The 55,811-nt window shown below is 70.0% G+C and carries 53 protein-coding genes and 1 pseudogene (2 of these 54 only partly in view); 27 read left to right on the top strand and 27 right to left on the bottom strand.

Annotated elements, in window-relative coordinates:
* The 6 genes from J5Y10_RS13995 to J5Y10_RS13970 form a co-directional block, all read right to left on the bottom strand.
* Positions 1-1,042, bottom strand: partial view of an ABC transporter substrate-binding protein gene (locus J5Y10_RS13995; protein WP_245214680.1) — the 5' portion only. It extends 317 nt beyond the left edge of the window; the window shows 1,042 of its 1,359 coding nt (coding positions 1-1,042); its start codon is at positions 1,040-1,042; its stop codon lies beyond the left edge, outside the window.
* Between the two features lie 118 nt (positions 1,043-1,160).
* Entirely contained in the window at positions 1,161-2,678 is a 1,518-nt protein-coding gene (locus tag J5Y10_RS13990; RefSeq protein ID WP_209374557.1) for an alkaline phosphatase D family protein, read from the bottom strand.
* A 4-nt stretch (positions 2,679-2,682) separates the two neighbouring features.
* A complete protein-coding gene (locus J5Y10_RS13985) occupies positions 2,683-3,429 on the bottom strand; it encodes a glycerophosphodiester phosphodiesterase family protein (protein ID WP_209374555.1) in 747 nt (248 codons plus the stop codon).
* Positions 3,426-4,346 carry an ABC transporter permease subunit gene (locus J5Y10_RS13980; RefSeq protein WP_209374553.1) on the bottom strand — a complete coding sequence of 307 codons (921 nt, stop codon included), beginning with the start codon at positions 4,344-4,346 and terminating at the stop codon, positions 3,426-3,428. Before J5Y10_RS13980 ends, J5Y10_RS13985 begins: the two co-directional genes overlap by 4 nt.
* Positions 4,343-5,332, bottom strand: coding sequence for an ABC transporter permease subunit (locus J5Y10_RS13975; RefSeq protein ID WP_209374551.1), 990 nt, complete (start codon positions 5,330-5,332; stop codon positions 4,343-4,345). The genes J5Y10_RS13980 and J5Y10_RS13975 overlap by 4 nt, the downstream gene beginning before the upstream one ends.
* 10 nt (positions 5,333-5,342) lie before the next feature.
* Entirely contained in the window at positions 5,343-6,665 is a 1,323-nt protein-coding gene (locus tag J5Y10_RS13970; RefSeq protein WP_209374550.1) for an extracellular solute-binding protein, read from the bottom strand.
* A gap of 172 nt (positions 6,666-6,837) precedes the next feature.
* Between J5Y10_RS13970 and J5Y10_RS13965 the strand changes: the two genes are divergently transcribed.
* The gene (locus tag J5Y10_RS13965) at positions 6,838-7,785 is read left to right on the top strand and encodes a sugar-binding transcriptional regulator (protein ID WP_209374548.1); all 948 of its coding nucleotides are present in this window, start codon (positions 6,838-6,840) and stop codon (positions 7,783-7,785) included.
* On the opposite strand, the gene J5Y10_RS13960 is transcribed toward J5Y10_RS13965, so the two are convergent.
* Complete coding sequence (locus J5Y10_RS13960) at positions 7,771-9,363, bottom strand: FGGY-family carbohydrate kinase (protein WP_209374546.1); 1,593 nt, start codon at positions 9,361-9,363, stop codon at positions 7,771-7,773. The genes J5Y10_RS13965 and J5Y10_RS13960 overlap by 15 nt on opposite strands.
* Before the next feature lie 2 nt (positions 9,364-9,365).
* Positions 9,366-10,406 (bottom strand): zinc-dependent alcohol dehydrogenase, encoded by a 1,041-nt coding sequence (locus tag J5Y10_RS13955; protein WP_209374545.1) that lies wholly within the window; start codon positions 10,404-10,406, stop codon positions 9,366-9,368.
* 523 nt (positions 10,407-10,929) lie between these two features.
* Here J5Y10_RS13955 and J5Y10_RS13950 point away from each other — a divergent pair.
* From J5Y10_RS13950 to J5Y10_RS13940, 3 genes are read left to right on the top strand one after another with little or no spacing between them, the layout of a single operon-like run.
* The gene (locus J5Y10_RS13950) at positions 10,930-12,123 is read left to right on the top strand and encodes a hypothetical protein (RefSeq protein ID WP_209374544.1); all 1,194 of its coding nucleotides are present in this window, start codon (positions 10,930-10,932) and stop codon (positions 12,121-12,123) included.
* A 5-nt stretch (positions 12,124-12,128) separates the two neighbouring features.
* Positions 12,129-12,584, top strand: a complete 456-nt coding sequence (locus J5Y10_RS13945; protein ID WP_209374543.1) for a TadE/TadG family type IV pilus assembly protein — start codon at positions 12,129-12,131, stop codon at positions 12,582-12,584.
* Positions 12,562-13,806, top strand: coding sequence for a glycosyltransferase family 87 protein (locus J5Y10_RS13940; RefSeq protein ID WP_209374542.1), 1,245 nt, complete (start codon positions 12,562-12,564; stop codon positions 13,804-13,806). The genes J5Y10_RS13945 and J5Y10_RS13940 overlap by 23 nt, the downstream gene beginning before the upstream one ends.
* Here the strand turns inward: J5Y10_RS13940 and J5Y10_RS13935 are convergent.
* The gene (locus J5Y10_RS13935) at positions 13,799-14,296 is read right to left on the bottom strand and encodes a TadE/TadG family type IV pilus assembly protein (RefSeq protein WP_209374541.1); all 498 of its coding nucleotides are present in this window, start codon (positions 14,294-14,296) and stop codon (positions 13,799-13,801) included. The genes J5Y10_RS13940 and J5Y10_RS13935 overlap by 8 nt on opposite strands.
* A gap of 189 nt (positions 14,297-14,485) precedes the next feature.
* Here J5Y10_RS13935 and J5Y10_RS13930 point away from each other — a divergent pair, with 189 nt between their 5' ends.
* From J5Y10_RS13930 to J5Y10_RS13885, 10 genes are all read left to right on the top strand, one after another.
* Entirely contained in the window at positions 14,486-14,653 is a 168-nt protein-coding gene (locus J5Y10_RS13930) for a Flp family type IVb pilin (RefSeq protein ID WP_209374540.1), read from the top strand.
* A gap of 88 nt (positions 14,654-14,741) precedes the next feature.
* Positions 14,742-15,239, top strand: coding sequence for a prepilin peptidase (locus J5Y10_RS13925; protein ID WP_209374539.1), 498 nt, complete (start codon positions 14,742-14,744; stop codon positions 15,237-15,239).
* A 3-nt stretch (positions 15,240-15,242) separates the two neighbouring features.
* A complete protein-coding gene (cpaB, locus tag J5Y10_RS13920) occupies positions 15,243-16,082 on the top strand; it encodes a Flp pilus assembly protein CpaB (RefSeq protein WP_209374538.1) in 840 nt (279 codons plus the stop codon).
* The gene (locus tag J5Y10_RS13915; RefSeq protein WP_209374536.1) at positions 16,079-17,635 is read left to right on the top strand and encodes a type II and III secretion system protein family protein; all 1,557 of its coding nucleotides are present in this window, start codon (positions 16,079-16,081) and stop codon (positions 17,633-17,635) included. The genes cpaB and J5Y10_RS13915 overlap by 4 nt, the downstream gene beginning before the upstream one ends.
* Positions 17,636-17,640: 5 nt before the next feature.
* Positions 17,641-17,964 carry a hypothetical protein gene (locus J5Y10_RS13910; RefSeq protein ID WP_209374534.1) on the top strand — a complete coding sequence of 108 codons (324 nt, stop codon included), beginning with the start codon at positions 17,641-17,643 and terminating at the stop codon, positions 17,962-17,964.
* The gene (locus tag J5Y10_RS13905) at positions 17,954-19,216 is read left to right on the top strand and encodes a CpaE/TadZ family protein (protein WP_209374532.1); all 1,263 of its coding nucleotides are present in this window, start codon (positions 17,954-17,956) and stop codon (positions 19,214-19,216) included. Before J5Y10_RS13910 ends, J5Y10_RS13905 begins: the two co-directional genes overlap by 11 nt.
* A 140-nt stretch (positions 19,217-19,356) precedes the next feature.
* Complete coding sequence (locus J5Y10_RS13900; RefSeq protein WP_342452914.1) at positions 19,357-20,592, top strand: TadA family conjugal transfer-associated ATPase; 1,236 nt, start codon at positions 19,357-19,359, stop codon at positions 20,590-20,592.
* Positions 20,593-20,594: 2 nt separating this feature from the next.
* Positions 20,595-21,551, top strand: coding sequence for a type II secretion system F family protein (locus J5Y10_RS28745; RefSeq protein WP_209374528.1), 957 nt, complete (start codon positions 20,595-20,597; stop codon positions 21,549-21,551).
* Positions 21,551-22,504 (top strand): type II secretion system F family protein, encoded by a 954-nt coding sequence (locus tag J5Y10_RS13890; protein WP_209374526.1) that lies wholly within the window; start codon positions 21,551-21,553, stop codon positions 22,502-22,504. The genes J5Y10_RS28745 and J5Y10_RS13890 overlap by 1 nt, the downstream gene beginning before the upstream one ends.
* 32 nt (positions 22,505-22,536) lie before the next feature.
* Entirely contained in the window at positions 22,537-23,265 is a 729-nt protein-coding gene (locus J5Y10_RS13885; protein ID WP_209374524.1) for a tetratricopeptide repeat protein, read from the top strand.
* Positions 23,266-23,285: 20 nt separating this feature from the next.
* On the opposite strand, the pseudogene J5Y10_RS28900 reads toward J5Y10_RS13885, so the two are convergent.
* Both J5Y10_RS28900 and J5Y10_RS13875 read right to left on the bottom strand, forming a co-directional pair.
* Positions 23,286-23,486, bottom strand: a pseudogene (locus J5Y10_RS28900) (transposase); the annotation flags it as partial.
* 576 nt (positions 23,487-24,062) lie between these two features.
* Positions 24,063-24,662, bottom strand: coding sequence for a gamma-glutamylcyclotransferase (locus J5Y10_RS13875; protein WP_245214679.1), 600 nt, complete (start codon positions 24,660-24,662; stop codon positions 24,063-24,065).
* A gap of 113 nt (positions 24,663-24,775) precedes the next feature.
* On the opposite strand from J5Y10_RS13875, the gene J5Y10_RS13870 reads away from it, so the two are divergent.
* Positions 24,776-25,888: a DUF2125 domain-containing protein gene (locus J5Y10_RS13870; RefSeq protein ID WP_209374522.1), complete on the top strand. Its 1,113-nt coding sequence runs from the start codon at positions 24,776-24,778 to the stop codon at positions 25,886-25,888.
* A 105-nt stretch (positions 25,889-25,993) separates the two neighbouring features.
* Here J5Y10_RS13870 and J5Y10_RS13865 read toward each other — a convergent pair whose 3' ends face one another.
* The 6 genes from J5Y10_RS13865 to J5Y10_RS28460 all read right to left on the bottom strand — a co-directional run bounded on the left by J5Y10_RS13865 (position 25,994) and on the right by J5Y10_RS28460 (position 33,013).
* Positions 25,994-26,470 (bottom strand): bleomycin resistance protein, encoded by a 477-nt coding sequence (locus tag J5Y10_RS13865; protein WP_209374520.1) that lies wholly within the window; start codon positions 26,468-26,470, stop codon positions 25,994-25,996.
* Between the two features lie 130 nt (positions 26,471-26,600).
* Complete coding sequence (locus tag J5Y10_RS13860; RefSeq protein WP_209374518.1) at positions 26,601-27,488, bottom strand: MBL fold metallo-hydrolase; 888 nt, start codon at positions 27,486-27,488, stop codon at positions 26,601-26,603.
* A complete protein-coding gene (locus tag J5Y10_RS13855) occupies positions 27,481-28,461 on the bottom strand; it encodes a Bug family tripartite tricarboxylate transporter substrate binding protein (RefSeq protein ID WP_209374516.1) in 981 nt (326 codons plus the stop codon). Before J5Y10_RS13855 ends, J5Y10_RS13860 begins: the two co-directional genes overlap by 8 nt.
* Before the next feature lie 9 nt (positions 28,462-28,470).
* Complete coding sequence (locus tag J5Y10_RS13850; RefSeq protein WP_209374513.1) at positions 28,471-32,112, bottom strand: hydantoinase B/oxoprolinase family protein; 3,642 nt, start codon at positions 32,110-32,112, stop codon at positions 28,471-28,473.
* A gap of 116 nt (positions 32,113-32,228) precedes the next feature.
* A complete protein-coding gene (locus J5Y10_RS13845) occupies positions 32,229-32,708 on the bottom strand; it encodes a CinA family protein (protein WP_209374511.1) in 480 nt (159 codons plus the stop codon).
* The gene (locus J5Y10_RS28460; protein ID WP_209374508.1) at positions 32,705-33,013 is read right to left on the bottom strand and encodes a putative quinol monooxygenase; all 309 of its coding nucleotides are present in this window, start codon (positions 33,011-33,013) and stop codon (positions 32,705-32,707) included. Before J5Y10_RS28460 ends, J5Y10_RS13845 begins: the two co-directional genes overlap by 4 nt.
* A 693-nt stretch (positions 33,014-33,706) precedes the next feature.
* On the opposite strand from J5Y10_RS28460, the gene J5Y10_RS13835 reads away from it, so the two are divergent.
* From J5Y10_RS13835 to J5Y10_RS13825, 3 genes are all read left to right on the top strand, one after another.
* Positions 33,707-34,447, top strand: coding sequence for a Crp/Fnr family transcriptional regulator (locus tag J5Y10_RS13835; protein WP_209374506.1), 741 nt, complete (start codon positions 33,707-33,709; stop codon positions 34,445-34,447).
* Positions 34,448-34,470: 23 nt separating this feature from the next.
* On the top strand, positions 34,471-34,866 hold the full coding sequence (locus tag J5Y10_RS13830) for a cupin domain-containing protein (protein ID WP_209374504.1): 396 nt from the start codon (positions 34,471-34,473) through the stop codon (positions 34,864-34,866).
* A gap of 178 nt (positions 34,867-35,044) precedes the next feature.
* On the top strand, positions 35,045-35,746 hold the full coding sequence (locus J5Y10_RS13825; RefSeq protein WP_342452913.1) for an aspartate/glutamate racemase family protein: 702 nt from the start codon (positions 35,045-35,047) through the stop codon (positions 35,744-35,746).
* Between the two features lie 6 nt (positions 35,747-35,752).
* Here the strand turns inward: J5Y10_RS13825 and J5Y10_RS13820 are convergent, their stop codons facing one another.
* Positions 35,753-36,388, bottom strand: coding sequence for a histidine phosphatase family protein (locus J5Y10_RS13820; RefSeq protein WP_209374500.1), 636 nt, complete (start codon positions 36,386-36,388; stop codon positions 35,753-35,755).
* A 104-nt stretch (positions 36,389-36,492) separates the two neighbouring features.
* On the opposite strand from J5Y10_RS13820, the gene thrC reads away from it, so the two are divergent.
* Both thrC and J5Y10_RS13810 read left to right on the top strand, forming a co-directional pair.
* A complete protein-coding gene (thrC, locus tag J5Y10_RS13815; protein WP_209374603.1) occupies positions 36,493-37,893 on the top strand; it encodes a threonine synthase in 1,401 nt (466 codons plus the stop codon).
* Positions 37,894-37,980: 87 nt separating this feature from the next.
* Positions 37,981-39,258 carry an MFS transporter gene (locus J5Y10_RS13810; protein ID WP_342452912.1) on the top strand — a complete coding sequence of 426 codons (1,278 nt, stop codon included), beginning with the start codon at positions 37,981-37,983 and terminating at the stop codon, positions 39,256-39,258.
* 13 nt (positions 39,259-39,271) lie between these two features.
* On the opposite strand, the gene J5Y10_RS13805 is transcribed toward J5Y10_RS13810, so the two are convergent.
* Genes J5Y10_RS13805 through J5Y10_RS13790 form a run of 4 tightly spaced genes read right to left on the bottom strand, consistent with a single transcriptional unit; the run spans position 39,272 to position 43,392 of the window.
* A complete protein-coding gene (locus J5Y10_RS13805) occupies positions 39,272-40,159 on the bottom strand; it encodes an ABC transporter permease (RefSeq protein ID WP_209374498.1) in 888 nt (295 codons plus the stop codon).
* A gap of 1 nt (position 40,160) precedes the next feature.
* On the bottom strand, positions 40,161-41,081 hold the full coding sequence (locus J5Y10_RS13800) for an ABC transporter permease (protein WP_209374599.1): 921 nt from the start codon (positions 41,079-41,081) through the stop codon (positions 40,161-40,163).
* Complete coding sequence (locus J5Y10_RS13795) at positions 41,081-42,346, bottom strand: ABC transporter substrate-binding protein (RefSeq protein ID WP_209374496.1); 1,266 nt, start codon at positions 42,344-42,346, stop codon at positions 41,081-41,083. Before J5Y10_RS13795 ends, J5Y10_RS13800 begins: the two co-directional genes overlap by 1 nt.
* The gene (locus J5Y10_RS13790; RefSeq protein WP_209374494.1) at positions 42,343-43,392 is read right to left on the bottom strand and encodes an ABC transporter ATP-binding protein; all 1,050 of its coding nucleotides are present in this window, start codon (positions 43,390-43,392) and stop codon (positions 42,343-42,345) included. The genes J5Y10_RS13795 and J5Y10_RS13790 overlap by 4 nt, the downstream gene beginning before the upstream one ends.
* A gap of 153 nt (positions 43,393-43,545) precedes the next feature.
* On the opposite strand from J5Y10_RS13790, the gene J5Y10_RS13785 reads away from it, so the two are divergent.
* Positions 43,546-44,481, top strand: coding sequence for a LysR family transcriptional regulator (locus J5Y10_RS13785; RefSeq protein WP_209374492.1), 936 nt, complete (start codon positions 43,546-43,548; stop codon positions 44,479-44,481).
* Between the two features lie 283 nt (positions 44,482-44,764).
* Here the strand turns inward: J5Y10_RS13785 and J5Y10_RS13780 are convergent, their stop codons facing one another.
* The 4 genes from J5Y10_RS13780 to J5Y10_RS13765 form a co-directional block, all read right to left on the bottom strand.
* Positions 44,765-45,736: a Bug family tripartite tricarboxylate transporter substrate binding protein gene (locus J5Y10_RS13780; protein WP_209374490.1), complete on the bottom strand. Its 972-nt coding sequence runs from the start codon at positions 45,734-45,736 to the stop codon at positions 44,765-44,767.
* Between the two features lie 50 nt (positions 45,737-45,786).
* Complete coding sequence (locus J5Y10_RS13775; protein WP_209374488.1) at positions 45,787-46,806, bottom strand: amidohydrolase family protein; 1,020 nt, start codon at positions 46,804-46,806, stop codon at positions 45,787-45,789.
* A gap of 222 nt (positions 46,807-47,028) precedes the next feature.
* Complete coding sequence (locus tag J5Y10_RS13770) at positions 47,029-47,523, bottom strand: YdcF family protein (RefSeq protein ID WP_209374486.1); 495 nt, start codon at positions 47,521-47,523, stop codon at positions 47,029-47,031.
* Entirely contained in the window at positions 47,520-48,764 is a 1,245-nt protein-coding gene (locus J5Y10_RS13765) for a class I SAM-dependent methyltransferase (protein WP_209374484.1), read from the bottom strand. Before J5Y10_RS13765 ends, J5Y10_RS13770 begins: the two co-directional genes overlap by 4 nt.
* An 89-nt stretch (positions 48,765-48,853) precedes the next feature.
* Between J5Y10_RS13765 and J5Y10_RS13760 the strand changes: the two genes are divergently transcribed.
* Positions 48,854-49,063, top strand: coding sequence for a hypothetical protein (locus J5Y10_RS13760; RefSeq protein WP_209374482.1), 210 nt, complete (start codon positions 48,854-48,856; stop codon positions 49,061-49,063).
* Between the two features lie 117 nt (positions 49,064-49,180).
* Here J5Y10_RS13760 and J5Y10_RS13755 read toward each other — a convergent pair whose 3' ends face one another.
* The gene (locus tag J5Y10_RS13755) at positions 49,181-49,546 is read right to left on the bottom strand and encodes an HPF/RaiA family ribosome-associated protein (RefSeq protein ID WP_209374480.1); all 366 of its coding nucleotides are present in this window, start codon (positions 49,544-49,546) and stop codon (positions 49,181-49,183) included.
* 165 nt (positions 49,547-49,711) lie between these two features.
* On the opposite strand from J5Y10_RS13755, the gene J5Y10_RS13750 reads away from it, so the two are divergent.
* The 5 genes from J5Y10_RS13750 to J5Y10_RS13730 all read left to right on the top strand — a co-directional run.
* Positions 49,712-50,296, top strand: a complete 585-nt coding sequence (locus J5Y10_RS13750) for an invasion associated locus B family protein (RefSeq protein ID WP_209374478.1) — start codon at positions 49,712-49,714, stop codon at positions 50,294-50,296.
* The gene (gene rlmN, locus J5Y10_RS13745; RefSeq protein WP_209374476.1) at positions 50,293-51,507 is read left to right on the top strand and encodes a dual-specificity RNA methyltransferase RlmN; all 1,215 of its coding nucleotides are present in this window, start codon (positions 50,293-50,295) and stop codon (positions 51,505-51,507) included. Before J5Y10_RS13750 ends, rlmN begins: the two co-directional genes overlap by 4 nt.
* 1,266 nt (positions 51,508-52,773) lie before the next feature.
* Positions 52,774-54,009, top strand: a complete 1,236-nt coding sequence (locus J5Y10_RS13740; protein ID WP_209374466.1) for an argininosuccinate synthase — start codon at positions 52,774-52,776, stop codon at positions 54,007-54,009.
* A complete protein-coding gene (locus J5Y10_RS13735; RefSeq protein WP_209374458.1) occupies positions 54,006-55,652 on the top strand; it encodes a hypothetical protein in 1,647 nt (548 codons plus the stop codon). The genes J5Y10_RS13740 and J5Y10_RS13735 overlap by 4 nt, the downstream gene beginning before the upstream one ends.
* Positions 55,649-55,811: the beginning of a hypothetical protein gene (locus tag J5Y10_RS13730; RefSeq protein ID WP_209374456.1), read on the top strand. 1,604 nt of this gene lie beyond the right edge of the window; only the first 163 of its 1,767 coding nucleotides appear in the window; its start codon is at positions 55,649-55,651; its stop codon lies beyond the right edge, outside the window. Before J5Y10_RS13735 ends, J5Y10_RS13730 begins: the two co-directional genes overlap by 4 nt.

Raw genomic sequence — 55,811 nt, 5'->3', positions numbered from 1 at the left:
CATCCACCACGGGATAGCGCTTCTCGGAGACGCCGACATCGAATTGCAGGCTCGGCATGCCGATGGAGCCGGTGAAGGGGTTGGGGTAGCCGGCCGGGGCCTTGGCATAGGTGGCGGGGTTCACCGGCAGGCGCCGTATGGTCGGTTCCAGCAGGATCTCCTGCCCCCGTGGGGAGAGGAGGAAGTCGATGAAGGCCTTCGCGGCCGGCAGGTTCGGCGCGTTCTTCACGATGCCGATGTTGGCCGGCACCACCGTGGTCACGCTGGGATAGACGAACTTCACCGGGAAACCCGCGCCCTGGGCGGAAAAGGCGAAGAAGTCGATGACAATGCCGATCCCGACCTGGCCGGAGTTCACGGCGTCCGGCACGCCGAAGCTGCGCTCTGTGATCTGACGGAGGTTGCCGGAGAAGCCTTTGATGGTGCCCCATCCCTTCTCCCACCCCTCACCCTGCAGGATCGTCTCGATCGTCAGGTGCGTGGTGCCGGAGCGGGACGGCGCGGTGATGATGACGTGGTCGTGGTAGGCGGGCCTGGCCAAGTCCGCCCATTCCTTCGGCTCCGGCAGGCGGTTCGCGCGCATGTAGCGCTCGTTCCACATGATGCCGTAGCCGGAGGCGGCGAAACCCGTAACGTAACCTTCGGGGTCGTTGATGGGATAGGGGCCGATCCTCTCGGGGATGCCCTCCGCCCGGGGCTTGTAGGCCTCCAGCAGCCCCGCGCGCTTCAGCACCTCGAAAGCGTCGGGCGCGGAGGCCCAGAACAGGTCCACCGCGTTGTTGCTCCGCGTCTCCTGCAGGAAGCGCACGCCGGCGGTGGTGTTGCGGTTCTGGACGTCCAGGGTCGTGCCGGGATGAGCTGCCTCGAAGGCGCGCTTGAAGGGGCCGGTCACGTCGTTGGAGAAAGAGGTGACAACCGTCACCTTGCCCGAGACGCCGCCCTGGGCGCGCGCCGGGCGGGTGACGGCCGTGGCAGCGGCCAGCGCCGCGAAGGCACGGCGGCGCAGCATCCCGCCCGTGATGGATCCGCTCTCGGACGCCATCATTCCCTCCATTGCTTTTTTGTGACAGCGATGTTCGGGCAGCGGCCGCGCCTTGACAACCCTTCTACCCCGGCATCAGCGAGCGGGGCGCTTCCTGATCGGAGTGCCGGATGCCTTGCTACCCCGGCAGAAGGGCGGAGCGCCCGGCCTCCACGACGTAGCGGCGCGGCGTCGAAACTGCCGCCCCTGGGTCCCGGGGATCGGAGATGGCGCGCATCTCTGCAGTCGCCGCATGGGGCGTCAGCGTCATCGTGACGTAGCCGCGCGACCGCCCATCGGCATAGGCGATGTGAGGGTCGTCCGGGTAGTGCACGGCGTAGCGGCCGCCCTGGCTGGTGATGGAGGTTCCCGTGAACTCCACCGCGACGGGCGGCGTCTCCGGCCGATCGAAGTCCGGCCGCAGCTCCGAAACGATATGCGCGTGGACGTCGCCACCGATCACCAGCGGATTCGGTGCCCGGGTCGCAGCCACCGTGTCCAGCAGGCGGCGCCGAGCGGCGGGGTAGCCGTCCCAGCCATCAGTCCAGTAGGTGTGCGGCGTCCCGAGGGAGCCGAGGCGGGCCATGCGCGTCTGCTGGGCGAGGATCGTCCAGCGCGCGCGCTCGACGGACAGGCCGTCCCGGAGCCAAGCCTCCTGCGTCGTACCGAGCATGGTCCGGCCAGGGTCGTCCAGCGCAGGGCAGTTCTCCCGCGTCACATGCCCGCCGCCGCCATAGCCCTGCTTCACGCAGGGCTGGTAGCCGCGGTACTGGCGATCATCCAGGATGTGGAAGGAAGCGAGATCACCGAAGGCAGCGCGGCGGTAGATGCGTGCCGACGGCCCGTTCGGCCGGGCCGCTTCCGGCAGCGGCATGTGTTCCCAAAACGCTTTATACGCCGCGGCGCGGCGGGCCAGGAAAGGCTCGCCGCTCTCCCGCTCACCTCTGTCATCGGCATAATCGTTGCTCACCTCGTGGTCGTCCCAGGTGACCAGCCAGGGGCAGGCGCGGTGCATCGCCCGCAGGTCGGGATCCGTCTTGTAGAGGGCGTAGCGGTCCCGGTACCCCGCCAGATCCCGCGCGGCCGGTCCCTCATGGCTGCGGACGAGATTCCGGCCCCAGGAAGCTTCGTAGATGTAGTCGCCGAGGAAAACGACGAGATCCGGGTCCTCCGCCAGCATGTGGCGGTAGGCGCCGAAGTAGCCCTGCTCGAACTGCTGACAGGAGGCAACGGCGAAGCGCAGCCGCGCGGGGGCGGCCCCTGGCGCCGGGGCGGTGCGGGTGCGGCCGGTCTCGCTGGCGGCCCCGAGGGCGGCGAAGCGGTACCAGTACGGCCGGTCCGGCTCCAGGCCGCCGACCTCGACATGAACGGAGTGGGCGTCCTCGGGCATTGCCATCACGCGGCCCCGGCGCACCACGTCGCGCATCGCCTCGTCCCGCGCCAGGATCCAGTCCACCGGCACAGCCTCGGGCGGCATGCCGCCGCCGCGCCATTCCGTGGCCAGCCGCGTCCAGAGAACGACCGACCTGGCGCCTGGCTCGCCGGAGGCGATGCCCAGGAGGAAAGGCTCCGCCTCCCCGGCCCGCACGCGGACATGGCCGAGCAGGGCAAGACCGGGAAGCGCCAGTACGCCGCGGCGCAGGACGTGGAGGGGCACGGGATCAGCCTCGCGCGGCGTGAGCGAAAAGGTCCGGCCTGTCGGTGGTGATGAGGGCGACCGGTGCAGCCAGCCAGTGCGCCACGGCGGCGGGCTCGTTGATGACCCAGGCGCCGAGGCGCGGGGCGCCGACACGACGCTGGAGCCGGTCCATCTCCCGCGTCAGCAGCGCGTGGTGGACGGCAACGTAATCGACGCGCGCGGTGTCGATCTCGTCCAGCACCGCATCCAATCCGCCGAGCCGCTCGGATGAGGAGCCGTTGACCGATGCGAGCAGACGGCCCTCCGGAAAGGCGGCGCGGAGGCGGTGCAGCACCTCCGGCCAAAAGGAGGTGAGGACCGTCCGCTCCGCCAGACCGCGGCGCCGGACATGCTCCGCCACGCGGCTCTCCAGCCCCGGGTAGGGCGCGCCACCCGCATCGACCTTCAGCTCGATGTGGAGTTCCACCCCGGACGGCGCGAGCACGTCCAGGACCTCATCGAGGGAGGGCACGCCTTCCTCTCCACCCTCAAGGCGCCGTGCCCTCAGCTCGGCCATGCTAAGGGCGGCGACCGGGCCGGTGCCGTCCGTCGTGCGGTCCAGGGTGGGGTCGTGGATAACGGCAAGGTCGCCGTCCACAGTGGGGTGAACGTCGAACTCCACCCCGGCAACGCCGAGGCCAAGCACGTTGCGGAAACCGGTGAGGCTGTTCTCGGGCCAGAGGTCGCGGGCACCGCGATGGCCAATGATGCGCTTGGCGGTATCGTTCATTTTCCGGACTCGATCAGGCCTTTTACGAACCAGCGCTGCAGCAGAAGAACCACGGCGATGGGCGGCAGCATTGCCAGCACCGCGGCGTTCATCGTCAGGTTCCAGGCGGGGATGGAGTCCCCGTGCGGGACGAGCTGCTTTATGCCGACCACCACGGTCGTCATGGACGGCTCGGTGGTGAAGAGCAGGGGCCAGAGGTACTGGTTCCAGCCGAAAAGGAAAAAGATGATCCCGAGCGCGGCCAGGTTTGGCCGGGACATGGGCAGGAGGATGGTCCAGAAGAAGCGCATCGGCGAGGCCCCGTCGATCCGCGCCGCGTCGCAGAGCTCGTCCGGGATGGTCAGGAAGAACTGGCGGAAGAGAAAGGTCGCCGTCGCGGAGGCCATGAGGGGAAAGATGAGGCCGGAATAGGAGTTGAGCAGGCTCCACTCCGCCGAGATCTCCACCTTCCATCCCGTCATCGCCTGCGCCAGTGCGTCGATGCCGGTCAGCTGCACCAGCAGGCGCAGCGGCATAAGCACGTCCGTCATCGCCTCGAAGGTCGGGACGATCCGCACCTCTACCGGCAGCATGAGGGAGAGAAAGATGAGCCAGAAGACGGCACGACGGAACCGGAAGCGGAAATAGGTGATGGCGAAGGCGGAGAGAAGCGAGATGGCGAGCTTGCCCACGGCAATACCAATCGCGACGATAGCGGAGTTCAGCAGCAGCCGGCCCATGCCGATCCGCGCCCAGACTGCGCGCGCGTTGTCGGCAAAGGCGTCCCCAGGGATCAAGGGAAGGGGTACGCGCTGCACCGCCTCGGTGGTGAGGGATCCCGCGACGATCGCGTAGTAGAGCGGCAGGCAGGTCAGCAGGGCGGCGAGCACAAGGATCGCGTGGCAGGCCGCGTTCAGGAGAGGCGTACGCTCGATCATTGGGACACGTCGTAGCTGATGCGCCGCTCGATGAGGCGGAACTGGACGACGGTGAGGCTGACGGCGAGGATCATCAGCAGCACGGACTGCGCGGCCGACGAGCCGAGGTCGAGATTGACGAAGCCGTCCACATAGACCTTGTAAACAAGAATGCTGGTTGCCGCCGCCGGGCCGCCCCGGGTGGTGGCATCGATAATCGCGAAGGTCTCAAAGAGGCCGTAGACGGTGTTCATGACCAGCAGGAAGAAGACGGTGGGTGCGATCATCGGGAAGGTGATGTTCGCGAAGCGCCGCAGCGGCCCCGCACCGTCCACCGCCGCCGCCTCGATCACCGAGCGCGGGATGGCCGCCAGCGCTGCGACGAGGAAGATGTAATCATAGCAGAGATGCTTCCAGGAGGCGGTGAGAATTACCAGCAGCATGGCGTCGCCGCTGTCTCGGTTCGGATCCCATGCGATGCCGAGCGCGTGCAGCAGCCCGGCCGCAGGCCCCACGAGCGGGTTGAAGAGAAAGGCCCAGACGAAGCCTGCCACTGCCGGGGCGATGGCATAGGGCAGCAGCAGCACGGCGCGATAGGCGGTGCGCCCGCGCGTCACCCGGTCCGTCGCGAAGGCGAGGACAAGGCCGACCGAGAAGGTCAAGGCCGTCGTCGCGACGGCGAAAACTGCGGAAAGACGCAGCGATTCCCGGTACTCCGCGCTGCGAAGGAGGGCAGTGATGTTCTCCAGCCCGACGAAGTGGACCTCCTGGCCGAAGGGATCCTGCAGCAGGAAGGCCTGGGCCAGGCCGCGAATGGCTGGAATGAAGAAGAACAGCAGCAGGATCAGCAGCTGCGGCGCGAGAAGCAGCAGCGGCAACGCCTGCCCCTTGAAGCCCGAGGCCTTGATACCCTGCGCTTCGCGCGGGCGCGCCCGGCCCCGGCGGAACAGGCCGGGCAGCAGGGCGCGCCGGGTGGCCGGCAGCGATGGAGCGGCGGTCTGGCTCATGCCGCGCCGGTCAGTAACGCCCGGCGTTCAGCCGCTCGAAGCGACGCAGGATCTCGTTGCCGCGCGCCACGGCATCGTCCATCGCCTGCTGGGGCGACTTCTGGCCGGCAAAGGCGCGCTCCGCCTCCTCCCGCTGGGCCAGCATGGTCTGGGTGAAGTTGCCGAAGCGGTAGCCGAGGGAATTTGCCGTAGGCTCCCCGCGGGAGAGCTGCTGCACCGCGATCTCCTGGGTCGGCCGTTCCTTGTACCAGCCCTGGCTCTTGGCAAGCGCGTAGGCGGCGTTAGTCGCAGGCACATAGCCCGTCGCCTTGTGCCACCAGACCTGGGTCTCCGGCTTCGCGACGAAGGCGAGGAAGGCGGCAGTGCCCGCGTTGTCCGGCTCCGGATGGCCGCGCAAGGCCCAGAGCACGGCGCCACCGATCACACTGTTCCGCGCCGCGCGGCCCTCCTCATAGGGAAGAGGCACCGCGTCCCATTCCAGCCCGTTCGCGGCCACCATGGCGGAATGGGCGGCGGTGGAGGCGATGAAGGTGGCGGAGCGGCCGGCGGTGAAGACGGCGGATGCGGCCACGCCCTGGCCGGCTACCTGCAGCAGCCCGTCATCCAGCCAGCGCTTGATCCGCCCGACCTGCTGCACGACGGGCGTGCGGTTATAGGTGAATTCTGTGTCCAGTCCGCCGAAGCCATTGTTCCGCGTGGCGTACTGGTAGTCGTTGATGGCGCTGTAGTTCTCGAACCAGCTCCAGTGATAGTCATCGGCCATGATACTGCCAGGGCCGCCGGAGGCCTTCATCTGGCGCAGCTGCGCTTCCAGCGCCTGCCAGGTCTCTGCCGGCTTCTCCAGCCCTGCCTTGGCGAAATGCGCCTTGTTGAAGAACAAGATGGGGGTGGATGAATTGAAGGGCATGGCCGCCAGCCCGCCCTTGTGGGTGTAGTAGCCGGCGATGGGCTTGATGAAGTCTCCCCAGTCGATCTCGTACTTCTGCGCGGCCATCAGTTCTTGCACTGGCACGACTGCCCCGGAGAGCAGCATCGTCATGAATCCGCGCTCGTAGATCTGCACGAGCTGTGGCTGTGTGCGCGTGCGATAGGCGGCGACGGTAGCGTTGATCAGGTCGTCATAGCTGCCCTTGAAGACCGGCGTGACGGCGAAGTCGGGCTGGGATGCGTTGAACTGCCGCGTCATCTCCTCCAGCCGCTCGCCGTTCACGCCGCTCATGGCGTGCCAGAAGCGGATCTCGCGCGGGGCAGCGCGGGCGCCGCGAGATCGCAGCAGTGGCAGGGCGGCCGCGCCGGCAGCCAGGATCATGCGGCGGGGGAATGTTGCGGACATCCTCGTTTCCTCTCCTCAGATCCTTGGCCTGGTGCTTCGTCCGCCCGGCCTTTCGATGAAGGCTATACGGCGCTAGAGCAGCTGTAGATCGTCACACACAATTGTAATTCCACCTTCCTCGTGACAGGACGGCCCCGATCGCCCAGCCTGGGGCGATCGGGGGGGATCAGGGTTGAGCGGTTCGGACGAGCAGCTGCAGGTGCGCGTTGCCTGGCTCTACCACATGGAGGACCTGACGCAGGGCGAGATCGCGGCGCGGCTGGGCCTGACCCGTCTGCGCGTGAACCGCCTGCTTTCGGAATGCAGGCAGTCCGGGCTGGTGCGCGTCCATATCGCATCCCGGTTGGAAAGCTGCGTCGCGCTGGAGAACCTCCTGGTCCGGGAATTCGGACTTGCGGAGGCGGTGATCGTGCCGACCCCCGCGGATGGGGAGAAGGTTCCCGGCCTGCTCGGCATGGCGGCGGCCGACTACCTCTCGCGCTACCTCGCGCGGACGGAGGTGTCGGTCTTCGGGGTCGGCTGGGGCGCGACGCTGCACGAGACGATCCGCCGCCTGCCCCCGGCGGACCTGCCCACGCTCTGGGTCACCGCCATGATGGGCGGGCTGACCCAGGGGCTGGAGCTGAACACCTTCGAGACGGCGGGCGAGTTGGCACGGCGGTTGAACGCGCAATGTGCCTATCTCGCCGCACCAATCTACGCGGGCAGCCGCGCCTCGCGAGACACCCTCGTCGCGCTGGACGTCTTCGCGGAAGCCTTCGAGCGCATCCGGGCGGTCGACCTGGCCCTGCTCAGCCTCGGCGACCTCAGCCCGCGCTCGCTGCTCGTGCGGCACGGCCTGCCGGGGGATGTGACGGTGAAGCAACTCCGCGCCGCTGGGGCAGTAGGAGATGTGCTCGGCCAGTTCCTCGATGCCTCGGGAAGGCCCATTGACCACCCGATCAACGAGCGCGTCATCGGTCTTCCTTCGGCCGGCTTGGCGGCGGTGCGGAACGTGGTTCTGGCGGCGGGAGGGCGGAACAAGACCGCTGTGATCGCCGCCGCGCTGCGTGGCGGCATCCCGAAAGTGCTGGTGACCGACGAGGACACGGCAAAGGCCGCCCTCTCACTCGCGCGGTAAGGCGGCCAGGGTGTCGGAGTCGCGCTGGGCGGCGTTCCGCGCTTCGAACAGCCGCCCGTAGATGCCGTAGGCCAGCTCATGCGCCCGTCCCCAGGCCGGGTCCGCCGCGAGGACCTCGCCGCCGGTCCCCATGTTGCCAACGGCGGTGAGCAGGTCGGGCTGCCACCCCGCCGCAACCGAGGCCGCCATGGCGGTGCCGAGCAGCACGGGCTCCGGCGTGCGCGGCAGGACGAGGTCCCGCCCGAGTGCATCACGGTAGAGCGCGACGAGGAGCGAGTTGCGCGCGTGGCCGCCCGAGAGGGCGACGCGCCGTATGGCGTAGCCGTGCGCGTCCAGGTGGTCGATGATCTGGCGTGCCTGGAGGACAATGCCGCGAGCCGTGGCGTAGTAGGCCTCGAGGAAGTCGCGCTCGCTGCGCTCCTCGCCAACCCCGGCGACAAGGGCGCGCGCCCGGCCATCCCCCAGCGGCGACCGGTTACCGAGCCAGTCCGGCACGAGATGGCGCCCGGCCGCGAAGGCCGGCCCCTCAGCCGCCAGGCGCGCCGCGATCTGCGCGACGGCGGCCGCGTGTGCCGCCGGGTCCGCGCGGCGGGGACCGGCGGGGTGGGTTTCCAGAACCGCGTCGAGCGCGGCCCCGGTAAGCGACTGGCCGGCCTCATGCAGCCAGAGGCCGGGGAAGACGGCGTCGCGGAAGGGGCCCCAGACACCGGGGATATGGCGACTGTCGGGCGCGAAGGCCATCAGGCAGGTGGACGTGCCGCCGATGAGGACTAGGGTGCCATTCATCGTCGCCGCGAAGTCCGGGCCGAGCGCGCCGAGGGTGCCTGCCTCGGCGTCGATCAGACCCGTGGCAACGGGCAGGCCGGATGGCAGCCCGAGTTCCGTCGCGGCTCCTTTCATCAGCCGGCCATGGACCGCGCCGACGGGCTGCGGTGGCTCGGACAGGGCGCCCCGCGACGGAAGGTCGGCGAGGCCAAGGTCGGCGAGCAGCTCGCGCCGCCAGGCCTCCGGGCCGTCGGCAGGCAGGAAGGGCCACTTGCAGGCAAGACCGCATAGGGAATGGCGGTCGGCCCCCGTTGCGCGCCAGGCCAGGGCATCGCAGAGGTCGCGCGCGCCGGTGACGCGGGCCCAGGCCGCGGGATCGTGGCGTGCGAGCCAGAGCAGCTTCGGCAGGTGCATCTCGGGGGAAAGCGTACCGCCGGTGTGCTCGAGCAGCCGGTCGCCCGTCGCGGTGATGGCCTCGGCCTCCGCCTCACCCCGATGGTCGGCCCAGCAGAACACGTCCGCCTCGCCCGTCAGCGGTGGCGCACCGGTGTGGGAAAGGGCAAGGGACGAGGTGGCGTCGAAGGCGAGGGCGGCCACCCGCGCCGCCGACCCAGGTATCGTGGCCAGCACCCCGCGAACGGCCTCCGCCACCGCTGCCCAGATTGCGTCCATCCGGTATACGGCCTGCCCCGGGGCAGGGCGAAGCAGCGAGAAGCCCGCCGAGGTGGTGCCGAGAAGCACTCCGTGCGCGTCGAAAATCCCGGCGCGCGCCGAGAGCGTACCAACATCGACCGCGAGCAGCAGCCCGTCCATCGTCAGTTGGCGCTGCGGTCCACGCCGTTCGGGTAAATGAGGGTCTTGATGACGCCGGGCCGGTCCTCGGCGTGGCTGCGGAATGCTTCCCCCGCGCCTTCCAGCCCCACGCGGTGGGTGACGAGTGAGGCAACGTCCACCTTGCCCGCAGCGACAAGGGCAATGGCACGCGGATAGACCTCGCCCATTCGCCGGGAGAACTTCACCTTCAGCCCGCGCCGGCGCGCATCCGCCGCCGGCAGGGTGTAGGTATCGCCATCAGGGATGCCCACCAGGACGACACGGCCGCCAATTCGGGCGGAAAGGATGGCGTCCCGGAACCCGACCGGAGAGTTTGTCGCTTCGATCACCAGCGGCGCTCCCTCCCCCTCCGTCCAGGCCTGGATGTCGGCCGCGGAGCTGCCTGTACGCTCGGCGCCGAGGCGCTGCGCCATGGCGCGGCGATGCTCCAGCGGGTCCACCGCCAACACCTCGCCAGCTCCGGCTACCTTCAGGACCTGCAGGATCAGCAGCCCGATCGGGCCGCAGCCGAGGACCGCCACGCGCTCCAGCAGGCGCAGCTTCGCCAGGTCGACCGCGTGAATGGCAACACCGAGCGGCTCCAGCATCACTGCATCCAGCGGGGTGAAGCCTTGGGGCAGCGGCACGATCTGCGTCCGCGGTACCCAGATGCGCGACGTCATCGCGCCGTCAAAGGGTGGGGCTCCAATGAATTCGACATTCGGGCAGAGGTTGGCGTGGCCCTCGTGGCACCAAGCGCAGTGGCCGCAGGCCTTATTTGGGTCCACCGCAACGAGTGAGCCGCGGCCGAGGCTGAGCTCAGCGATATCCTCTGTCAGCCAGCCACCGAACTCATGGCCGGGCACGAAGGGTGCGCGGATCTGAGCGGAGCCGATCCCGCCATCCTTGTAATAGTGAAGGTCGCTGCCGCAGAGACCAACGGCAGCCACGTCCAAGAGCGTCTCTCCGGGCCGTCCCTCACGCAGGTTGAAGGGGGCGACGCGCGCATCGTGGGCGGCATGGATATAGAGGGCCTGGGACATGGTGCCTCACTCCCGTTTGCTCCGAATTACATCTGTATCGCAAGAACGACAAGAGTTCACGATCACTGCAGCCCGAGTTCCGTCACTTCAAGTGATGCCCGGTTGGAGTGTGCCTCAAAGCGGCAGGCCCGGCAGACGTGCCGTCACGGATCGGCCATGTGCAACAAAGAAAGGCCAGCTTCGGACGTGCTCCGCCCCAAGTCAGATTTCCGGCCCGGACTTGCTAACCGCAGGACCATTTGCAACCATAGATTGCACAAAACGATTTTGGCCGTATATGTGCTGGCCCCGTGTTTGAGCCGGGCACAACGGCCCCTTATGAAGCGCTGGGGAGATCAGGCTCGTGCATACTCAGACTTCCCTCGTCTAGACAGCTCCGTCGAGGATGCCTCGCTTCTTCGGCTCCGCGCCGTCTGATGCCGGTCTGTTCCAGCGCCCCCTATCGACTGCACGGGACTTCCTGCGATGCCGTCGCGGCAATGCCGCGGCCATCGTTGCCGTCTGCGGATCCGTTCTCATCGGCATGGCCGGCCTCGCGACCGAGGGGGCGCGCTATTACCTCGCTCTTCAGGATTCGCAGGGTGCCGCGGACGTGTCCGCCATGGCGGCCGCCTCAGCCTATCTGTTCCGTGGGCGGACCGCTGCGCTGGCGGCCGGGGTGGAAGTGGCAGGGCGGAACGGCTTTGCCACAGGCGAAGTGACGGTGAGCAGTCCGCCGCTCTCCGGCTCGATGGCCGGCAACCCCTATGCCTTTGAGGTGAGCGTCCGGAAACAGGTTCCGATCATCCTGAGCCGCGCCTTCATGCGGCGGAACGCGGTGGAGGCCAGGGCGCGCGCGGTCTCCTACCTCCACGGCACCACGCCCGTCTGCATCCTCGCCCTGACGGCAACGCTGACGATCCAGAACTCCAGCGCCTTCCAGGCCTCGGCCTGCGCCATCGGGTCCAATGCACCGGGGGCCTCGGTGGTCATCCCGCAATCGAACAGCTCGGTCGTCGCCCGCGCCGTGGTCAGCTTCGGCACATGCAACGGCTGCAACAACACGCGCTGGCGCTTCAGCGACGGCTACCAGGAGCACGCGCCGCCCGTGGCCAACCCCTATGCCGGGCTGGACAGCAAGGCCTTCCCGACGGTGAGCGGCGCGTCCTGCATGCCGAACCTGCTGGGCGTCGTGGGAACGATCCAGCCGACAGGCCTGACGAGGGCCTATTGCAACGACATCCTCCTCGGCAACGTGTTCGCGGCCAACCTGTCGCCGGGCACCTATGTGTTCCAGAACGCATCCCTCACGGTCGCCAGCCTCTCGAACATCACCTGCAACGGCTGCACCTTCGTGTTCCGGGGCAACAATCCCGGGAATCTGAGCATCGGCAGTGTCTCAAGCGTCACCATGACCGCGCCGGCCACGAACAATGACGACTCGGCTCTCGACGGAATCCTGTTCTATCGCTCGCCCGGCGGCCCCATGGGCAACACGCTCTTCCCGAACCTCAGCCTGCAGAGCGTGTCGTCCTTCAATCTCGCCGGCGGCGTGTACTTCCCGAACTCCTACGTGAAAATCGGGAGCCTCAGTTCCAGCAGCAACGCCAATTGCCTCGCCCTGGTCGGCGGCGCCATCGAGATCGGCAGCCTGTCCAACTTCCGCTTCGACGTTTCCAGCTGCCCCCTTTTCCGCACCGGCGTGCCCGCCACGCGCGTGGTGCGGCTGGTGGAGTAGCGCCGGTGCGCCGCCTGCTCAGCCGCCTGGACCGCCGCGGCATCGGCGCCGTGGAATTCGCCCTTATCGCGCCGGTGCTGCTCCTCCTGCTGTTCAGCATGTACGACGTGGCCAATGCCATGTGGCGCAGCACGCGGCTGGAGATGGCGGCGCGGGCCGGCGCGCAATACGCCTATGCCAAGCCGCAGGACACGGCCGGGATCACGAACACCGTGCTGGGGCAGCTCAGCGGCTGGCAGAACGTCACCGTCTCCTCTCCCCAGATGACCTGCAAGTGTGACAACGGTGCCGCCATCGACTGCACGGCCGGGAGCTGCCTGATGGGTTCCACCCTGCAGGCACCCATCGGCTACATCTCGATTGTCGTCACCCAGCCCTTCCAGTCGATCTCGCCCTTCAGCAGCTATCTTCTCCTCTCGCGCCCAACCCTCAGCGGCCGTGTCGAACTGCGGCTACACTGAGGCCGCGGGCCAGCCCCGTCGGGCCATCCTGGCCCTGCGTGACGCCGCCTGGCTCACGCCTGACCGTGCGCGGGCCTGGTGCCGCGTCCTTCTCGCCGCCTTCCTGCTCTTCCTTGGACTGGCGGTAGGCTGGATCGCGGCGACGGGCAGCATGCTCGACCCCCAGGGAAAGGCGATCGGGACCGACTTCCTGAGCTTCTACGCCGCCTCCGACCTCGCGCTCCATGCCGGACCAGCGGAAGCCTACAGCGTCGCGGCGCATGCGGCGGCGCAGCGCCGCATCGCGGGCGCCGCGGTGGATTATGCCGCCTTCTTCTACCCGCCGGTTTTCCTTCTCCTCGTCCTGCCCCTCGCCACCCTGCCCTACCTTCCTGCCCTGGCTGTCTGGCTCGCGGCAACGGGTACCGGTTACTGGTGCGCGCTGCGCCCGCTCCTCCCGCACGGGTGGGGAAGGCTGGCAAGCCTCGCCTTTCCCGCCGTATTCCTGACCCTTGGCCACGGGCAGAACGCCTTTCTCACCACTGCCCTTTTCGCTGTCGCGGCCTGCATGCTGGACCGGCGGCCAGCGGTGGCGGGGATCTGCATCGGGCTGCTCGGCTTCAAGCCGCACCTAGCCTTGCTGGCGCCCGTCGTCCTCGCCGCCGCGGGGCGCTGGCAGGCCTTCGTCGCCGCGGCCGCCTCGCTGTCCGCCCTGCTCCTGGCCTCCCTCCTCCTGTTCGGGGCGGAGACGTGGCGGGCCTTCTTGGCCGGGGTGCCGCTCGCGCGCGCGGCGTTGGAGATGGACCTGATCGGGCCCGCGAAGATGGTTTCGCCCTTCGCGGCAGCCCGCCTGCTGGGCGCCCCGGTCCCTGGCGCCTACGCGGTGCAGGGAGTCGCGGCAGTCGGCGTGGCGGTGTCGGCCGCGATGCTGGCGCGCCGCCGCGTGGAGGGTACGGCGCTCGTCGCGGCAATCGCCGCCGGCGGGGCGCTCACCAGTCCCTTCCTGCTCGACTACGACCTGCTGATCCTGGCCGTGCCCCTGGCCTATGTTGCCTCGGCGGCCCTGCGGGCAGGGGGATTCCTCCCCTGGGAGAAGACGATCCTCGGCGCCGCTTTCCTCCTGCCCCTCGTCTCGCGCAGCCTGGCCAGCGCCGCCGGGATCCCGGTGGCGCCCCTCGTCACGGTTGCGCTCTTCGTCGTCGTCCTGCGCCGGGCCCTGTCGGAAGACGTCGCCCCTAGGTGATGATGGCCGTCGCCGTCTCACGGAGTTGGAGCGTGCCGCCGGGGACAAGCGGGATGCTGTAGGTGAAGGGATAGGTCACGGTCACGGTCACGGTCGTCACGCCGGAACTGGTGGCGCAGCCGCTGAGCACGACGGAGAGGGCGGAACCCTGCAGCACCGACGCCCTGGCATTCGCGCCGGTGAGGTTGCCAGACAGGTTGCTGCAGGCGGCGGCCCCCGCATTCAGGTTGGCCGATCCCCGGAGAATGGTGAGGCGCACCGCATCGGCCGCCACGGTCCGGACGGCGGCCAGGGTGGTCAGGTAGCGGCCGACCTGCAGGATACCGACGAGCAGGGCCAGGAGCAGGACGCCGGTGAAGGCAAATTCCAGAGCCGTCGCGCCGCGACGGCTGCGCCATGCGGCCCAGGCCTGGCCCGAAAGCGAGGGGCGGCAGGCAGCCCGGCCCGCATCGCCGAGGTGGGAAAGCCGAGCTAACCTACTGCCCAGCATGAGTTTTCGCCGGATTCATGCCGGAAGCTGCCTGAAGCCTGTCTTGGTCACAGTCCCTCCAACCGGCACTCGCTTTACAACAACCTGCAGTTGAGCGAAACTTAATCTGTCCAACTCTTTTTTACATGCGCGGGTGGTCTACAATTTCCCCGCGATATCTAGACGTCGCACTCAATCCAAGGAGGCCCCATGCTGGATCATATCAGGCCGCTCGTTCTGGCCACCCTTCGCAACCGCAAAGGCGTGACGGCAGCCGAGTACGCCGTCCTTGCGGTCGGCATCGTGATTGCGGTCAGCGCCGCAGCAGTGACGCTGGGCACTACGATCTCTTCGAAGTTCGCCAGCATTTTCGGCTAGTGCGGGCTCAAGGACCCGGCGGTACGCCAATCGGCACGCCGCCGGGCCCCAAGGACGCTGCATCGGGAGAGGCTGAACCATTCCGTCCATGACAGCCGTCCTAACTTCCCTCGCGTTGGGCCTCCTCATGGCCGCGGTATGGCGGGACGTTGCCACTCGGCTGATCCCTGACAGCCTCTGCCTGGCGCTACTGCTTGTCGCCCTTGCTCTACGCCTGCCATCCGGCTGGATGGCCACGCTGGGGTCCCTGGGCGCGGCCCTTCTTCTCTTCTGTGCGCTTTTCTGCCTTGCCATGGGCGGTCTCCTCGGCGGCGGTGATGTCAAACTCGCCGGTGCCTTCGCTGCTGCCCTCCCGCCGTCGATGGTTTGGGACTTCCTCGTGTCGACAATCCTTGCTGGCGGCTTACTGGGCATCGGCTACATCGCAGCGGCCAGGGTTGCGCCTCACCCCGAAGCCGGCAGTAGCCTGCTGAGGCGCGTCCTCGCCGTCGAGGCTTGGCGCATCCGGCGCCGCGCCCCACTGCCCTATGCAGTGGCCATCGCGGCGGGCGGCGCGCTCGTGCTGCTCGGACAGCAGGGCATGTAGGCCATGTACCTCCGCCTTCTCGTCATCATCTCCCTTCTGCTCTCCGCGATCGGCCTAGGGGCCCTGGCCCTGCAAATGTTCGCACCTTCGGCGCCACCCCCAGTGGCCGAGGCGCCCGCCCCAGCCCCGCCCGCCCGAATCCGCATTCTCGCCGCCGCCCGCCCTCTGGCTGCCGGCACTCTGATCAAGGATGCGGACCTGACGGTGCGCGAGGTCGCACCCGATGCCACCCCACCCGGCGCTGCCCCCGAGGAAGCCCGGCAGGAGTTGCAGGGCGGCCTGCTGCGCCGCTACCTGGAATCGGGACAGATCATCCCGCGCGACGCCGTGCTGCGCCCGCGTGACCGCGGCTTCCTGGCGGGCGTGCTGCGCCCGGGCTACCGCGCCATCTCGGTCGGCGTGGATGTGGTGACCGGCACGGCGGGCCTGATCTGGCCGGGCGATCAGGTGGACCTGATCCTGACGCAGGAACTAGCGGCCACCGACGCGCCGCTCGGCCGCCGCGTGATCGGCGAGACGGTGCTTTCCGACCTGCGCGTCATCGCGGTGGACCAGCAGTTCACCCAGGGCACGATCGGCGCGGAGCCGGGTGCCGAGCGGGTGGCCCGCACCGTCACCCTGGAAGTGACCGGTGAGCAGGCGGAACGAGTTGCCGTCGCCACCCGACTCGGGCGAATCTCGCTTACCGTGCGGGCCATGGAGGCAATGCAGGAGACGGTCGCAATGGGGGGACCGATCTTCGGGGCCGACGTGTCGCCCGCCCTTGGGGCGGGCGCGGTATCGCAGGGGGCGCGCATGCAGGTGATTCAGGGCGACGAGAAGAGGGAAGTGGTGTTCCGGTGACCCCCGCCTTCGCCAGGGCCTTCGCCGCCTTTCTTCTCCTGCCGGCGCCGCTGCTCGCGCAGGCAACGCTGCCGCGCCCGCCCGCCTCGGCGCCCTCGCCCTTCGCGGACATGGTTCGGCCTGCCCCGGCGACGCCCGCGGTGTCGACCGTGCCACTCGCCATCGCCCTGGAGGCCGGGACAGGTCGCCTGATGACCCTGCCCCGCCCCGCCCTGACTGTGCTTGCCGCCGACCCGCGGGTGGCACGGGTTCAGCCCGCCTCGCCGACCACGCTCTTCCTCATGGCGGTCGCCGCCGGGCGCACGACCGTCATCGCGACCTCGGAGGATGGCACGCCGGTGGCAGAGTACGACGTCACCGTCGCGCCGAGCCGTGCTGCCGCGGCCGGCGCCCCGCCGGCGCCCGTCGCCATGCCTGGCGCGGGAACGCCGCCCGCCGCGCCGCCTCCGCCCTCCGCCAGCGCGGTGGAGAGCATGATCCGCCGGATGGTGCGCGGCGCCGAGCGCGTGCGGGTGGAGGCCGCGGGCCGCAACGGCTTCGTGCTCTCGGGCACGGTGCCGAGCGCGGCGGACGCCCAGCGCGCGGAGGCAATCGCCCGCGCCGCGGTCGGCGACGGCCCGGGGCTGGTGAACCAGCTCTCGCTGCTCTCCTCGCTCCAGGTGAACCTGCGGGTGCGCGTCGCCGAGATCTCGCGCCAGGTCTCGCGCGATCTGGGCTTCAACTGGCAGGCCCTGGCGAATGACGGCAACAACTTCCTGATCGGCCTGCGAACGGGTATCGCCGGCGGCGTGGCGAATGCGATCACCGGAAGCCTCAGCGGGACCAACTCCGTCGCGCGCGTCGGCGCTGGCGTGAGTTCCTCGCGCTTCGACATCAATGCCGTCGTCGACGCGCTGGCGAGCGACCAGCTGATCACCATCCTGGCGGAGCCGAACCTGACGGCCCAGTCCGGCGAGGTGGCGAGCTTCCTGGCCGGTGGCGAGTTCCCGATCCCCGTGGCCGCCAGCAACAACGCCAATGGCAGCACGATCAGCATCGAGTTCAAGCAGTTCGGCGTTTCCCTTGCCTTCGTCCCCACGGTGATGGGCCCGGACCGGCTGAACCTGCGCGTGCGCCCGGAGGTGAGCGAGCTCTCCACCGAGGGCGCGATCAGCCTGCCCCTCTCGAGCGGCGTGGTCACCATCCCCGCGCTCCGCGTGCGCCGGGCCGAGACGAGCGTGGAACTGGGCAGCGGCCAGAGCTTCGCCATCGCGGGCCTGCTCCAGCGCAACAGCAACGCGACCAACAGCGGGCTGAGCGGGTTGGGCGACATACCCGTGCTCGGCACCCTCTTCCGCTCCGATAGGTTCCAGCGGAACGAGTCGGAGCTGGTCATCATCGTCACGCCCTATCTCGTCCGCCCCGTCTCGGATCCGAAGGCGCTGGGCACCCCGACGGAGCGGCTCCGACCTGCCTCCGATCTCGACCGCATCCTGGAGCGGCAACAGGTCCGGCGGGGCGGCCGGCCGGAGCCGATCCGCGCCCGCTTCGACGCCGGCTTCGTGGTGGAATAGCGACGATGCGCGCGCTTCCCCTCGCGGCCCTCCTCCTGCTGGCCGCCCCTCTGCTGGCGGCCTGCGCGCGCGACGACTTCAGCCGCGCCGGCACTTGGCAGCCGACCGGCATGAACGAGCGCAACCTGCAGGCCATGCTGGCCGATCCCGCGGATGCGGCCCGCGGCGTTGCCGCGGCGGAGGAACGCGGCACCGCGGCCACGGCCCCGATCGACCGGTTGATCCGTGACCGCCGCAAGCCGCTGCCCGCCACGATCTCGGGTTTCGGCGCCGGTGCCGGCAGCCCCGCGGGCGCTCCCGCCCCGCAGGAGGGGGCCAATGCTCGTTGAACGGAGCTCCAGGCGAGAAGCCCCGCAGGCGAGCCGCCCGGCGCCGCCCGCAGAGGAAGGCCGCTACGCGGCGCCCACCGGAGACCCGCGCGTTCCTTTCCTTGCCTTTGTCACGGACGAGGACAGCGAGGCGGCGCTGCGCGGTGGGCTGGTGAACCTCGGGACTGGCGTGCAGGTGCGGCGCGGCGACGTGCGGACCGCAACCCGGGTGCTGGAGCATGAGGAAACCCCTCATGTCCTGCTCGTGGACGTCACCGGCATCGAAGACCCCTTCGCCGCGCTGGGCGAACTGGCGGAGGTCTGCACGCCCGACGTACGGGTCCTGGTCATCGGTGAAAGTTCGAACCTTACCCTCTACCGTCGGCTCACGCGCGACCTCGGAATCGCCGAGTACCTCTACAAGCCGTTGACGCGCGAGACGGTCGGCGACTTCTTCGGGCCACACGTTACGGGCGTGGTCGGCCAGGGGGGCGGCGAGCGCGGTGGCTCCGTCGTGACCGTCTCCGGTGCGCGCGGGGGATGCGGCGCGACGACGATCGCCGTGAACCTCGCCCTCCAGCTGGCAGAGGTGAGCCGCGGACACGTCGCCCTGCTCGACCTCCACCTGCGCACCGGCAACACCGGGCTCATGCTCGGCGTGCGCTCCGGCACTGGCCTGCGCGTGGCGCTCGAGGAGCCGGAGCGGGTGGACAGTCTCTTTCTCGACCGTTCCTCCATTCCTGTCGGAGACCGCGTTCGCCTCGTCGCCGCCGAGGAGCCGATGAACTCAGCGCCGCACCCCACGGAGGAGGGCGTCAAGCACCTCCTGGCGATGCTGACCGCCCGGTTCAACATCGTCGTCGTGGACACGCATTCGCCGCCAGGCATCGCCGAGAGCATCGCCCTCGCCATGGCGCAGACCCGGATCGTGGTGACAGCGCCCGACATGAGCGGCATCCGCGACACGCTGATGCTGCGCAAATACGTGGAAGGACTCAGGTCTAGCCCCGTTCTGACCGTGCTGAACCGGGAAGGCCTGCCCGGGGGGCTGCGGACGAAGCTGGTGGAGGAGGGCCTCGGCGCCCCGCCCGACTTCGTCATCCCCGACCTGCCCCGCGAGGTGCCCCGTGCAGCCCATCTCGGCCGTCCTGCCATCGCCGAGAGTGCCGGCTTCCGCCGCGCCCTGCTGCCCGTGACGCGACGGATCGCGGGGGTGAAGACCGAAGCTGGCCCCCCGTCCCTCCTCGCCCGGCTATTCGGCCGCGCGGCCTGACGGGCCGGCTTCCATGAGAGGCGACCATGGGAACTTTCGGACGACGATCTGAGATCCTCCAGCCAGCGACGGCGCCGGCGCCGGCCGGTCCTTCCCCGACGCCGGCCGCCTCCAGGGTCACGGAGGCCGCGCTCAGCCGGTTGCGCGCCCAGGTTATGGAGCAGATCGATCCCGTCGTCGCCGGGCGGCTGGCCGGCCCCGCCTTGCAGGCCCAGCTGCGAGCCCTCGTGCACGACGTCGCGGACCGGGAGCGGGTGGAGATTTCCGGCCGGGACGAGCTGCAGATCGCCGAGGAGCTGACTCACGACATGGTGGGCTACGGCCCGCTGGAGCCGCTGCTGCAGGATGATAGCATCAGCGACATCATGGTGAACGGGCCGAACCGCGTCTTCGTGGAGGTCCGCGGCAAGGTCCACATGACGGACGTGAAGTTTCAGAGCATGGCGCAGCTGAACGCCATCGCTCAGAAAATGGCCGCGACCGTCGGGCGGCGCGTGGACGAGTCCAGCCCGCTGGTCGATTGCCGCTTGACCGATGGCAGCCGCGTCAACGTGGTCTTCCCCCCGCTCGCCATCGACGGCGCCTGCATTTCCATCCGCAAGTTCGCCAAGCGCAAGGCCGACCTGCGGGAACTGGCGGCCGGCGGCTCCATGTCGCCGGGTGTCGCGCTGGTATTGGAGATTGCCGCACGGTCCCGGCTGAACGTGGTGATCTCCGGCGGCACCGGCTCGGGCAAGACCACGATGATGAACGCGATGAGCCGCCTCGTGGACCACGGCGAGCGCATCGTGACGATCGAGGATGCGGCCGAGCTTCAGCTGCAGCAGCCCCATGTCGTGCGGCTGGAGACACGCCCGGCGAACCTGGAGGGCAAAGGCGAAATCAATCAGCGCGACCTGGTCAAGAACGCCCTGCGGATGCGACCGGACCGGATCATCGTGGGCGAGGTGCGCGGCGCCGAGGCCTTCGACATGCTGCAGGCCATGAACACGGGCCATGACGGATCCTACTGCACCGTCCACGCGAACACGACGCGGGACGCGGTAACCCGCATCGAGAACATGGTGCAGATGGGCCAGACGAGCCTGCCCAGCCGCGCGATCCGCACACAGATCGCGAGCGCCGTGGACCTGATCGTGCAGGTGGAGCGCATGCGGGACGGCGGCCGCCGTGTCTCCCAGGTCTCGGAAGTGGCGGGCCTCGAGGGCGACATCATCACGATGAACGAGGTCTTCACCTTCGAGTACGAGGGCGAGGGCACCGACGGCCGCATTCGCGGGCGCTGGACCAGCCCGGGCATGCGGCCGGGATTCTATGATCGCCTGGAGTATTTCGGGCTGGGCGAGGCCTGGATGCGCGCCGTGCGGGAGGGCTGAGGGTGCGCCACGCCCCGCTCCTTCTCGTGACCGGAATTCTCCTGGCCGCCCTTCTGCTTGGCATCCTGGCCCTGGTCGAGGCGCGCCGGGCGCGCCGGCTGCGCGAGCGCGTCCTTGAAGTGGCGGGCGCTGCGCCGGTTGCCCTGGCCGTGCCGGCGCCCAGCATCCGCATGCACGAGACCGAGCGCAGCCCGCTCCAGCTCCGCCTGCTCCGCCTCGTCAGCTTCGATCCCGATCTGACCGAGGCCGAGGTCATCCCCTGGCCGCTGGTCGCAGCCATTTCGGCGACCGGGGGCCTATTTGCAACCTGGCGCCTCTCCGGAATGCTCGGAACGCCGCTGGCCTTCGTCGCCGGCATGCTCTGCACGGTCCTGCTCGCGCGCGCCCTCTTCAAATGGCAGAAGGGCCGGTATCAGGATGCCGTCATCCAGCAGCTACCGGACGCGCTGGGCCTCATGCTGCGCGCCATCCGCGCGGGCCTGCCCCTGGCGGAGGCCATGCGCGGCATTGCCCAGGGGGGCGCCTCTCCCATCCGCGAGGAGTTCACGCGCGTGGTGGGCGAGGTTGCGATCGGTCGCCCCGTCGATGCCGCGCTGATGCGGGTCTATGCACGGACCGGTCTCACCGAGTTTTCCTTCCTGGCCGTCACCCTCGGCCTGCAGGCCCAGACCGGAGGCAGCCTGGCGGAAACGCTGGAGACACTGGCGGACATGGTGCGCAAGCGCGTGGCCATGGCCAAGCGTGCCAAGGCCCTGGCCGCCGAGGGGCGGATGCAGGCGGGGATGCTGTTCGTCCTGCCCTTCCTCGCCGCGGCTGGCATGTCTTTCATCCAACCCTTCTACCTCCGCACCTTCATCGAGAACCCGACGGGCCAGCGTCTCGCGCTGATCGGCTTTGGGCTCATGCTGCTCGGGCTCTTCACCATCCGGCACCTGATCCGGCAGGCCGGGCGGGACTGATGCCGACCGTTCCTCTCGGCTGGCTGATGAGCCTCTTCGCCGTAGCGGGCGCCATGGGACTCGCGCTCACGGCGGCGGTCCTGCTCGCCCGCTCCGCGGAGGAGCGGGACCTTTCCCGGCGGCTCCGGTCCGTGCTGTCGTCGGGCGAGGGACGTGCCCGGCAGGTGCGGACCACGCCGCGCGCCTCGCCCTGGCAGCTTTTCCGTCGCCTCGGGAACCGGATGCACGAGAGCGCGCTCGTCTCGGAAAAGGAGATGAAGGAGTTCCAGCGCGCCGTCGCAGCCGCGGGGCTGGATGCGAACCAGGCCGTGCCGATCTTCCTGGGCATGAAGGCCGTCTTGATCGTCGTGGCCCCCCTTGGCGGCTTGGCCCTGGCTCTCTTCCTCGCGCTCGATGGCATGCGGATCGGCCTCTCGGTCTTCGCAGGAATCGCGGTTGCGATCTACGTGCCCAACATCATCATGTCCCGGCTTCGTAAGCCGTTTCAGGAAAGCCTGCGCCGCGGCCTTCCCGACGCCATGGACCTGATGGTCGTGGCGGCCGAGGCCGGGTTAGGGCTGGAGACGGCAATCGAGCGCGTGGCGCGGGAGATGGCGGGCACGAACCGCGCCATTGCGATCGAAATGAACGTGCTCGTCCAAGAGATGCGGATGATGCCTGACCGCCAAGCCGCCTTGGAACGCTTGGGCGAGCGGACCGACGTGGAGGGATTCAAGCGCTTGGCCACCACGCTCGCGCAGACGCTGCGCTACGGGACGCCGCTGGCCCAGGCGCTGCGAATCCTCGCCGCCGAGATGCGGCAGGAACGCATGCTGCGGATCGAGGAGAAGGCCATCCGCCTGCCGGCCCTGCTCGTCGGGCCCCTGATCCTCTTCATTCTGCCTGCCTTGTTCATCGCGCTGATCGGCCCTAGCATCATCGAGATGGGACGTTCCTTCGGCACAGGTCAGTGAGGCTTCCGTACCCCGTTTGCGGGGGGCTGTTCGTGTCGCTCATCCTTGCTGCCTGCGCGGGGCCGGGCGATGTGTCTCGTGGGCTGCGGGATCCGGACGGTGCATCTCGGCTTCGGGCCGCCGCAGCAGCCGAGGCTTCCGGCCAGGATGACCTCGCACTTTCGCTCTATATGGCTGCGGCCGAGGCCGAGCCACGCAATCCAGTGGTGCAGGCGCGTCTAGCGGGAGCCCTTTCGCGCATTGGCAGCTATTCGGAGGCTCAGGCAGTACTAAGCCGTGCCCTGACCCAAGATCCCGATAATTTAGACCTCATCAATCAACTCGGGCGTTTGCAGATTCGGAACGGAGCGCCAGAGGCGGCGCTGGAAAGCTTTGGCCGACTGCTGGCAAGCAAGCCAAGCGACGCAGCCGCTCTCGATGGCCGCGGCATGGCCCTCGACATGCTCGGCCGGCATGAGGAGGCTCAGGCGAGTTACCGGGCGGCCCTCGCCACCTCGCCCATGGCATTGGGTCCCGCCAACAACTTGGGCTTATCGCTCCTCCTCGCTGGCCGATTCCAGGACGCGCGTTCTGTTCTCGAGCCGCTGGCCCGGCGCCCAGGAGCACCCCCTAGGGTCGCGACCAACTTGGCAATCGCCCGCGCCGCACTTGGGGACCAGGAAGCTATGCGGGACCTGATCGGCGAGCAGGCCACACGTGGCGATCTGGACGCAATGCTGCGCGCACTGGGAAGCCGCGTACAAGATCTTGCCAAGGAGTAACGTGCTAGAGCAGCTTCTCTTCATTCCGGCTCATAGCCTGCTGGTGTGAAGAGGTTGGCACGCTCGGCTGGGGTAAACCGGGGGAGCGCGGTCCCGATGACGGTCCAGAGGTCGTCAAGGCTGCGGGCGGCGGCTTTGCGGATGATGGCCTTGAGCTTGGCGAAGGCGTTCTCGATGGGGTTGAAGTCGGGCGAGTAGGGCGGCAGGTGGCGCACGTGGCCTCGATGGCGGCGCGGGTGTGCTGGCCCTTATGGGCGGGTAGTTGTCCATGATGACGATGTCACCTGGCCGGAGTGTCGGCACCAGCACCTGGTCGATGCAGGCGGCGAAGGCGCTCCGGTTCATCGGCCCGTCGAGCACCATGGGTGCGGTGGTCATGCCCGACAGCCGCAGGGCGCCGGTGAAGGTGGTCGTCTTTCAGTGGCCGTACGGGATCGGGCGCGACAGCGCTGGCCACGTCTGGCCCGTCCGCGCAGACGGGCCATCTTGGTCGACGCGCCGTTCAAAGCAGTGCTTTGAACCGTCGATGAGGACCAGGCGCTCCGACCCCGAACCGCTCAGCGGCCGCGCGGCGCGAAAGTCCGCCCTCCACTGCCCCAACGACGCGGCTGCGAAGATCCTCCGATAAGGCCCGGCCCATCCATGCTGGCCTCCTTACCATTCCCCTGCGTGAATCAGACCGTCGCCGCGTCGGGCAAGAATATTCGAATCCGAATGCTCGGATCATGCTCTAGACATCCTGCACGCCGATCCACGATGCCGGCCGACAACAGGGCTCGCGGGCAGCGCCGCAGACATCACCCCACCGGCTCCAGCAACGCCGCGATACGGTCCAGCCCCGCATCCCGCACGCCCAGCTCCCGCAGATGCGCCACAGTGTTGAGCAGGTAGTCCCGGTTCGGCCCCATCACCCCGTGCCCGCGCGCGATCGCGGCCGCCGCCGCATCCGGCTCCAGCGCCCCGCAATAGGATCCCGCCCGCCGATCCGCCACGAAGGTCACCGCCCGCCGCACCCCGGCCCCGTCCAGCAGCCGCACCGGCAGCAGCCGCCGGTGATACACATCGCCCGACATCTCCCGCTCGTTCAGATAGGCCAGCACCTCCGCCGCGCGCGCCCCCGCCACCCGGAACACCAGCCCCCTGCAGGATCCGCCCCGGTCCAGCCCCAGCACCAGCCCTGGCCTCTCCGGCGTGCCGCGATAGCTGCGGGACCAGATGCAGAACCGCCTATGAAACCCCCGCAGCAGCGCCGGATGCGCCGAATCGAACGTGAAACCCGGCTTCCAGATCAGCGACCCGTAGCCGAACACGTACAGGGAACCGTCCGGGTCCAGCATCGGCGCGGGATCGAGGGCAGCGGGATCAAGGGCGGTGGGGTCGAGCGAAGCGTCGGTCATGGTCCTGGCCCTGCAAGATAGGGGCAGCCCGCCCCCGAATCACCCCGCCCCCGATTCACCTCGCCCCGGCATGGGCTGGGCAAGCCCCCCTGCCCCGGGCCATATCCCACCCCGTGAGCGACCCCCGCACGCCCCCCACCTCCACTCCGGCCAGCCCCACGCCCCGCCCCTGGCTGCGCCCGCGCCGCCTGCTCCTCCTCGCCGCCCTGCTCCTCGTGCTGCTGGCGGTGGCCCACACCCTCCTCTGGCACGCCATGGCGAACCGCCTGCAGGCCGGCTACGACGCCTGGGAAGCCGCCCGCCGCGCCGGTGGCTGGCGGGTGGAACACGCCCCCGCCGCCCGCAGCGGCTGGCCCTTCTCCGCCACGCTCCGCCTGCGCGAATTCCGCCTCACCGGCGGCAACGCCACCCTCCCCGGCGGCCTGGACTGGTCCGCCCCCGTCGTCACCCTCCGCGTCGCCATGCACCGCCCCGGGGAGCTCCGCATCGCCGCCGGCGGCCCCCAGCGCCTGCGCCTCGGCACCGCCGAAATCCCCTTCGCCGCGGACCGCCTCATCGCCAGGGTTCCCCTCCAGGCCAACGTCCTCCCTCGCGGCGGCGAGTTCGAGGCCAGCCGCCTCCGCATCGGCACGGCCGCCGGCGGGGTCGAGGTCGGCGCCGCCCGCCTCAACCTCGACAGCCGCATGACCGCCATCGAGGGCGAACCGGCCATCAGCCTGGAAGGCGAGGCGGAGAACGTCACCCTCCCCACCGCCACCCCCCTCGGCCGCCAGCTCCAGGACGTGCGGATCAACGCCGCCCTCACCGGCCCCCTCCCCGGCGGCCGCAACCCCTCCAACCGCGCCGCCACCTGGCGCGATGCCGGCGGCACCCTCGAACTCCGCCAGTTCCAGCTTCGCCTCGGCCCCGCCACCGCCGAGGCCACCGCCACCCTCGCGCTCGACGACGCCCTCCAGCCCATGGGCGCCGGCACCCTGAAGCTCACCGGCGCGGAAGCGGTGCTGGACGCCCTCGCCACCGCCGGCCTCGTCACCCCCCGCAACGCCGCCCTGGCCCGCCGCGTCGTCACCGCCCTCGCCCGCCCCCCCGCGGAGGGCGAGCCCCCCCAGATCGAGGTCCCGCTCACCCTCGAACGCCAGGGCCTCGCCGTCGCCCGCATCCCCGTCGCCCGGCTCCCCGCCCTGGTCTGGCCAGGTCCCGCGGAAGGAAGCGGCCCGGGGCCGTGAGGCGGGCCCGCAGGCTTCCTGATCCGACCCAGAGGGTGTTCCGGACCTGACCAGCAATCATTGTCGCGGGCAGGGTCAACCGCCACTCCCGGTGGGAAGGAGACGTTACTCCGGTTGCCGCTGCCCAAGGTTCTCGGCAAGGCGCACGAGATACCCATCCGGGTCTTGGACAAGGCATTCCCGCTGGCCGCCTTCCACCGGTCCAGTTCGATACCAAGCCTCGCTCGGCTCCTCGAAAAGAGGCCACCGGGCAGCATCGAGCGCAGTTAAAATCGGCGCCAATCGATCGACCATGATCTGGAAGTTCACCCCACGTCCGTAGGGGCGTTCCATCACACCCGTGTCCCAGCGGCCATTACGTTGGCACAGCATGATCTGTGCGCCGCCTCGTGCGAGGTAGGCGAAGCGTGCGGCTGGTCGATCATAGGCCACCGCGAAACCGAGAAGGTCGCACCAGAACCGCAGGCTCGCATCGAGGTCTCGGACCGCCAGCTCCGGGGTCAGGGCTGAGAACCCGCCCTCAGGAGGCTGGCCGGAACCGGGGGAGCGGGCGCGTGCAGCAGGGTCGGCGAGCGGTTCCATGGTGCCGATCAACCCATGCCGGAAAGACAGCGGTCAAGGTCCGCTCAAGGTCGAACCCGGCACCCCAGAAAGCGGTGCGGGGTTGGGATCCAGGGGAGGGGAGAATTCCCTCTCCCCTCCCCCGGGACGATCAGATCGCCACCTCCATCCCATCCACCCCGATCAGCAGCCGCCCGGAAAAGTCCCGCGCCACCTCCTCCGCCAGCACGTCCAGCATCGCCGGATCCCGCCGCGGCCGGTGATGCGTCAGCACCAGGGTCTTCACCCCGCACTCCGCCGCGATCTTTCCCACCGTGTCCCCGCAGGCCAGCGTGTGCCGCGCCAGCCGCCGCAGGTGCTCGCTCGTCAGCTCGGCGGAGGCCGCCCAGCAGCACTGCACCAGCACATCCGCCCCCTGCGCCAGCGCCCGCAGCCCCGGGCAGTCCACCGTGTCGCCGGAAAAGGCGAAGACCCTGCCCCCGATCTCGAACCGGTAGCCGTAGCAGATCCACCGCCACAGGAAGGCCTCCGGCAGGGTTCCCAGCCCGTTCCCGTGCGACACCTCCCGCGCCACCGCGCGCCACCCGGCGCCCTCGATCCACTCCCCGGGCGCCACGTCCCGCGCCTCCACTGGCGCCCAGCCGCCGAAGGCCGGCTCGCCCAGCCCGCGCCAGGTATGGTCCTTGTCATAGACCTGCGTCAGCAGCGCCTCGGTGATCCGCCGCGTGTCCGGCGGCCCCTCGATCCGCAGCGCCTCCTTCCGCCCCTCGAACCAGGTCGTCAGCGCCACGTCGTACAGGTCGCCGATGTGGTCGAAGTGGTGATGCGTCACCAGCAGGCGGGAAAGCCGGCCCAGATCCGCCCCCGCCTCCGCCAGCCCGGCCACGCACCCGCGCCCGGCATCGATCAGCACCTCCTCCTGCCCGGTGCGGAGCAGCAGCGCCGCGCAGCGCCGCGAAGGATCGATCCGCGGCCCGCCCGTGCCGAGCAGGACGACGCTCGGCGCGGCAGCCGCGGCCCCGACCGGCCGCTTAGTCATTCGCCGTGAAGCCGGAAGCCCGGATCACCGGCTCCCACCGCGCCGCATCCGCCGCGATCACCGCGCCGAACGCCTCCGGCGACATCGGCCGCGGCTCCAGGTCCATGTCCCGCAGCCGCGCGGCCGTCGCCGGCTCCCGCAGCACCGTGCCAACCACCTCCGACCATCGCCTGGTGACCTCCCCTGGCGTCCGCCCCGGCGCGTAGAGCCCGTACCAGAACTCCGCCCCCGCCATCTCCGCCAGGGGCGGCCCCGCCTCCGCGAAGCTCGGCACATCCGGCAGGGTCGGGGACCGCGTGCGCCCCGTCACCGCCAGCGCCCGCATGGCCCCGTCCCGGATCTGCCCGATCGTGCTCACCGTCGTGTCGAAAGCGCAGTGCACCTCCCCCGCCAGCAGCGCCGCCTGCAGGGGGGAGGACCCGCGATACGGCACATGCGTCATCCGCGTGCCCGCAATCCGGTTGAACATCACGCCGAGGAAGTGGGATGGCGTGCCGGGCGAGATCGACCCGAAATTCACCGGCTCCCCGGTCACGCGCGCCCAGGCCACGAACTCATCCAGCGTCTTCGCCGGATGGTCCGCCCGCACGACCAGGGCGAAGTTGAACAGCCCGAGCATCGTCACCGGCGCCAGATCCTTCAACGGGTCGAAGGTCAGCCGCTTGTGCACGAAGGGAAAGAAGGCCGAGACGACGATCGGCGCCGCCATCAGCACGGACCCGTCGGGCGGCGAGGTCGTCAGCGCCTCCGCCGCCACCAGCCCGCCTGCCCCCGCCCGGTTCTCCACCATCACCGGCTGCCCCGTGGCATTCAGCCGCGCGGCCAGAAGCCGCCCGATCACGTCCAGGCTGCCCCCGGGCGGGAAGCCCACCAGCAGCCGCGCCGGCCGGCCCTCCTGCGCCAGGGCCAGGGACGGGGCTGAGGCCGCCGCCAGGGCGGGGAGGGCGAGGAGAAGGCTGCGTCGATCCGTCATGGTTGTGCCTTACGCGGTCCGCTCGCCTAACGGCCCGAAGCCGCCCCCGGTTGGCGTCAGGATCGTCACCGTCTCCCCCGCCGCCAGCGCGGAACGGGCGCACCCCGCCAGCACCTCCTCCGTCCCGTCCAGCCGGCGCACGAGGTTGCGCCCGCACTCCCCCGCCTCCCCGCCGAACAGCCCGGGCGGCGGCACCTCGCGATGCCCCGCCAGGATCGCCACCTCCATGTCCTCCAGGAAGCGGATCACCCGCCGCGTCCCATCCCCCGCGCACCACCTGCCGCGCCCGCCGGACCCCAGGCGCACGGAGAATTCCTCCAGCACCACGGGGAAACGCGTCTCCAGGATCTCCGGATCCGTCAGCCGGGAATTCGTCATATGCGTCTGCACCGCCGGCGCCCCGTCGAACCCCTCCCCCGCCGGCGCGCCGGAGCAGATCGTCTCGTAGTACTGGTACTCGGCATTCCCGAAGGTCAGGTTGTTCATCGTGCTCTGCGCCGGTGCCAGCGACCCCACCGCCGCCAGCAGGCAGGACGTCACGGCCTGCGAGACCTCCACATTCCCCGCCACCACCGCCGCCGGCCATTGCGGCGAGAGCATGGAGTGCTCGGGCACCACGATCCGGATCGGCCGCAGGCACCCCGCATTCATCGGGATGTCGGAATCCACCAGCAGCCGGAACGCGTAGAGCACCGCCGCCCGCGTCACCGGCCGCGGCGCGTTGAAGTTGTCGGGCTGCTGCGGCGAGGTCCCGGTGAAATCCACGGTCGCCTCACGCGCCTTGTGGTCCACGCTGATCCGCACCTGCACCCGCCGCCCGGAATCCATCGCGTAGGTGAAGCTCGCCTCCGCCGGCAGCCTGTCCAGCGCCCGCCGCACGCTTTCCGCCGCATTGTCCTGCACATGCGCCATGTAGGCGTGCACGACATCCTCGCCGAAGCCCTCCACCGCCCGCAGCAGCTCCGCCGCCCCGCGCGCATTCGCCGCCACCTGCGCCTTCAGGTCCGCGATGTTCTGCGCGGGGTTCCGCGCCGGATAAGCCGCGCCCGTTAGCAAGGCCAGCGCCGCCTCCTCCTGGAAGCGCCCGCCCTGCACCAGGTGAAGGTTGTCGATATAGACCCCCTCCTGCTCGATCGTCGTCGCGTCCGGCGACATCGAACCCGGCGCTGTCCCGCCGACATCCGCGTGGTGCCCGCGCGACGCCACCCAGAAGATCACCTTCCCCGCCCGGTCGAAGACCGGCGTGCAGACCGTGATATCAGGCAGATGCGTCCCGCCGTTGTAGGGCGCGTTGATCGCCCAGGAATCCCCCGGCTTCGGCGCCGGATTCGCCCGGATCACGCTCTCCACGCTCCCGTCCATCGAACCGAGATGCACGGGGATATGCGGCGCGTTGGAAACCAGCCCGCCCTCCGCGTCGAACACCGCGCAGGAGAAGTCCAGCCGCTCCTTGATGTTCACCGAACTCGCGGTGTTCTGCAGCGCCACGCCCATCTGCTCGGCGATGGAGCGGAACAGGTTATTGAAGATCTCCAGCATCACCGGATCCGCCTCGGTGCCCAGCGCCACGCCGCGCGGCAGCGCCTCCACCCGGTCCAGCACCAGATGGTCCGCCTCCGTCAGCACCACGGACCACCCCGGCTCCACCACCACGGTCTGATTGGCCTCGATCACCAGCGCCGGCCCGCGCAGCGCCTGCCCCACCCGCAGCGCCTCCCGCGAATAGACCTTCGCCTCGTGCCAGGCCCCGCCGGAGAACAGCCGCGTCGTCCGCATCGCCGCCGCCGCCGCCTCGCCCGCCACGCGCCCGCCCGGCGCCGCCGCAGCCCCGCCGCCCGCGGCCTCCGCCAGCCCCGCCTCGATCACCACCTCCCGCGAGGGATCAATGAACCCGAACCGCGCCAGATGCGCCGCCTCGAAGGCCTCGCGCAGCGGCGCCGCGCGCAGCGCGCCCACCGCCTCCTCCCCTGCCAGCTCCGCCCCCGGCACCTCCAGCGGCGTATCCGTCCCGGCATAGCGCAGCAGCAGCGCGATCCGCGTGCTCAGCACCGCCGCATCCACCCCCTGCCCCAGCACCTCCGCCCGCGCCTCGTCCGCCAGCCCCTGCAGCGCCGGCACACACCCCGCCAGCCCCTCATCGCTCAACGGCCGGTCCAGCGTCCGCTGCCGCACCGCCCGAATATCCGCCAACCCCATGCCATAGGCGGAAAGCAGCCCGGAGAAGGGATGGATCAGCACCCGCGTCATCGCCAGCGCATCCGCAACCAGACAAGCGTGCTGCCCCGAAGCCCCGCCGAAGGCATTCAGCACATACTTCGTCACGTCGTAGCCGCGCTGAACGGAGATCGTCTTGATCGCCTCCGCCATCCCCGCCACCGCGATCCGCAGCGCACCATCCGCCACCGATTCAGGCGAATGCCCGCCGCCAAGCTCCGCGGCCAAGGCGGAAAACTTCTCCCGCACCACATCCGCATCCAGCGGCTGGTCCTGCCCCGGCCCGAAGATCGCCGGGAACAGCTCCGGCACCAGCTTCCCCGTCATCACGTTGCAGTCGGTCACCGTCAGCGGCCCACCGCGCCGATACGCCGCCGGCCCGGGATCGGCCCCCGCGCTCTCCGGCCCCACGCGCAGCCGCCCATCCCGGAACCGCACGATGGAACCACCACCCGCCGCCACGGTATGGATCAGCATCATCGGCGCGCGCATCCGCACGCCCGCCACCTCCGTCTCCAGCGCCCGCTCGAACTGCCCGGCGTAATGCGCCACGTCGGTCGAGGTCCCGCCCATGTCGAACCCAATCACCCGCTCGAACCCGGCCTCCGCCCCCGTCCGCGCCAGCGCCACGACACCCCCCGCAGGCCCGGAAAGAATCGCATCCCTTCCCTGGAACAGCGAAGCCGCCGTCAGCCCGCCCGCGGATGTCATGAACATCACCCGCGCCCCCGTGCGGGCCACGTCCAGCTCCTCCTCCACCTGCGCCACATACCGCCGCAGCACCGGCGACAGATACGCGTCCACCACCGTGGTATCCCCGCGCCCCACCAGCTTGATCAGCGGCCCGACCTCATGGCTCGCCGAAACCTGCGCGAACCCCATCTCCCGCGCGATCGCCGCCGCCCGCGCCTCGTGCTGCGGGAACTTCCAGGCATGCATGAACACGATGGCCAGCGAGCGGAATCCATCCGCCAGCAGCCCCTCCAGGGTCGCCCGCAGCGCCGCCTCGTCCAGCCCCGCCTCCACGGTGCCGTCCGCCAGGACCCGCTCCCCGATCTCCTCCACCCGCGCGTAGAGCAGCTCCGGCTTCACCACCCGCCGCGCGAAGATGTCCCGCCGCGCCTGGTGCCCGATCGCCAGCGCATCGCGGAACCCCCGCGTCGTCACCAGCGCCGTCCGCTCGCCCTTCCTCTCCAGCAGCGCATTGGTCGCCACCGTGGTGCCCATCCGCACCTCGCCCACCAGCCCCGCCGGAATCGGCTCGCCGGCCTTCAGGCCCAGATGCAGCCGCACCCCCTGCACCGCCGCGTCCCGATAGGCCCCGGGATTCTCGGACAGCACCTTGCGCGCGTGCAGCCGGCCCGAAGGATCGCGCCCGATCACGTCGGTGAAGGTGCCACCGCGGTCCACCCAGAAATCCCAGGACTTGCGGTTCATGCGGGCACCCCTTGCTGCGGTGCCGCGATGCTTAGCGAAACCCCGCGAAGGAAAAAGACCGGGGAGAAGGAATTCTCCCCGGACCCCCCATCTTTTTCGATCGGGCTGCCGCGGCCTCAGCGGGAAAGCGCGCTCTCCAGCAGCAGAAGCGCCGCCTCCGCGAAGGCCTCCATATTCGCCTCCCGGTCGGGCGATCCCGTCTCCAGCGTCCGCACCAGCGATATCGGCCCTGCCACCGCCAGGCAGGCATGCCCCGCCGCGTCGCCGTAGCGGTTCCCGGAAGGCCCCGTCGCCCCCGTCTCCGCCAGCCCCCAATCCGCCCCCAGCCGCTGCCGCACCCGCTCCGCCATCAGCGCCGCATAGGCCTCGGTCGAAGGCCGCATCCCCGCCAGATCCTCCGGGGAAATCCCCAGCAACCCCTGCCGCGCCGCCGCCGTGTAGACCACGCCCCCGCCCAGGAAATAGGCCGAGGCCCCCGCAACCCCCAGCAGGCGCGCCGAGACCAGCCCGCCCGCCGAGGATTCCGCCACCGCCACGCGCTCCCCGCGCGCGGCCAGCAGCGCCCCGACCCGCGCCGCCGCCCCGGCCGCGCTCATGCGCCGGTCAGCACATGCACGGCCCGCGCCGCCACCATCTCCCGCGAAGCCTTCCCATAGGCCACCATATGCGCGGAGGCCCCATGCGCCCGCAGCGTCTCCGGGCTCGACCACTTCTCGATGACCATGAAGGTGTCCGGCCCCAGCGGCGCCTGCGCCGGCCCGAAATCCGGCAGGTCCACCACCGGGCCGTACTCGATGCACCCCTCCTCGGCCAGCACCGCCGGCATATTGGCCCGGAACAGCGCCAGCAACGCCTCCCGCTGTCCCGGCTTCGCGGTGATCACGGCGACGACATGAACCATGGACGGCTCCTCAACCCCTGGGAGCGGCAGGCCCGCTCAACGCCCCGGGGATGCTAGGGGCCCGATCCGCAGTTGTGAATGAGCGGGCCAGACGGCCTTGCGCCGCACCGCAAGGTCAGCTCCGGCTCCGCGGTGCAGGGGCCGGCGCCGTTCCGATGGCCAGGGTCGTGCTGCCGGGAACCTCGGGCAAGCCCCGCATGAGAACCAGGGAACGGGCCAGGGCGTCCTCCGACCGGGCGCGCAGCTCGGTGTCCTGGGAAAGGGTATCGCGCGTCCGCTCCAGGAGCTCCAGGCTTCGCTCGAGAACCGCGACGAGCCGATCGACCGAAGCGGCAACCAGGCACGTCCCTCCCTTTCCAGGCGGAGCCCACGCCGTTGCCCCGCGTGTCGCCGACATCTCGGCACCGGGTGCTCGCTTCGTCAGCGGAGGCGACGCGCCGAGGGGATCGGGTTCCATCCCCCGGCAATGCCGCAACGCGCGGCAGGCGGAACTATAATGGATCAAATCCCTCGCTCATCACGGGACGGCCCGGCAAGCTGAAGGCCGGGCATGGCGGGCGGGCGGGCCGGCCCATGCCGCCGGGATGCGGACCGGACACCAAGGGCGGCGACCCGCGTTACAGGGTCCGGGCACCGGCTGCCCACGCAGGAGCACGAGGGAGGCGAGCATTGGACAACCCCATGATCAAACGCATGGAACAGTACAGGCTCTTCTCCGACGAGGACCGGCGCGTGCTGAACGACCTCACATCCAAGCGGCAGCGGCAGTACGGGGCGCGGGAGGACATCGTGCGCGAGGGCGAGCACTCGCCCGACATCCACATCGTCCTCACCGGCCTGGCATGCCGCTACAAGCTCCTGGAGAACGGCAACCGTCAGATCATGGCTTTCCTCGTGCCGGGCGATCCCTGCGACTCCGAGATCTTCATCCTCAAGGAGATGGACCACAGCATCGGCACCCTGGCGCCGAGCGTGATCTGTTCCATCCCCGGCAGCACGATGAAGGACCTCCTGCTCAACCGGCCCGGCATTGCCCTGGCGTTCTGGTGGAGCACCCTGCAGGACGAAGGCATCCTGCGCGAGCGCATCATCGACGAAGGCCGGCGGGATGCCTATTCGCGGATCGCCTTTCTCATCTACGAAGTGCTGCTGCGGATGCGTATGGTCGGCGTCATCGACGACGAAAGCTTCGAGTTCCCGATCACCCAGGCGGATCTGGCGGATGCGACCGGCCTGACGCCCGTGCATGTGAACCGCATGCTGCAGCGCCTGCGCGAGGAGGGGCTGATCGCCGTCCAGGGCAAGACCTGGACGGTGCTCAATCCCGCCGGCCTGCGAAAGGTCGCCCGCTTCGACCCGAACTACCTGCATCTCGACCGTGCCAGGGATGAGCCGGAGAGCGAGGCCGGCAAGCGGCTTCGAGGCCTGATCTGACGGATTCCGTGGACAGGGACGACGTGCCTGATCGGGAGGTCGACGTGCAGGCTGCTCCGGGCATGGGGCCCATCAATCTGACAGAAGCGTCGGACCGGGTGCCCTGGTCCGAGGTGGACAAGGCCCTTCGCGTCTCCGCTCGCTCGGGAAATGCCGTCCTCGAGATCCGTGGTCTCGGCTATACCGAGCAGGGTCATGCGAATGACGGGCTGTCCGACACGGCCTATGTGATCGTGGCCGGTTTCGGTGTGCTCCGCTGCGAGGAGGCGCCCTTGGAATTCACCACGGGCGACGTGCTGTTCGTGCCCCGCGGATGTCCCCACCGCCTGGAACGGCTGGACGGCGAGATCAGGCTCTGGAAGATCTCGCTCGCACCGGCCTCGAGCATCGACGAGCAGCCGGACCGGCAGGGCACCTGAGCATATGGCCGAAGCAGCCAGCCAGAACCTGGCTGCTTCCGATGAACCGACCCGCCCTTCCAAGGCCGGAACGGGCCCGAGGCGGCACCCGAAGCGGTCCGTTGCCACCGGCTCGCTGCCCCCCTTGCGGCCCGCCCCCTCCCGCCCTCTCATCCCCGTCCAGAGGGGGGGACGCAGGGTGCAGCAAAAGGTCATCGGCCTCATCGGCGGCATGAGCTGGGAGAGCTCCGCCGAGTACTACCGCATCATCAACGAAAGCGTCCGGGACCGCCTGGGCGGCCTGCGCTCCGCCCGCTGCCTCCTCTGGTCCTTCGACTTCGCCGAGATCGAGGCCCTCCAGCACGCCGGCCGCTGGGAGGACGCCACCGCCCTGATGATCGAGGCCGCCCGCCGGCTGGAGCGCGGCGGCGCCGACTTCATCCTCATCTGCACCAACACCATGCACCGCATGGCCGAAGCGGTGCAGGCCGCCATCGCCGTCCCGCTCCTCCACATCGCCGACCCCACGGCGGAGCGCATCCGCGCCGCCGGCCACCGCCGCATCGGCCTGCTCGGCACCGCCTTCACCATGGAACAGGATTTCTACAAGGGCCGCCTGGCCACCCGCCACGGCCTGGACGTCCTGATCCCCGGGGAGGCCGACCGCGCCACCGTCCACCGCATCATCTACGAGGAACTGGTCCAGGGCCGCGCCGAACCCGCCTCCCGCGAGGCCTATCGCGGCGTCATCGCCCGCCTGGTCGAGCGCGGCGCGGAGGCCGTCATCCTCGGCTGCACCGAGATCATGCTGCTCGTCCGCCCGGAGGACAGCGCCGTCCCCCTCTACGACACCACCGCCATCCACGCCGAAGCCGCGGTGCAGCGCGCCATCACCGCCTGAAGGCCATCAGCACCCGTGGAACCCGCCCCCGGGCAGGGGCACCAGCTCCAGCACCCCCAGCACCCGGAACCCACCCCCCGGCTCCACCACCGCGAAGGCCCCCTCCGGCAGCGCCCGCCCGCCCACCGCCGGCCCGGCGATCATGATCAGCGGCGTCCGATGCCCCACCAGCACCCGGTTCACCCCCGCCGCCACCGGCGCGGAAAGCAGCCGCCGGTGCCCTGCTATCACCGCCTCCAGCCGCTCCCCGGCATAGTCATCGGCCAGCAGCTCATCCGTCACCCGCACCCGCTCCGCCCCGAAGGCAATCTCCGCCGTGTCCCGCGCCCGGAACACCGGCCCCGCATGCACCGGCCACTCCACGGGAATCCCCATCTCCGCCACCCGCCGCCCGATGCCCGCCGACTGCTCCCGCCCCATGGCCGAAATATTCCGCTGCCCCGCCCGGTCCCCCACCCGGAAGGACCGGTCGCAGGCCTCCCCCCGCGTATTCGCGTGCCGCAGGAACAGCACCAGCCCGCCCTCCCGCAGCCGCGCCACCAGCGCATCCCCCGCCGCTGTCCCCGGCCGCACCGGCACCAGCTCCTGCGCCGCCGCCGGCAGGGAGAGAAGGATCAGGAGGAGAAGCGCGCGCCGGATCATGCCCGCCATCCTGCCGCCCCCACCCCCGCCCTTTCCAGACACGATCCTCCCCCATGCAACACGCGCCATTCCGGCCCCGCGCCCTTTCCGCTAAGCCCCCCGCCATGCGCTACGTCTCCACACGCGGCGAGGCCGCCCCCCGCGACTTCGAATCCGTCCTCCTGGCCGGCCTGGCCGAGGATGGCGGCCTCTTCCTGCCGGAGACCTGGCCCGTCCTCACCACGGACGACTGGGAGGAGCTCCGCGGCCTCCCCTACCCGGCGCTCGCCGCCCGCATCATCCGCCTCTTCACCGGCGACACCTTCGAGGAAGGCGTCCTGGAAGCCATGTGCGCGGACGCCTATGCCGGCTTCACCACCCCCGCCGTCGCCCCCCTGGTCCAGCTGGACCACCGCCGCTTCGCGCTGGAGCTGTTCCACGGCCCCACCCTCGCCTTCAAGGACTTCGCCCTCCAGCTCCTCGGCCGGATGTTCGACCACGTCCTCGCCCGCCGGGGCGAGCGCATCACCATCGTCGGCGCCACCTCCGGCGACACCGGCTCGGCGGCCATCGAGGCCTGCAAGGGCCGCGAGAACCTCGACATCGTCATCCTCCACCCGGAAGGCCGCACCAGCGCCGTCCAGCGCCGGCAGATGACCACCGTCCTCTCCCCCAACGTCCGCAACATCGCCGTCCAAGGCGACTTCGACGCCTGCCAGGACCTGGTGAAGGCGATGTTCAACGACGCCCCCTTCCGGCGGGAAATGAACCTCTCCGCCGTCAACTCCATCAACTGGGCCCGCATCGCCGCCCAGATCCCCTACTACGTCGCCTCCGCCCTCGCGCTCGGCGCCCCGCAATGCGAGATCGCCTTCGCCGTCCCCACCGGCAATTTCGGCAACGTCTTCGCCGCCTGGGCCGCCCGCCGCATGGGCCTGCCCGTCTCCACCCTCATCGTCGGCGCCAACCGCAACGACATCCTGGCACGCTGGATCACCGGCAACGACATGACGGCGCAGCCCGTCATCCCCAGCCTCTCCCCCAGCATGGATATCCAGGTCTCCTCGAACTTCGAGCGCCTGCTCTTCGAGCTCCTCGGCCGCGACGGCGCGCGGACCGCCACTGCCATGCGCGCCTTCCGCGACACCGGCCGCATGCCCATCGACGAATCCACCTGGCGCGCCGCCACCGCCCTCTTCCGCGGCCACGCCGTCTCGGACGAGGAAACGATCGCCGAGATGCGCCGCCTCCACGCCCAAGGCTACCCGGCCGACCCCCACACCGCCGCCGGCACCGCCGCCAGCCACGCCGCCCCGCCGGACAACCCCGCGACGCCCATCATCATCGCCGCCACCGCCCACCCCGCGAAATTCCCGGACGCGGTCGAAAGGGCCACCGGCACCCGCCCGGCCCTGCCCCCCCACATGGCCGACCTCTACGAGCGCGAGGAACGCTTCACCGTCCTCCCCAACGACCTGCACGCGATCGAATCCGCCGTCCGCGCCCACGCCCGCCGCAACGGCTGAACCACTCCCGGGCGCCCCCGCGCCCGGGCCCCCTTCCAACACCCCCGGCAATCGCGCACCCTTCGGCACCACCGACAGGGCGCCCCCGTGAGCGACAGGCCAGGCATCTCCCGCGCCTCCATGGCGGTCGCGGCCCTCTCCACCGTCGTCGAGTGGTACGACTTCACCCTCTACCTCTACTTCGCCACCGTCCTCTCCCGCGTCTTCTTCGGCGGCGGCGGAACCTCCCTAGCCCTCACCCTCGGCGGCTTCGCCGTGGCCTACCTCATGCGCCCCCTCGGCGCCGCCTTCTTCGGTCATGTCGGGGACCGCTACGGCCGCCGCCGCATGATGCTCCTCTCCATGGCGCTGATGACCGCCGCCATGCTCGCCACCGCCCTCCTCCCGACATACGGAAGCATCGGCCCCGCCGCCGCCTGGCTCCTGCTGCTCCTCCGCTGCGTCATGGGCTTCTCGGTGGGCGGCGAATACACCGGCGTCGTCGCCTACCTCCTCGAAGGCGCGCGCCCCGAATGCCGCGGCCTCGTCACCTCCTCCGCCGCAGCTGCCAGCGAGGTCGGCGCCCTCCTCGCCGCCGCCATCGCCGCCCTCACCGTCAACGCGATGGACACCCCCGCCCTCGATTCCTGGGGCTGGCGCATCCCCTTCCTGCTCGGCGCCGCCCTCGCCGCCACCGTCTGGATCGCCCGCTCCATCATGCAGGAATCCCCGGACTTCGAGCGCCAGGCGGCAGGCGGCACCGTCCCCACGAACCCCCTCCGCCACGCCCTCACCCACCACCGCGCCGCCATCGCCCGCGGCTTCGCCATCTCGGCCCTGGGCTCGATCACCTACTACGTCGGCATCACCTACGTGCCCGCCTTCCTCGCCAGCGCCTCCCCCATGACTGAGGGCGAGGCCCTCTGGCTCTCCACCGCCGCCGCCCTCGTCGTCATCCTCGTCACCCAGGTCACGGGAAGCCTCTCGGACCGCTACGGCCGCAAGCCCGTCCTCCTCGCCGTCTGCATCGCAGCGGCGGTCCTCCCGATCACCCTCTTCTCCCTGATGGCCGGCGCCTCCCGCGGATGGGCCACCGTCGGCGCCCTCGTCCTGGCCGCCGTCGGCGGCGCGATGAGCGCCGTCGGCGCCGTCGCCACGGCCGAGCAATTCCCCGGCGAAGGCCGCCTCAGCGGCCTGGCCCTCGGCGCCACCACCGCAACCGCAGTCTTCGGCGGCCTCGCCCCCTACCTCGCGCAGGAACTGATGGGCCGCAGCGGCTGGCCGCTGGTCCCGGGCGCGATGATTGCGGTGGTCGCCCTCTGCGTGCTGCCGGTCTTCCTCACCATGCCGGAGACGCGCCCCGCCCCGAACCGGCCACGGGCGTAGAAAACGGCCCGCCCTATCCTCCCGCCGCCGCCCGCCTCCGCCGCAGCACCACCACGCCCCCAATGGCGATCGCGATCACCACCAGCGACATCCCAGTCGTCACCGTCCCCAGCGCATAGATCTCCGGCGTCGTCACCGTCGTCGTCAGCCCCTGCAGCTCCAGCGGCAGCGTGTTCCGCCCCCCGATCGCCTGGCTCGTCCGCGCCACCTCGTCCCAGGACAGCGTGAACCCGAACAGCGCCACCCCGACGAGAGAGGGCGCGATAATCGGCAGCACCACATGCCGCAGCGTCCGCCAAGGCGAAGCCCCCAGATCCCGCGCCGCCTCCTCATAGGCCGGATTGAACCGGTTGAAGACCGCGAACAGGATCAGCAGCCCGAACGGCAGCGTCCATGTCAGGTGCGCCCCCAGCGCCGAGGAATACAGCCCCGCCGCCGTCTCATACCCCCGCAGGAACCCCCACCCCGTCGCCTCCGCCAGCCCCTTCACCGCGTCATCGACGATCCGGAACCCCAGCCCGATCCCCAGCGACACCACGATGGACGGCACGATCAAACTCGCCACCGCCACAAGGAACAGCGCCGACTGCCCGCGGAACCGCTTCCGGAACGCCAACCCCGCCGGCAGCGCCAGCAGCACCGTCAGCACCATCACCACCGCGCCCAGACGCAAGGACCGCCCGAAGGCCGCCCAGATATCCACCACCCCCACGCCCTGCCAAAGCTTGGAGAACCAGAAGGTGGACACCCCGTTCATCGGAAAGGTCAGCCCCCCCGAAGGCCCCTGGAACGACAGCACCACGATCGCCAGGATCGGCCCGTAGAGAAACAGCACGAACGCCGCGAAAAGCGCCGCCAGCCACCAGAACGCCGCCGGCCGCCTCTCCCCCACCCGGTTCACCTCACAGCTCCCGCCGGATATCGACCAGCCGCGTCAACGCCCAGATCATCAGCAGCACGATCCCCAGCAGCACCACCGCATTCGCCGCCGCGATCGGAAACTGCAGGTAGCTCATCTGCACCTGGATCACCTTCCCAATGGAAGCGATCTGCTGCCCGCCCATGATCCCCACCGTGACGAAATCCCCCATCACAATGGTCAGCACGAAAATCGACCCGATCACGATCCCCGGCTTGCAGAGCGGGATCACCACGCTCCACAGCGTCTGCCACCCGGATGCCCCCGCATCCCGCGCCGCCTCGATCAGCGAACGGTCGATCCGCGCCATCGAGTTGAAGATCGGCACCATCATGAACAGCGTGTAGAGGTGCACAAACGCCAGCACGACCGAGAACTCCGAGTACAACAACCAGTCCAGCGGCGCGCTCGTCGCCCCCACCGCCTGCAACCCCTGGTTCACCAACCCATTCCGCCCCAACAAGGGCACCCAGGCCACCATCCGGATGATGTTCGAAGTCCAGAACGGCACCGTGCAGATCAGGAACAGCGCCATCTGCATCGGCACCGTCCGCACATGGAAGGCCAGGAAGTAGGCAATCCCGAACCCCAGCACGAGCGTGCAGACCCAGGCCATCAGCGCGAAGCGCAGCGTCGACAGATAGGTCGCAAAGGTCACGCAGAGGCTCGGCAGCTTCGCGATGCAGCCGTCGAACACCTCCTCGTAGTTCTCGAGGGTAAAGGCCGGCTGCAAACTGTACTCGTCATAATGCCAGAACGACACCGCCACCGTCAGGCACAGCGGCACGATGAAGAACAGCAGGAACACGATCGCGAAGGGCGCCGCCTGCCAATACGCCCCCCACGAACGCCGAGGCGCGGCGCGCACAGCATCAACCATCACCGGCGCGCCGCCCCCGTCCATCACGAAGCGATAAACTCGTTCCACTTCCGGATGAGGTAGGTGTTCTCATCCATCACCGCGTTCCAGCAGGCCACCCCGCCCATGCGCTGCTCATACGAACCGCCATCGCGCACCGTCCCTGCCTTCTCCAGCAGCGACCCGTCCGGCGCCTTGATGTCCTGCTCGGCCGGCTTCCCTTCCATCCAGTAGGCCCACTCATAGGGCTGCATGTTCGCCTGCGCCGTCTCCAGCACCGCCGAATAATACCCCTGCCGGTTCAGAAAGGCCCCCGCCCAGCCCGAGAGGAACCAGTTGATGAACTCATAGGCCGCATCCAGCTTCCGCCCCTCCAGCGTCCGCGGCATCCCGAAGCCCGACGCCCAGGCCCGATACCCCTCCTTCAGCGGCTGATAGGTGCAGGCCACCCCCTGCGAACGCACCTTCGTCACCGCCGGCGACCACATGGACTGGATCACCGTCTCGCCGGAGGCCATCAGGTTCACGCTCTCGTTGAAGTCGGACCAGAAGGCCCGGAACTGCCCGGCCTTCTTCGCCTCCGTCAGCATGGCCATGGTGCGGTCGATCTCCGCACGGCTCATGTTCCCCTTGTCCGGGTACTTATATTGCCCGGTCGCCTCCATCACCATCGCCGCGTCCATGATGCCGATGGACGGGATGTTGAGGATGGAAGCCTTCCCCTTGAACTGCGGGTTCAGCAGCTCCGCCCAGCTCGCGACCGGCCGCCCGATCAGGTCGGGGCGGATGCCCAGCGTATCCGCGTTGTAGGTCGTCGGGATCAGCGTCATCCACTCAGTCGGCGAGGTCGCCAGATCCTTGCCGCCCCTCCCGTTCATGAACTGCACCTTCTTCGGCGCCGTCCCCTGCTCGCCGAGCGTCCTGCCTCCCGCCGTCACGCCGCGCGTGAAGACCGGCGTGATCTTGTCGAACAGCTTGATCCGCCGCGCCTCGATCCCCTGCAGGTTGCCCGAGGGCAGCACGCGCTTAACCGAGAAATACTCCATGTCCAGCAGGTCGAAGGTATTGGGCTGCGTCACCGCCCGCCGGATCACGTCATCCGTCACCACCGGGATGTACTCGATGGTGATCCCCAGATCCTGCTTCACCTTCGCCGCGATCTCGGCGCTCTGGTTCACCGCCGTGCCCAGGTAACGCAGCGTCACCGGCTCCTGCGCGTGCACCGCAGGCGCGGCCAGCCCGGTGCCCGCGGCAACACCCGCAAGCCCGGCGCCCGCGCGCAGCAGCCCACGGCGATTCATCTCCGTCATGGCGCAATCTCCTCCAGGGCCGGCACATCCGCCGGCAGTTGCCCATCGCGCAGCGGATGGGCCTCGCCCTCCGCCCAGCGCGCGGTCACGACATCGCCCACCGCGAAAGGCTGGGCGGCGAACACGTCATCCGGCACGGCAGCGAACACCTCCGTCGCCCGCGCCGTATCCAGCGGCGCCAGCCGCAGCTGCACGAAGCTGCCCTGGTACTCCACCGTCTCCACCCGCGCCGGCAGCCCGCCCTCCCCGGCCGCATCCACCAGCCGTGGCGAGAGCCGCATCCGGTCCACCCGCACCGCCAGGCTGCCGCCGGGCATCGCGATCACGTTGTGCCCGCCGATGAAGCGCGCCACGAAACCCGTCTCCGGCCGCGAGAACACCTCCCGCGGGGGCGCCGCCTGCTCGATCCGCCCGCCATTCATCACCACCACCAGGTCGGACAGCGCCATCGCCTCCTCCTGGCTGTGCGTGACGTGGATGAAGGTGATCCCCAGCTCCGTCTGCAGCCGCTTCAGCTCCGCCCGAACCTGCACCCGCAGGAACGGATCCAGCGCCGAGAGCGGCTCGTCCAGCAGCAGCACCGAAGGCTCCGTCACCAGCGCCCGCGCCAGCGCCACGCGCTGCTGCTGCCCGCCGGAAAGCTGCGCCGGCAGCCGCCCCGCAAACCCCTCCATCCGCACCAGCGAGAGCATCTCCATCGCCCGCCTGCGCCGCGTCGCCCTGTCCACGCCCCGCATGCGCGGTCCGAAGGCGACATTGTCCAGGCAGTCCAGATGCGGGAACAGCGCGTAGGACTGGAACATCATCGCCGTCCCGCGCGCCGCCGGCGGCAGGTGCCCCACCTCGCGCGGCCCGATCAGGATATTCCCGTCGCTCGCTGTTTCATGCCCGGCGATCATCCGCAGCGTCGTCGTCTTGCCGCAGCCCGAAGGCCCGAGAAGACAGCAATACGACCCTTCCGGCACCTTCAGGTCGATGGCATCCACCGCCAGGGCCGCCCCATAGCGCTTGCTGACCTGGATCAGTTCAACGCTGGCCCCGCGCATCCGCCCCCGCTTCCTCCGGGCCATCGCCCGTTCGGCAAAATGAACGCAAGGCCCATGCCACGGGAACCGGAACCACCCTCCTCCGCTTGCCCCTCCCGAACCGCGGGACTAGCGTCCGCCCACGGGAGAAAGCGACAGGACGTATCGCGGGCCATGCTGCTGCAGCAGATCCGGTGCCTCGTCGCCGTCGCGGAAGCCGGCAGCTTCACCGCCGCCGCAACTGTCCTGAACCTCTCCCAGCCCGCCCTCGGCGGCCATGTCCGCAACCTCGAAGCCCAGCTCGGCACCCGCCTGCTGGACCGCCATTCGCGCGGCGCCGCCCTCACCCCCGCCGGCCACGCCTTCCTCGCCGAAGCCCGCGCGGTCCTCTCCGCCGTGGACCGCGCCCGCGCCGCCGTACAGCCCTTCACCGGCCGCACCGAGATGCAGGTCGCCCTCGGCTTCACCCCCACCTCCGGCCGCACGCTCGTCCCGGACCTGCTCACGGAAGCCGCCGCCCGCCTGCCCAGGCTGCGCCTCCACCTCCGCCCCGGCCTATCCGACGACCACCGCCGGAACCTCCTCGCCGGCCACGAGCTCGGCGCCGCCTTCTGCTACGACCCCGAACCGCACGACACCCTGAACATCCACCCCCTCTACGAGGAGGACCTCTTCCTCGTCGGCGCCCCGGACCTCGTGGACCGCGCCGCCGGCCCCATCCCCCTCGCCGACATGGCGGACCTCCCCCTCGTCCTGGACCACCGCTTCCACGGCGCCCGCCGCATCATCGAGGCCGCCGCCGCGACCGCCGGCATCCGCCTCCGCATCGGCCTGGACGTCGAACCCGCCGAGGTGAAGCGCGCCCTCGTGATGCGCCGCTCCCACTGCACGGTCGTCCCCTACGGCCTCTTTATGGAAGAAATCGCCGGGGACCTCATGGGCGCACGCCGCATCACGGCACCCGCCATCCACCGCACCCTCTCCCTGGCCATCCGGCGCACCCTGCCCAGCACCGTGGCCCTGCAACTCCTCGCCCTCGTCCGCCCCATCGCCCAACGCAAGATCGCGGACGGCACCTACGGCTGGCGCGCGCCCGGCGTTCATCACTGACCCGGCCATGGCGGTCCGTGGCCGGGGAGAGGAAGAAGGAATTCTTCCTCTCCCCGGCCCCCTCACCATCATCTTCTTCGAGTTGGTCTTACCCTGCTGACGGTGCGCCTGAGGTCGATGACCTCAGGCGACTGCAAGGGCAGGATCAAACCGCAGGACAGAAATCCCGTGTCAGGACGGTGGGGCGGCAGCCAGACGGGGGTCCAGGGGCCTCAGGCCCTTGGCGGGGGTCCAGGGGGCAGCGCCCCCTGGTTCCGAACCATTCAAAACAAACTGCCTCGCCTCACCCCGCGTTGATCTTCGCCTCCCGGATCACCCGCTCCCAGCGCCGCAGGTCGGTGCCGATCAGTTCCGCGAAGGCCTCGGGCGTGCCCCCCCCGGCCGTCATACCCTGCGCCTGCAGCGCCGTGCGCGTCGCCGGCTCCGCCAGCCAGGCGTTGCAATCGGCATTCAGCCGGGAAACCAGTTCCCCTGGCAGCCCCGCAGGCCCCAGCAACCCGTACCACAGCCCCACCGGCGGCATGGCCAGCCCGGCCTCGGCGATGGTCGGCAGATCGGGCGCCGCCGCGGCCCGCCTCTCGCCGCCCACGGCCAGCATGCGGATCTGTCCGGCCTGGGCCAGCGGCAGCGCGGTGTGCACGGGCAGGAACATCATCCCCACGCGGCGCCCGATCAGGTCCTGCACGGCGGGCGCGGAGCCGCGATAGGGCACGTGGTTCAGTTCCAGCCCCGCCGTCAGCGCGAACAGCGCCATGGAAAGATGCTGCGGCGTCCCGTTCCCCGGTGAGGCGTAGTCCACCCGCCCGGGATGGGCCCGCGCATACTCCACCACGCCCCGCACGTCCCGCGCCGGGAAGTCGGGCTGCACGGCCAGCGCCAGCTCCGCGGTGGTCAGCCTGATGATCGGCGCGAAGCTGCCCACGGGGTCGTAGGGCACCTGCTGGAACAGGCTCGGATTGATGACGAAGGCATCGCCCTGCATCATCAGCATGCGCCCGTCCGGCGCCGCCCGCGCCACCGCCTGGCTGCCGATGTTCCCGCTCGCCCCCGCGCGGTTGTCCACCACCACCGCCTGCCCGAGCTTCCCGGACAGATAGGGCGAGAGCAGCCGCGCCAGGATGTCGTGCCCCGTGCCCGGCGTATAGGGCACGATGAGGCTCACCGGCCCGTCCGGCAGGCGCTGCTGGGCCCCCGCCGGGGATGCCGCCACCGGCAGGAGAGAGGCCGTGGCGAGAAGCCGCCTGCGGGTGACCATCTCCGCTTCCTCCGTTCTTGCTTTTCAAGTGCCCGCGCGGGTGGCGCCGGTCAGCGCGTCAGGCCGAACAGCGCCTGCGCGTTGCCGAAGCTGATCTTGTCCCGGGCCTCCGGCGAGAGATCGAGGGATTCCAGGATGGCGATGGTGTCGCGGATGTAGCCCGGCCCGCGCTCGGGATCGAAGGGCGAGTCGGAGGCGAAGAGAACCTTGTCCTCCCCGTAATACTCCAGCCCGCAGACCGTCGCGGGCCGCGATCCGAACACGGCGGTGTCCGCGTAGAACTCCTTGAAGTACTCTGCCGGGCGGCGCTTCAGCCCTTTCAGCACCCCGCTCAGGTCCTCGTCCGTGGTGCGCTTGCCCAACTGGTCCCAGCCCGGCCCCACGCGCCCCTCGAAATAGGGCACCATGGCGCCGAGGTGGTGCGCCAGCACCTTCAGTTCCGGCAGCCGGTCCATGAAGCCGGAGAAGACCAGCCGCGCCATCGCCGCGCTCGTCTCGTAGGGCCAGCCGAAGGTCCACCAGATCTCGTAGCGGGATTTATCCTCGGTGGCGTAGTCCGGCATGTTCGAGCCGCGCGAGGGATGCAGCAGCACCGGCTTCCCGTGCCGCGCCGCGGCCTCGAAGATCGGGAAGAAGCGCTCCTCGTCCAGCGGCGCGCCGTTGATGTTGCTGTGGATCTGCAGCCCGTTCGCGCCGAGTTCCGTGAAGGCCCGCTCCGCCTCCCGCACGGCAAGCTCCGGTCCGTTCATGGGCAGAGAGGCGACGAAGCCCGCGAAGCGGTCGGGATGGTCCCGCACCAGCTCGGCCATGCCGTCATTACCCAGCCGCGCCAGCTCCAGCGACTCTTCCGGCGTCCCCAGCGCTTCCAGCGGAGGCATCCCGAGCGAGATCACCTGCGAGTACTCATGCCGGCTGAACTGGTCCATCACCCGAAAGCGCTCGTCCAGGTCGTAGATGGCGGGAATGCCGCGCATCCGGCTCCCGATGTCCCGCGCCGCACCCTCGGAGGCGAGCATCCGCTCCCAGACCGCCTTGGGGAAGAAATGGTTGAAGGCGTCGATGTAGCGCATGGCCCGGTTCCTCCCGCGTCGCGCCTCCTTATCCCGCCTCCTTCCCCGCCCCGGCCAGAACGCTTCGCCGCGCCTTGCCATAAGTCCCGCTTACCGTTGTGCCCACGAAGCCGCCGCCCGCCCGCGCCAGATCCCGGCCGGATACCGCGTCGCACCCCTTTGGAAACAGACGACGGAAGGGCTCGGGGGAAACCCCGCCCCAGCCCCGGGCCGTCCTCGCCCCTACCCGCCCCGCGCCCGCCACCAGGCCGCGAGCGCCGCGTCATAGGGCAGCGCCGGCACCTCCCGCAGCCGCCAGCGCCACTCGGCGAAACCCGGCCCCGCCTTCGCCGCCGCCCCGCGCCCCACCCGCAGCCCCAGCAACCTCAGCACCGCCGCGCAGCGCGGCAGGTGATAGCCCGAGGACACGGGATGCACCGTCCCCTCCCACCCCCGCAGCATCCGCGCCACCGCCCGGGCGGAGGAGAGCGTGTCCGTCCCCGTCGGCTCCTCCTCGATGCGCGCGGGGTCGATCCCCCAGTCCCGCAGCAGCTTCGCCATCACGCTGGACTCCGCCGGCCCATGCCGCCCCTGCCCGCCCGTGGGAATGAACCGCGCCACCCCGCCCAGCCGCTCGCCCAACTCCACCGCCGCGGTCACCCGCCGCCGCATGGTCTCGCTAGGCCGTGAATCCGGCCGCACCGCCGCCCCGAAGATGACGATCGCCTGCCCGCTCAAGCCGCGGGCGCCGCGAGCAGCAACCGGTTCATCGGCTCCAAAGCGGCCCGCAGCGCCGCGAAGTCCCTGTTCACCTGGGCAGGGGTCGCCGGCACATCCGCCATCACCTCCGCCACCGTCCGCTTCCCGTCGATGCGGTTGAGGATCGCCCCCGCCAGCGCCGGCACCGGCAGCACCACCCGCAGCCCGTCGAAGGTCACGGGCAGTCCTCCGTTGCGGATGCCCTTGGCCCATTCCGCCCCGGTCCCGCTCCGCAGCACCGGCACCGCCCCCGGCGCGTCCCAGTCCGCCCGAACCTCCGGATCCGCCGCCCTGGCCAGATAGGCGATGTGGATCCCCATATTCCCCGCCAGCGCCTCCGCCAGCGCCGCCCGCTCGATCATGGACATCCCCGCCGTCCGCGCCCGCAGCTTCGGATCGGGCAGCAGCGGGTCCGGATCATACCGCAAGGGCTCCACCAAGCACGCGATCCGCATCCCCGCCCCCGCCACCAGCTCCACCAGCTGCGGCACCGTGTAGGCCTGGTCCCGAGGGTTCAGCAGCAAGTCATAGAGCCCGGGATCCCCCCCGCCCTGCGGCAGCGGCAGATGGTCCGTGATCCAGGGATTCTTCCGCATCCACGCCGTCTCCGGCAGATGCCGCATCACCCGCTTCGCCACATCCACCCGCACCGCCGGCGCCTCGTCGGCCGGCGCGATCCGCCGCAGGGCCTCCTGCAGCATGTAGACGCCCGTGCGCCCGTGCGGCGCATAGACCATGATCCCCATGCCGCCCCCGGGGTTCAGCACCCCCGCCAGCGCCCGCAGCCCCGCATCCGGGTCCGGCAGGTGGTGCAGCACCCCGCAGCAGTCCACGTAGTCGAAACGCCCCAGATCGGCCGGCAGATCCAGGATCGACCCCTCCACAAACCGGATGTTGGAGAGCCCCCGCGCCGCCGCCCGCGCCTCCGCCACCTTCCGCGCCGCCCCCGACCGATCGAGCCAGACCACCTCCCCCGGCCGCCCGGCCCAGGCCATCTGCTGCGCCAGCATGATGGCCCCATCCCCGGTCCCGCCCCCCGCCACCAGCGCCCGCAAAGGCAGGGATGCCGCGCGCCGGGCCCCGAACACCCAGTGGTCCACCTCCGCCAGGTGCGAAGGACTCCCCACGATCAGCCGGCGCGCCTCGTCCCGCGGATCCCGCGCCGGATAGGGCAGCGCCTCATACTGCGCGGCAAGCTGGGCATCGGTCGCATCGCTCATGCCGCCGGAGATACGGCCCCCGCCCCGCCCGCGAAAGGTCCGGCCCCGCCCTTGCATCCCATCGGACCGCCGGGAAAGGAAAACGCCCCATGCCCCCTCGCATCGGCCACAACGGCGGCCCACCCCTGGAAGACCCCGGCGCCACCCCGCGCCTCCTCCTCTGGCGCCAGGCCGTCCGCCGCGCCTGGAAAACCCCGCCCCGCGAGATCGCCCTCCGCCGCCTCGCCCGCGCCGAGGCCCTCGGCATGACCTACCGGGAATACACCCTCGAAATCATGGAACGCGGCCGCCACCCCTGACCCGCCAGGGAAACCGGACCAGCTCAAAAAAAAGGGGGCCAGGAAGAACCCCTTCTTCCCGCCCCCCCAACATCCCGCCGGCGAAAGGTCGCCCCCACCGGCCCCAGACAAAGCCGCCTAAAGCAGCCCCTCCTTCGTCGCGTTCACCGGCTTGTCCTCCCGCATGGCCCGCTTCTGCCGCCGCAGCTGCTTCGCCACCCGCTCCAGCGCCGTCGAGAAGGCGGTATAGGCATTGCCGGCATGCTCCCCATGCCCGTCGAAGAACAATCCGCGCGCCGCATGCACCCGGATGTTGCACCCGAACCCCGCCCCCTTCCCGCCCGGGGAAAAGGTCACGGTGATGTCCTCCGCCCCGTCGAAATACTTGGCGGAAAGCCGGGAAGCCTGCTCCGTCGCATGCGCCCGCAAAGCCTCGCCCACCTCAACCTGATGGCCGGAAACGATGATCTTTCCCTCGTTCGCCACATCCGCCGGTGCCGCCATGTCACGCTCCTCCTTGCTGCAGCCAAGAGAACGACAAGAACGCCCCACCCCGCCCGGCGTTGTCCCGCAATCCGCGCCCCCAACCCCCGCCACGCGGGAAGATGACCGCCCCTATGCGGCAAGGGCGGTTGAAGCCGCCCCCGCAGGAGGACTATCTCCGCCCCCATGATCCGCCATACCTCCGCCCTCGCGGCCCTTGCCCCCGTGACCCTGGGCCTGGCGCTCACCCTCGCCCCCCCTGCGGCACAGGCCCAGCAGCGCGGCGCCCGCCCGGCCCCCGCCGCCCCGACCCAGGCCCCGGCCGCCGAACAGCCCGCCGCCTCCAACGGCCCCCAGCGCCTCGGCACCTTCGGCGACTGGACCGCCGCCACCCACACCGAAGCCAGCGGCAAGGTCTGCTACGCCTTCACCCGCATGGAAGGCCGCAACAACACCCTCCTCACCGTCACCCACCGCCCCCAGGGCCGCGACCAGGTCTCCCTCCGGATCGGCCGCGCCTTCCCCCGCAACGCCGAGGTCAAGGTTGATGTCGGCGACACCGACCTCAACTTCTACACCTCCGGCGACAACGCCTTCGCCCGGGATGGCCGCGCCACCGTCGCCGCCTTCCGCAACGGCCGCGACGCCACCGCCAAGTCCCCCGCCCCCAACAACCGCAGCACCACCGAGACCTTCCCCCTCAGCGGCTTCACCGCCGCCTACGAGGCCATCTCGAAGGAATGCCCGCCCGGATCCCCCCCCCGCCGATGAACGCCCTCTCGCCCGTGGAACCGAAGGTTCTCACGCCGCCCGCCCCCCTCACGGCCACCCTCACGGAGGCCGAGCGCACCCGCATCCTCGCCAAGTCCGCCCTCTTCGCCCCCCCGGCCCAGGTGGACGCCAGTGGCCGCCGCGAACTCGTCGGCCTCTCCCGCGAGGAACTGGTCGAAGCGGTGCTCGGCATCGGCGAGAAGCCCTTCCGCGCCAAGCAGATCTGGCACTGGATCTACCACCAGGGCACCCGCGACTTCGCGGCCATGTCCAGCATCGCCAAGCCCCTCCAGGCCAAGCTGGCAGAACACTTCACCATCGGCCGCCCCACCGTCACCACCGAACAGACCAGCACCGACGGCACCCGCAAATGGCTCCTCGCCATGCGCGACAACCAGCAGGTCGAAACCGTCTACATCCCCGATGACGACCGCGGCGCCGTCTGCATCTCCACCCAGGTCGGCTGCACACTCTCCTGCCGCTTCTGCCACACCGGCACCCAGAAGCTCGTCCGCAACCTCTCCCCGGGCGAGATCGTCGGCCAGTTCATGGCCGCCCGCGACTCCTACGGCGAATGGCCCACCCCGAACGATGAGCGCCGCCTCGTCTCCAACATCGTCGTCATGGGCATGGGCGAACCCCTTTACAATTACGAGAACCTCGCCCAGGCCCTGAAGATCGTCATGGACGGCGAAGGCATCGCCCTCTCCCGCCGCCGCATCACCCTCTCCACCTCCGGCGTCGTCCCCATGATGGACCGCGCCGGCGCCGAGCTCGGCGTCAATCTCGCCGTCTCCCTCCACGCGGTGACGAACGAACTCCGGGACGAGATCGTCCCCCTCAACCGCAAATACCCCATCGAGGAGCTGATGGCGGCCTGCCACCGCTACCCCGGCGCCTCTAACGCCCGCCGCATCACCTTCGAGTACGTCATGCTCGACGGCATCAACGACTCGGAGGCTGAGGCCCGCGAGCTCGTCCGCCTCCTCCACGGCCTCCCGGCGAAGGTGAACCTTATCCCCTTCAATCCCTGGCCCGGCTCCCCCTACGCCACGTCCAAGCGCGCGCAAATCGAGCGCTTCGCCAACATCCTGAACGACGCGGGATACGCCTCCCCCGTCCGCCGCCCGCGCGGGAAGGACATCATGGCCGCCTGTGGTCAGCTCAAGACCGAGAGCGAGCGCCAGCGGAAGACCACCCCCGCCGCCTGACCGGCCCGGGGCCGCTCAGCCCCGCCCGGCAACACCACCAACGCGACCTGCCCTTAAAGCCGATCCCGCCACAGGGGCCGATGCCCATGGGACGCCCTCAGCCATAACGACAGGTCGCGCAACCAGCACATGAACGTCTCCATGATGCGACCCGCCTTCCTCCCGTGAATTCGTCTTCTGTTTCCAGAGAAGAACAGAAATCTGGGACGAATCCAAAGTGAAACAAAGGCCATGACGGCTGTTTCTCGTGGAGTGTCAGGTGAATTGGTTAGTATTTAGTGAAATTTACATTTAGCGTTTCTTCGGGTGGGTGCTGGGTGGGTTGGGTGGGGTAGCGACTCCCATTTTTTGGTCAGGGGGCGCGCTCTGCCCAAGGCTCGGCCCGACACCTAAGCCCTTCCCTGGCCGACCCGCGCTCGCCGCCCATCCCTCACGCGGATGGAGGGTGCGTTCCCGCGTGGAAGGGGGCGTGTCTGCTTGCCGGGGGGTCGGGGCGGACCGTGGTGGCGCTGGCAATCGCGCTGGCGCTGCCGGCGACCCTGCCGGGCGGGGAGCCTTACCCGGCGCGGGATACGGTCGTGGCCGTGGTGGCGCTGATTGTCGTGGCCTCGGAGGGGCTGCAGTGGGTGGGGGTACCGGGGTTAGTTAGGTCGGCGAGGGTGGGGGAAATAAGAGATCGTGAGGAACCAGGGCCTGCGTAAGCCAGAATCGCTCGCGCCCTCTGCGGCATGCCCCTCCTCCTGCTCATCAGGAAATTGGGCCTAAGAACCGCCCTCAACGGCCCGCCCTGGCTCCTGCCCGATCGCCTTTTGTCCGAAATGCTCGCTCGCACCCCGCCACCGCGCATCGCCGCCACAAAAGCGGCGGTCGCGGCAGCAAAGCATCACCTCAAATCCTTCGCCTGGCTCGCCAGGGCGGCCCTCGGCCGCAAATCCATCCCCGGGGGTCCGCTATGGCTGGCCCTAAGGCGATGCAGGGCATCGCCCTAAGCGCGCAGCACAGCGGCGTCGCCCAACGGCATTGCTGCCTCCCCCACCAGGGCGATGCGAAGCATCGTCCCGCCGAACTTGCGTTGCCCCGCGTCCTGCGTCGCGGGTGGGGCGGGACAACGCTTCGCGTTGCCCTGGGGTCTCACCCGGCCTCCAACCGGGCGGCAGCGCTTCGCGCCGCGCTCGCAGCGCTGCCGCTGCGGCAAGCCTCTGGCTTGCCCCAACCGCTGCGCTGCGGCACATCCCGCCCGATTTCTCCCGCGGAAGGCGCATTCCCATGCCCGTGAAAGACGTGAAGAAGGTCGTCCTCGCCTACTCCGGCGGGCTGGACACCTCCGTCATCCTCAAATGGCTCCAAACCACCTACAACGCTGAAGTCGTCACCTTCACCGCCGATCTCGGCCAGGGTGAGGAACTCGGCCCGGCGAAGGACAAGGCCCTCCTCCTCGGCATCAAGCCGGAAAACATCTTCATGGACGACCTGCGGGAAGAATTCACCCGCGACTTCGTCTTCCCCATGTTCCGCATGAACGCGCTCTATGAAGGCTGCTACCTCCTCGGCACCTCCATCGCCCGCCCCCTCATCGCGAAGCGCCAGATCGAGATCGCGGAACAGGTCGGGGCGGACGCCGTCTCCCACGGCGCCACCGGCAAGGGCAACGACCAGGTCCGGTTCGAGATCGCCTACTACGCCCTCAAGCCAGACGTGAAGGTCATCGCCCCCTGGCGCGAATGGGACCTCACCTCCCGCACCCGCCTCCTCACCTTCGCCGAGGAACACCAGATCCCCATCGCCAAGGACAAGCGCGGCGAAGCCCCCTTCAGCGTGGACGCCAACCTCCTCCACAGCAGCTCCGAAGGCAAAGTCCTCGAAGAACCCTGGGACGAGCCGCCCGAGGTCGTCTGGCAGCGCACCATCTCCCCCATGGACGCCCCCGACAAAGCCACCGAAATCGTCGTCCGGTTTGAGCGCGGCGACGCCGTCGCCATCAACGACGAAGCCATGTCCCCCGCCACCCTGCTCACCCGCCTGAACGCGCTGGGCAAGGAAAACGGCATCGGCCGCCTGGACCTGGTGGAGAACCGCTTCGTCGGCATGAAGTCCCGCGGCGCCTACGAAACCCCGGGCGGCACCATCCTCTACACCGCCCACCGCGCCATCGAATCCATCACCCTGGACCGAGAGGCTGCCCACCTGAAGGACAGCCTCATGCCCCGCTACGCGGAGCTGATCTACAACGGCTTCTGGTTCTCCCCGGAACGCCGCATGATCCAGGCCATGGCCGATGCCTCCCAGGCCAGCGTCTCCGGCGAAGTCCGCCTGAAGCTCTACAAGGGCAACGTCATCGTCACCGGCCGCCGCAGCCCCAACAGCCTCTACTCGATGAAGCACGTCACGTTTGAGGAAGACCAGGGCGCCTACGACCAGTTCGATGCCCAGGGCTTCATCAAGCTGAACGCGCTGCGCCTCCGCCTCGGCGCCATGGCCGGTCGCAAGGGCGGCGCCCTGTGAACCCCCCTCCGCCGGGCGGGGACCTCCCCCGCCCGGTGGCCCTCCTCCTCGCCTCCACCGCCCTCCTCGCCACCCTCGCCTATCTCTTCTGGCCCCCGCTCTCCACCGGCTTCCGCCTCTTCACCGGCGACCGGTTCGACGGCTTCATCGCCCTCGCCGTGCACGAGCACTGGTGGCACGCCCTCCGCGGCCTCGCCCCCGTCACGAAGGTCGCCTGGTTCCATCCCTGGCCCGGCACCCTCGCCTACAACGACGGCTACCTCCTCCACGGCCTCCTCTACGCCCCCCTCCGCGCCCTCGGCGCCCACCCCTTCCTCGCCGCCGACCTCGCGCAGATCGCCCAGAAGGCAACCGGCTTCCTCGCCCTCCTCCTCATCGCCCGCCGCATCCTCGCCCTGCCCTGGGCGCCCTCCATCTTCGCCGCCACCCTCGCCACCGCCCTCCCCGCGCTGGTACAGGAAATCCACCACGCCCAGTTCGCCGCCACCGGCCCCGCCCTGCTGGCCCTCTGGATGGCCCTGGAATCCGCGCGCACCCTCCTCGCCGGCCGCCACGCCGCCGCCCTCGCCTGGGGCGCCCCCGCAGCCCTCCTCTACGGCCTCGTCCTCCTCACCGCCTTCTACGTCGCCTGGGGCACCGGCCTCGTCACCCTGCTCGCGGCCCTCCTCCTGATCCTCGCCGCCCCGCGCGACGCCCTGTCCCGCCTTCGCCCAACCCCCCGCGGCCTCGCCACCCTCGCCGCCCTCGCCACGATCCTCGCCCTCGCCCTCCTCCCCGCCCTCCTCCTCTACCTTCCCCTGGTCCGGCAGACCGGCCTCCACGCCCGCGACCTCGCCCTCCTCCACGGCGGCCAGCCCCACAGCCTCATCGCGGTCGGGGAAAGCAGCCCCCTCTGGGGCTGGATGCAGGGCTGGATCACCCGCCGCGGCCGCGCCCCGCTCCAGAACGGCTTCGCCCCTTTCTTCTGGCTCCTCTCCCTCGCCGCCCTCCCTCTCGCCTGGCGCCGCGCCCGCGCCGGGGACCGGCGGGCACGCCTCCTCCTCGCCGCCGGCGGCGCCGCGCTCATCCTCTCCCTGATGACGGTCCGCTACGGCGGGGTCTGGCCCTGGGCCCTGATCTGGGATGCCGTGCCGGGCGCCCACGCCTTCCGCGTGGTGCCGCGCATCATGTTCCTCGGCGGCCCGGCCCTCGTCCTCCTCCTCGCCTGGATGCTCTGGCAGGCCAGCGCCCGCTCCCGCGCGCTGGCCCTCGCCCTCGGCGCGCTGCTGCTGCTCGATTCCTGGCGCGCCCCCCTCTGGATGCTCGACACGTGGGAGGAGCTGGCCCGCATGGAGGCCCTCGCCCCACCCACCGCCGGCTGCACCGTCTTCGCCGCCTCCCGTGCGCGGGAAGGCGTGCCGCAGGGCACCATCCCCGCCACCTACAGCCACAACGTGGACGCCATGCTCGTCGCCGCGCGGACCAACCTGCCCACGATCAACGGCTACTCCACCTTCCTCCCCCCCGGCTGGGACCTCGCCGAGCCGGGCCGCCCCGATTACCGGGAACGCCTGCAAGCCGAGGCCGCGCGCCACGGCCTCCTCCCCGGCCTCTGCACGCTGGACATGGAATCCCTCCGCTGGTCCGGCCCGGATCCCCGATGACACACCCTGCCCCGACCCGCCGCTGGGACGACATCGCCCTCGCCGCCCTTCTCGTCGGGGTGGCGGCCCTGCTCCTGACCACGCGCCGCCAGGGCATGACGGGCGACGAGCCCCGCTACCTTCTCTACGCCGCCTCCCTCATCCGCCACGGCAGCTTCA

This window comes from Roseomonas indoligenes, assembly GCF_017813365.1.
Lineage (GTDB): Bacteria > Pseudomonadota > Alphaproteobacteria > Acetobacterales > Acetobacteraceae > Roseomonas > Roseomonas indoligenes.
This window is presented reverse-complemented; position numbering and strand designations above follow the sequence as displayed.

What these genes read in the sequence shown, in the direction of transcription:
- J5Y10_RS13985 (WP_209374555.1), bottom strand. Translation starts at nt 3,429, where the DNA reads ATGAACGATACCGCCAAGCGCATCATTGGCCATCGCGGTGCCCGCGAC.
- J5Y10_RS13980 (WP_209374553.1), bottom strand. Translation starts at nt 4,346, where the DNA reads ATGATCGAGCGTACGCCTCTCCTGAACGCGGCCTGCCACGCGATCCTT.
- J5Y10_RS13975 (WP_209374551.1), bottom strand. Translation starts at nt 5,332, where the DNA reads ATGAGCCAGACCGCCGCTCCATCGCTGCCGGCCACCCGGCGCGCCCTG.
- J5Y10_RS13970 (WP_209374550.1), bottom strand. Translation starts at nt 6,665, where the DNA reads ATGTCCGCAACATTCCCCCGCCGCATGATCCTGGCTGCCGGCGCGGCC.
- J5Y10_RS13960 (WP_209374546.1), bottom strand. Translation starts at nt 9,363, where the DNA reads ATGGACGGGCTGCTGCTCGCGGTCGATGTTGGTACGCTCTCGGCGCGC.
- J5Y10_RS13955 (WP_209374545.1), bottom strand. Translation starts at nt 10,406, where the DNA reads ATGTCCCAGGCCCTCTATATCCATGCCGCCCACGATGCGCGCGTCGCC.
- J5Y10_RS13950 (WP_209374544.1), top strand. Translation starts at nt 10,930, where the DNA reads ATGGCCGGCCTCGCGACCGAGGGGGCGCGCTATTACCTCGCTCTTCAG.
- J5Y10_RS13935 (WP_209374541.1), bottom strand. Translation starts at nt 14,296, where the DNA reads ATGCTGGGCAGTAGGTTAGCTCGGCTTTCCCACCTCGGCGATGCGGGC.
- J5Y10_RS13930 (WP_209374540.1), top strand. Translation starts at nt 14,486, where the DNA reads ATGCTGGATCATATCAGGCCGCTCGTTCTGGCCACCCTTCGCAACCGC.
- J5Y10_RS13925 (WP_209374539.1), top strand. Translation starts at nt 14,742, where the DNA reads ATGACAGCCGTCCTAACTTCCCTCGCGTTGGGCCTCCTCATGGCCGCG.
- cpaB (WP_209374538.1), top strand. Translation starts at nt 15,243, where the DNA reads ATGTACCTCCGCCTTCTCGTCATCATCTCCCTTCTGCTCTCCGCGATC.
- J5Y10_RS13910 (WP_209374534.1), top strand. Translation starts at nt 17,641, where the DNA reads ATGCGCGCGCTTCCCCTCGCGGCCCTCCTCCTGCTGGCCGCCCCTCTG.
- J5Y10_RS13905 (WP_209374532.1), top strand. Translation starts at nt 17,954, where the DNA reads ATGCTCGTTGAACGGAGCTCCAGGCGAGAAGCCCCGCAGGCGAGCCGC.
- J5Y10_RS13890 (WP_209374526.1), top strand. Translation starts at nt 21,551, where the DNA reads ATGCCGACCGTTCCTCTCGGCTGGCTGATGAGCCTCTTCGCCGTAGCG.
- J5Y10_RS13875 (WP_245214679.1), bottom strand. Translation starts at nt 24,662, where the DNA reads ATGACCGACGCTTCGCTCGACCCCACCGCCCTTGATCCCGCTGCCCTC.
- J5Y10_RS13865 (WP_209374520.1), bottom strand. Translation starts at nt 26,470, where the DNA reads ATGGAACCGCTCGCCGACCCTGCTGCACGCGCCCGCTCCCCCGGTTCC.
- J5Y10_RS13860 (WP_209374518.1), bottom strand. Translation starts at nt 27,488, where the DNA reads ATGACTAAGCGGCCGGTCGGGGCCGCGGCTGCCGCGCCGAGCGTCGTC.
- J5Y10_RS13855 (WP_209374516.1), bottom strand. Translation starts at nt 28,461, where the DNA reads ATGACGGATCGACGCAGCCTTCTCCTCGCCCTCCCCGCCCTGGCGGCG.
- J5Y10_RS13850 (WP_209374513.1), bottom strand. Translation starts at nt 32,112, where the DNA reads ATGAACCGCAAGTCCTGGGATTTCTGGGTGGACCGCGGTGGCACCTTC.
- J5Y10_RS13845 (WP_209374511.1), bottom strand. Translation starts at nt 32,708, where the DNA reads ATGAGCGCGGCCGGGGCGGCGGCGCGGGTCGGGGCGCTGCTGGCCGCG.
- J5Y10_RS28460 (WP_209374508.1), bottom strand. Translation starts at nt 33,013, where the DNA reads ATGGTTCATGTCGTCGCCGTGATCACCGCGAAGCCGGGACAGCGGGAG.
- J5Y10_RS13835 (WP_209374506.1), top strand. Translation starts at nt 33,707, where the DNA reads ATGGAACAGTACAGGCTCTTCTCCGACGAGGACCGGCGCGTGCTGAAC.
- J5Y10_RS13820 (WP_209374500.1), bottom strand. Translation starts at nt 36,388, where the DNA reads ATGATCCGGCGCGCGCTTCTCCTCCTGATCCTTCTCTCCCTGCCGGCG.
- thrC (WP_209374603.1), top strand. Translation starts at nt 36,493, where the DNA reads ATGCGCTACGTCTCCACACGCGGCGAGGCCGCCCCCCGCGACTTCGAA.
- J5Y10_RS13800 (WP_209374599.1), bottom strand. Translation starts at nt 41,081, where the DNA reads ATGGACGGGGGCGGCGCGCCGGTGATGGTTGATGCTGTGCGCGCCGCG.
- J5Y10_RS13795 (WP_209374496.1), bottom strand. Translation starts at nt 42,346, where the DNA reads ATGACGGAGATGAATCGCCGTGGGCTGCTGCGCGCGGGCGCCGGGCTT.
- J5Y10_RS13790 (WP_209374494.1), bottom strand. Translation starts at nt 43,392, where the DNA reads ATGCGCGGGGCCAGCGTTGAACTGATCCAGGTCAGCAAGCGCTATGGG.
- J5Y10_RS13785 (WP_209374492.1), top strand. Translation starts at nt 43,546, where the DNA reads ATGCTGCTGCAGCAGATCCGGTGCCTCGTCGCCGTCGCGGAAGCCGGC.
- J5Y10_RS13780 (WP_209374490.1), bottom strand. Translation starts at nt 45,736, where the DNA reads ATGGTCACCCGCAGGCGGCTTCTCGCCACGGCCTCTCTCCTGCCGGTG.
- J5Y10_RS13775 (WP_209374488.1), bottom strand. Translation starts at nt 46,806, where the DNA reads ATGCGCTACATCGACGCCTTCAACCATTTCTTCCCCAAGGCGGTCTGG.
- J5Y10_RS13765 (WP_209374484.1), bottom strand. Translation starts at nt 48,764, where the DNA reads ATGAGCGATGCGACCGATGCCCAGCTTGCCGCGCAGTATGAGGCGCTG.
- J5Y10_RS13760 (WP_209374482.1), top strand. Translation starts at nt 48,854, where the DNA reads ATGCCCCCTCGCATCGGCCACAACGGCGGCCCACCCCTGGAAGACCCC.
- J5Y10_RS13755 (WP_209374480.1), bottom strand. Translation starts at nt 49,546, where the DNA reads ATGGCGGCACCGGCGGATGTGGCGAACGAGGGAAAGATCATCGTTTCC.
- J5Y10_RS13750 (WP_209374478.1), top strand. Translation starts at nt 49,712, where the DNA reads ATGATCCGCCATACCTCCGCCCTCGCGGCCCTTGCCCCCGTGACCCTG.
- rlmN (WP_209374476.1), top strand. Translation starts at nt 50,293, where the DNA reads ATGAACGCCCTCTCGCCCGTGGAACCGAAGGTTCTCACGCCGCCCGCC.
- J5Y10_RS13740 (WP_209374466.1), top strand. Translation starts at nt 52,774, where the DNA reads ATGCCCGTGAAAGACGTGAAGAAGGTCGTCCTCGCCTACTCCGGCGGG.